The sequence below is a fragment of the Aidingimonas lacisalsi genome (assembly GCF_008079445.1).
GTDB classification, from domain to species: Bacteria; Pseudomonadota; Gammaproteobacteria; order Pseudomonadales; family Halomonadaceae; genus Aidingimonas; species Aidingimonas lacisalsi.
Genome location: NZ_VRYH01000005.1, coordinates 226254 through 282263, shown reverse-complemented (window position 1 = coordinate 282263; position 56010 = coordinate 226254). Strand labels below are relative to the sequence as shown.

The window sequence follows — 56010 nt, the reverse complement described above, 5'->3', positions numbered from 1 at the left end:
GGCGGTGACGACGATGCCGGCATCGGCGCATAAGTGCAGATACCACAGCATGTGACAGGCCGAGAGCGAACTGACGAGCATGTCTTCCGGGTTGTGCAGAGCAGGGTCACCGAGGAAGGCCGGGTCGGCGGAGGTGTGCAGGGCCGGCTTGCCGGGGATATCGATGATCATGTCCCGGTCATAGTCGCGGTAGGCGCTGGTGCCGCTGCCGCGATTGCCGGTCCAGGTAAGGTGAAGCTGGTAGCGGTGGTCGCGCTGGTTCATCAGAGGGCCCTCCCGGTCGGTCGTGGCTGAGTGCGAGTCGCGTCGCGCGGCGTATGTCGTCTATTGTATTCGATATCGCTCAGGTTCATGCAGAGTCTGTTCATCAATACACATCCAGAGGACGGTTCGCAATGCTTACCATAGGGTTGCTTGGCGGCATGAGTTGGGAATCCACCGAGAGCTACTATCGGGCGCTGAATGAGGGCGTGAAGCAGGCGCTGGGCGGATTGCATTCCGCGAAGGTGGCGATGGTGAGTGTCGATTTCGCCGAGATCGAGACCATGCAGCATGAGGGGCGATGGGACGATGCCGGTGAGGTGCTGGCGAATGCCGCTCGCCAGGTGGAGCGGGCCGGGGCGGATTTTCTGCTGATCGCTACGAACACCATGCACAAGGTGGCGCCGCAGGTGGAAGCGGCCATTGATATCCCGTTACTGCATATTGCCGATGCCACCGCCGAACGCCTGGTCGCCGACGGCATCACGCGGGTCGGGTTGCTCGGTACGCGCTTCACCATGGAACAGGATTTCTATAAATCCCGCCTGACCGAGCATTACGGGATTGAGGTGAGGGTGCCGGATGAGGCCCGGCGAGACTATGTGCATCGGGTGATCTTCGATGAACTCTGTCTCGGGAGTATCGAACCCGCCTCGAAAGACGGGTTCCTGGATGTGATCGGCTCGTTGCACGCCGATGGTGCCCAAGCGGTGATTCTCGGCTGTACCGAGATCGCCATGCTGGTCAAGGCAACCGATACTGACGTGCCGCTCTACGACACGACGGCACTGCATGCCGCGGCCGCCGTGGGACGAGCGCTGTATGAGTCAGAATGACTCGCCATCGATCACGCCGAGGCCGGTGAGTATACGGTAAGCGGCCTCGACGCGTGCGTCGTTGGGGTAATTCTTGTTGGCCAGCATCACCAGTCCCGTCTGCTCACCGGGGAGCATCACGATATAGCCGCCGAAGCCGTTGGTGCAGAATTGATGCAGGCGCGTCGGGGTGAACCGTTACTGGAGTCGCTGGGAGATCTCGTGCCACAGCGCCTGATAGTTGCGGGCTGCCGTGGTACGCGGCGCGAAGGTATGCACCGGAGCGCGCTCCAGCCCCATGCGCTCGACGGCACTGGCCGCGGGAATCACCGTCGACAGCATCAGGGGCCAGTGGGTCTGCATCTCCTCGATCATGGATACATGCAGCTTGCGTCGCCGATCCGCTAGCGTGATGAAGGGCCAGAAGGTGCTGGGCAGCTCCTGATCATCCAGAAAGTCGCGTAGCTGCTCGAGGGTGCGCATGGACAGCGTGGTGGGTACCATCGGCACCAGAAGGGCATCAACGCTCGAGAAGATGTTCTCGGAGAGATGCGAGAGGCTTGGCGGGCAGTCGAGAATCACCAGATCGTAGTCCTTGCGGACCGGCTTGAGAATCTGGCGCAGGTGGCTGTTGCCCCGCTTGGCTAGCAGGTTGTCCATATCCCGTGATGCCAAGGCAGCGGGCAGCACATCGAGGCTCTCGATCTGGGTGCTGCGAATGACCTTGTCCAGGTCGGCCTTGCCCTTGACGAGCTTTTCCACACCGCCACGTACCTTGGGCTTGGTGCGCAGGTAAAAACTGGTGGCGGCCTGGGGATCCAGGTCCCAGAGCAGTACACGGTTGCCAGCACGCGCGGCCTGAGCGGCGAGGTTGACCGCTGAGGCGGTCTTGCCGACTCCGCCCTTGATGCTATAAAGCGCCAGCATGCGCATGGTGAGTGGCTCCCTGAGATGTCATGAATATGTTGGCTAAGTGACATCGCATCATAACAACAATGACATAAAAAATTGTTACGGCCAGATGATGCATGCCTCACTGGGTATCAGGAAAGCAGCTTGCCGAGGCCGCCGTAGAACGCGCGCTGGAAGCGTCAGCATAACTAGCGTGCTTCATCACCATCGATCGCGTCGAGGCCGGTGAGAATACGATAGGCGGCCTCGACGCGTGCGTCGTTGGGGTAATTCTTGTTGGCCAGCATCACCAGCCCCGTCTGCTCTCCGGGAAGCATCACGATATAGCCGCCGAATCCGTTGGTGGAGCCGGTCTTGTTGACCCAGACATCATCACGTGGAGGCAGCGTCGGCTCGATCGCCTCGGCCGCGTTGGGATCGAGAATCATGTCATACCCGTTACCCGCGAGCAGCGTATCGAGTGCAACGGGTAACGGATACTGCTCCCAGATCAGGTCCTGCGTCATGTCGCCGACCCGGTAATAGCCCCGGCGTGTCGCGTCGACAGCTTGTTGCAGATCGCCTTCGATGTCTTCCTGATGCAGGTGGGTCTGCACCAGCCTGGCCAGGTCGGTGGCCGTGGTCTTGATGCCGTAAGCCTCGTCATCCAGCACGCCGGGCGAGACACGAATCGGCTCGCCGTCCTTGTCCTCGCCCATGGCGTAGTCCGCCATCCGTGCGTCGGGGACGTCGTACCACGTACTCGCCATACCCAAGGGGCCCAGTACCTTGGCGTGCATCGCCGTCACGAAGTCGCTATCGAGGCTGGCCGCGGTTTCCAGCCCCAGCAACCCGATGCCCAGATTCGAGTAGGTACGACTCTCGCCGACCGGCTCGCGTGGCTGCCACTGGCGATACCACGCCATCAATGACTCGCGATCCGTGACCGCCTCTGGAACGAAGAGCGGCAAACCGCCGCCCGTGTGAGTGCCGAGGTGGCGTCCAGTGATCTCGTCGAAAGCGCTGCCCTCGAGTTCGGGAAGATAGCGACTCACCGGGGCGTCGAGATCGAGTTGGCCCTCGACGACCGCCAGCGACGCCAGGGTGGCGGTCAAGGTCTTGCTGAGCGAGCCGATCTCGAACACGGTGTCGTCATCGACCGGCGTCTCGGCTTCGCGATCGGCGACGCCGTAATTGGCAATCAACGTACCTTGCGGTCTGACAACGGCGATCGCCATGCCGGGGATATGTTGCGCGTCCATCAGTGATGAGACGATGGGGTCGAGCACTTCGCGGGTTCGTGTTTCCGCATCGTCATTCTGCGCCAGTGCCACGTTGCCCCCACCCAGCAGCGTCAGTGATATACCCAGCATCCATCCTTTCATCGCAATGTCCTTATCAAGCGGTAAATGACTCCATCATTCAGCGTCGGCATCATGCACGAAAACCCCCATCACCGGAAGTTCCCGGAGCATGACCGGCATCGGACTCCCGTGTTCTCTTGAAGAGCGATACGTCGGCACCGCCTGTCGTCTCCAGCGTGGAACGAGCGCTGGATGAATCGCTGTGAATGCAGGGTATCCTCTGCTATCCAGAAGTCCAGGCGTGCATGACGACACAACAACAAGCGAGGCGAGCGATGTCCGTATTGCAGGATCCCGACAATTACGAATCGATGAAGCCGAAGCTGAATTCAGCGGCGATCGTGGGACATACCACGTCATCCTCCGTGCGGCTCTGGGTTCGCACATACAAGGCAGGGACGTGGTGGTTACTGCTCAGTGAGCGGAAACTGGAAGAGGATAATTACGACCTGTCGGGCAAGACGCCTGAAGCGATCAAGGATGAACACGACTACGTCGTCGCTCTTGATCATCATCAGTTCCGCCAGGACGAGGGCCTGACTTACTGCTTCACCGTTGAGGGCCTGACCCCCGAGACGCGCTATTACTACTACCTGATCGGATCGTCGGATATCGACAGGCGCATCGAGCTGGGCGGCGATCACCAGCACTGGTTTCGCACGCTGCCGCAGAAACCGATCGGGCTGCGCTTCGGATTCTACTCCTGTCACGACCCCTATAGCGTCAAACCGAGTAACGAAGGTGCCTGGGAGAACTTCCACGAGGTGCTCGACGACCGCCGGGCCCACTTCGTGATCGGCGGTGGCGATCAGATCTACTGCGATACCAACAAGGCGTCGCGTATCCAGGATGTCTGGGACTGGCTGAAAGAGAACAAGCAGGCATTACTCGAACGATACAGCGACGATGCCGGCGCCCTCGATGAGGCAGGCTTGGTCGACTATTTCGTCAAGCTGTATCGAACGTATTACCGCGTCTACTGGCATTTCGAAAACGTCAGGGCGGTCTACCGGCGCTTTCCGCAATACATGATCTGGGATGACCATGAAATCATGGATGGCTGGGGCTCGCTGACGCGCAAGGAGCGGGAAGAGAAACTGGCGCGCCTGTTCCGGGATGACGACCCGGAGAAGGACTATCAGCTCGTCATGCTGATGTTTCGGGCCGCCTCCAAGGTGTATTGGGAATACCAGCACTCCCACAACCCATCGACCACGCTGAACCTGGAAAATCTGGACGACACTCAGTGGGACTATGGCTTCGAGCATGGCGAATTCGCCTTCTACGCCCTGGATTTGCGCGGTCACCATGACTGCGAGCGGGACTCGTACCGTTTGCTCGGGGAAACACAGTTTGATCGCTTCAAGCGCTGGATGACATCGCGCAGGATGGCGCGCAAGAAAGCGGTCTTCATCATTTCCCCCGTGCCTGTCGTACACTGGAACGAGATGGTGGCGAATACCCTTGATGTGGGAAGCGTGAAAGACGATTTCATGGATGAATGGGGGCACGAAACGAACCATGACGAGCGCAGGAAACTGCTGGATCTGTTACTGAAAACCTCCGACAGGCACCAACTGCCCATCATCATCCTGAGCGGCGATGTTCACTGCGCCAGTGCGTTCCGCATTACCCACTCGACCCGGTACGCAAAGGCCAACCTGTTCAATGTCACCTCCAGCGCGATATCGCGCTCGCCGGCACCATCCCTCGCCACCATTGCCATGCAGCGCTCGGCCAGGATCAACGGCTATGACGGTGAATTCGAGCAACTCTATACCGTGGCAGGCAAGAATAACTTCGCCTTGATCAACGCCAATTACTGGGACGGCGAACTCACCATCGGCGCCCATCTATACCGATGCGGCCCCGAAGGCGACGACCTGCACCAGAAATACATTGCCTTGGTATAGCGGCAATAATGCCAGTGAGGGAACCAAGGTCTCGAACCCGACTAATGCTTCCGCTGGCGCTTCAGGATCAGCGAGTTGAGCTTTGCGTTATGCCCTGCGCAGCTGCACCAGCTCACCATGATAACGTTTGACGTTAATAACGCAATACGTCATCATTAAGCTCATGATCATCTCATTCAAGTGTAGGGATACCGAGAAGTTGGCCGGTGGGCGCCGTGTCAGGCGCTTTGTGAATCTTGAGCGTGTTGCATTGAGGAAGCTCCGCCAACTTCAATTAGCAAACCGGCTGGAGGATCTTAAGGTACCGCCCGGTAATAGGTTGGAAGCATTGAATGGTGATCGTCGAGGCCAGTACAGCATCCGGATCAACCAACAATTCCGGCTGTGTTTCCGTTGGACGAGAGCTGGCGCGGAAGATGTCGAAATCGTTGATTACCATTAGGGGGTGACTTATGCGCGACATTGATCCTGTAACGCCTGGCGAGTTGCTGAAGGAGGAGTTTCTTGAGCCTATGAGGATCTCTCAGTATCGCCTCGCCAAGGAGGTTGGAGTTCCGGCTCAGCGTATCGGGCAGATCATTGCCGGGAAGCGCGCTATAACGGCCGATACCGATCTGCGACTCTGTCGTTTCTTTGGCCTTTCCAATGGTTACTGGCTGCGGGCGCAAGCAGCTTACGACACTGAAGTGGCCGAAGATGCTCTGGCCGATCAGTTGAATAGAATTCGACCCTGGAACTCAGGTTCTCAAATGGATCACCGGGCATAACCAGTCGCGTTACGTGACAGATTGCGCTTTGATTCATGACCAGATCCTTCGCTGAAAAACGAACTCAGGCGCTTTATGCCAAGGGGGAGTCAAAGAATGAATCGCTTCGGGTATTCGAGACACCCCTCAGGCTCTGGCAATAACGCCGTTCGTACGTGCTCTGGATGCCTTGGCCGGTGATATTCGGGAGCCAGCGAGTTGTTCGCTCGCGACCGCCTGCGCGGCTTGAGACCCTCCACGGGCTCTTCCCTGAGGTCGTGAATCACACGAAGTGCTGCCAGTCGGGCGGCACTTGCCTGGCTTGCGCGTCCGACATCATGGTGAAATCCTCGAAGTCGAAACCCGGGGCGACCGTGCAGCCGCACAGCGTATAGTCGCCGGTGCTTTCCGCGCCTTGCCATTGGCCGCCGTGGACGACGGCGAAGTAATCGTCGCAACCCGCGCCGATGGTGGTCGCGTCGAAGCGTTGGCCGTCGCCGCGAATCAGTCGCAGCGGGGCGCCTTCATAGACATGCCAGAGTTCATCGTGCAGCACCTGGTGAAACCGGCTGCGTTCCCCGTTCTGAAGCAGGAAGTAGATGTGGGTGGCGCTGGTTCGAATGGCGCCGTTCACTGGCGAATTCAATGTCATGCGGCTCTGGAAGACCTGCACGAAGTGCCCGCCTTCCGGGTGCGGCTGGAGGCGGTAATGATCGATCAACTGCTGAATGCGTGACATGCGATTGTCTCCTGATGGCGTGATCGGCGACACGGTGGCCATCCTCAACGTTGAAGTCGAGTGAACGACGGTTGATGACGCAATGAGACGCTGGGTGCCAAACGGCTATAATGGTCGTGAACATCATTATTCCCGATCTGCGAGAGACCATGGAAGACAACTCCAACAAGCCTGATGCCAACCGACACGAACAGCGGTTCGAACGCTATCTCTGGAATTCACGTCTGCTGGTCATGCTGGCGGTAGTACCCAGCCTGCTCGGGGCGTTGGTGTTGTTCATCATCGGCACCGTCGATATCTTTCACGTGCTGCTGGTTGCCGTGGATTACTACTTCTTCGGTGCCACGGAGGACATCCACGATGTTGTGGTACCCAACATCATCATGGCCGTGGATATCTACCTGATCGCCATCGTGTTGCTGATCTTCGGATTGGGGGTCTACCGTTTATTCGTCTCGCCCATTGAGCAGGCCGAAACGCACTCATCCTATCATCCTTTCAACGTGCAGTCGTTCGATCAACTCAAGGACAAGATCGCTCGGGTCGTGATCCTGGCGGTGATTATCGAGTTCTTCCGGGCTGTGGTCGATATCCGTTTCCAGTCGCCATTGGACGCCATCTATCTGGCGCTGTCGGTGCTGGCGCTGGCGGCAGCACTCTATCTCATGAGCCTGGCGCATAAGAAAGAGTGAGCCGCGCCGTCGCCATTCACTTCCATTTGATATTGCAGCCCATCGACGGCTTTTGCTGGGTCGGTGGTGCGTCTCCGGCGAGCACGGCATCGGCGGCAGTGCGCAAGTCTTCGCCTGTGACGGGGATGTCCTTGCTGGGGCGGCTGTCGTCGAACTGGCCGCGATACACCAGCAGATGGTTGCGGTCGAAAAGGTAGAAGTCAGGCGTACAGGCGGCCTGAAAGGCACGGGCGATGTCCTGGCTTTCATCGACCAGGTAGGGGAACTCATAACCGCGTGAGCGGGCTTCCTCGATCATGCGTTCCGGGCTGTCTTCGGGATGGCTGTGGAAGTCGTTGCTGTTGATGGCGACCACTGCCAGGCCCTTGGATTGATACTCGCGGGCGAAGTCGGCGAAGGCATCGGCAATGTGTTTCACGAACGGGCAGTGATTGCAGATGAAGGCGACCAGCAGCGGTTGGCCTTCGAACCGGCTGCTGTCGACATCTCCACCATGCGCATCGGGCAGGGTGAAGGCCGGCATGGGACTGCCGAGGTCGATCATCGTGGATGGCGTCAGTGACATGGTCAGAGCCTCCCGTTGGGGTGTGTGTGGAATCGTTGCGCGCTGCTGGCAAGGCGCATCTTGCGTGATTCGGTACGTCCCGTGGTGGATATGTTGTCTTGCAGGATAACAAAACCGGACGCTGCGTTGTTATCCGGACGCTCCACGATGTCGTTTCAAGCGGGCGACCAGCCCGTGCATGTGCTCGACATGACTGCCTTCCCAGTAGATCTGCCGGCAGCCGTCGCACTGCAGGAAGTGGTCGAAGTAGCGCCGGGTCTTGGGTGCGAGTCGGTCGATGATCCGGGCCTTGTCGACTGGCTGGAGCGTGCCGTTGCAGTGTGCGCAGCGCGTAAATGGAGCGAAGGTGTCATGCAGGCTGAATTGTGCGCAGATTTCCTCGAGTTGCCGCCAGGGATCGTCGTTGCGCACGAAATGGGCGAGGGCGATACGTTTGCGTTTCAGCAGGCCGCGGTCACGCGTCAGCAGGATGCGCGCTTCTTCGTCGGCACAGGCGGCAAGTTCGGGGTCGCTGTAATCGTTGCGATATCGAGTATCGAAACCGAGCAGACGCAAGTAGCGGGCCAGCCGTCCCAGGTGGGTATCCAGCACGAAACGCGGGTGCGCCGGTGGTCGGGGTCGCAGGTGTTGCGGGTTGGGCACGGGCGGTTCGGTCGACCATGGATAGACGGCGACGCGATCGCCATCGTGCAGGATGGCGCCGAACTCGACGCTCTGGCCATTGATCAGGATGATGTCCACTTCGGTATGTGGCACGTCCAGTGCTTCGATCACGTCCTTGATGGCGGCACGCCGGTCGAATGTGTAGGTGAACGGCCGGGCCTGCCGTTCCCGCGGCTGGAAATCGTTCAGTTCGCCATGGAAGTGGACCTCGGCGGTGGCCATTGGTGCACCTCGCTGTCGGTGATCATGCCGCGGGGTCGATGATCCCGCCTAGTGACGCATTGCGCCGGAACCAGCCATGCGCTACCAGGCTATCGCTCAGCCGGTATAGCGCCGCCGGCGACAGCGTCATGGAGGTGCCGTTCATGTCGTCCTCAGTTTGCGGGGCGGCCGATAGCGCAGGCGGCCGCCTTCGGGAAAGCGGCTGAGACTGATATCGCAACCGAAGCCTTCCGCCAATAGTTCGACCAGCATCATCGCCGACAGGCCCCAGATGATATGCCCCTCGGCGTGGTAACTGGGGACGTAGAGATGATGACCGTCGACAGTGATCACGTCGGTATGGCTGCGGCAGTCTTCGAGGAAGACGGAAAGCGGTACCTCGAAGATGGTGTCGAGCTCCTCGAGGTCCGGTTGCAGTGGCAGATCCGGCGGAATCAGTCCGACATAAGGCGTCACGCGCATGCCGTGCAGCGAAATGACATCGCTCAACCGGCCGATCACCTCGACACGGCTGTGGGGTAGGGCGATCTCCTCGTGAGCCTCGCGCAACGCGGTCGCCAGCAGATCGGCATCGTCGGGCTCGCGCTTGCCGCCGGGAAAGGCGACCTGACCGCTGTGCTGCTTGAGGTGATTGGCACGGCGCGTGAACAGCAGCGTCGGGGCCGGACGCGCGACGATTGCCATCAATACGGCAGCCTGGGGCATGTCGAGGGCGATGCGTCGGGGATGGTGCGCCTGCAGGCGCTCGCGAACGATATCTAGCATGGCGGTTCCGTCGGGTTTCATTCGTTTGTACCCAGCCCGCGCGAAGGCGTCAAGACGGAACGTCGTGGTACGGCCTCAGGCTGACATCAACTATCATCGAGTTCGGTACGCGAATCGGGCCACGGTGGAGAGCGGCGCTTGCAGGGGCTTGCGAACTTTCTCTAACATGGACGTTTGTCGGGTGCCATTCATTACGAGGCCGCGCATGAACTTCTGTAGTCACTGCGGACACCGTGTCCACTTCGCGATACCCGATGGCGATGATCGTCCGCGTTATCTGTGCGAGGCTTGTGGCACCATTCATTACCAGAACCCGCGTATCGTAGCCGGTACCCTGCCGGTGACGGGAAGCCGCATATTGTTGTGCCGCCGGGCGATCCCGCCGCGCAAGGGGTACTGGACGCTGCCGGCGGGCTTCATGGAAAACGCCGAGACCACGGTGGAGGCAGCCACCCGGGAGACGCTCGAGGAAGCATGTGCCGACGTGTCGATCCATGGTCTCTATACCTTGATCAACCTGCCGCATATCAATCAGGTCTACATGATCTTCCGGGCCGACCTTGATGGCAGTTTCGATGCTGGTCCTGAAAGCCTTGAAGTGGCGCTGTTCGAGGAACATGAAATTCCCTGGGAGGAACTGGCCTTTCCGACCATTGAGCGCACCCTGCGGCATTTTTACCAGGATCGCCTGATCGATGCGTACCCGCTGCACATCAGCGACATTACGCCGGAAGACCGGGAGCGCTATTTCGGCAGCGCTTAGGGACTACACGCGAGTCGGCAGAGGGTGGCGGTCAACAATCGGGCGCCTGCGGTGGCATCGTGCGCGTTGATGCACTCCGATGGGTGGTGACTGATGCCTCCTTGGCAAGGAATGAAAATCATGCCGGTGGGGCAGTGGCCGGCCAGGTGGATGGCATCATGAAATGCTCCCGATACCAGCCGTGGGGCACATTGTCCTAACTCGCCGGCCGCCTCGGCGATGGCATGGGTGGCACCAGTGGGAAAGGTGACCGGGTCGATACGCGATAGCGGCGTCAACGTGGCTGTGCAACCGGCCCATTCCTGTACAGCCAGCGCCTGAAAACGGGCTTCGAACTCCCCGAGCGTACTGGCATCGGGGTGGCGCAGGTCGATGGTAAAGAGCACGCGCTCGGGAATGGTATTGACCGAGCCGGGAAAAACCTGGAAACGGCCGATGGTGAAGCGCAGGCGATCCGCGTCATCGCAGGCTACGTTGCGCAGTGCAGTGGCCAGGGCACATGCGCCTTCCAAGGCATCCTGACGTGCGGCGCGAGGCGTTGTGCCGGCGTGGTTGGCGGTCCCCCGCACCTCGCATTCGAACCAGCTAACGCCCTGAATGCCGGTCACGATCCCCGTAGACGCACCCCGGCGTTCCAGGATCGGCCCCTGCTCGATATGCATCTCGATGAAGGCCTGCATAGGCGTACCGAGAGGACGCCGTTCGACGCCTGCGTCGTCGAGCCGGGCCAAGCAGGTATCGAGCGCTTCACCGAAGGTGATGCCCTCGGCATCGGTTAGGGCACGTGTCTCGGCTTCACTTCGTACACCGGCAAAGCAGGCCGATCCAGATGTGCCCGGTGCGAATCGCACGCCTTCCTCGTTGGTCCAGGAGACGACCTCGAGGGAATGGCGTGGCTGGATACCCGTCTCGCGGATGGCGCGCAAGGCTGCCATACCGGCAAGGACGCCGTAAGCGCCATCGTATTTGCCGCCGGTCGGCTGACTGTCGAGATGGCTGCCGGTGGTGATGGGGGGCAGATCGGGGGCGCTGCCCGGTAAATGCACGAAGACGTTACCGAGCGGGTCCACTTGCATATCGCCGCCCAGTTCTCTGGCCTGCTCGGCCAGCCAGAGACGCGCCTGGATGTCGTTGTCATCCAGCGTCAGCCGGGCGACGCCGCCATCGTCGCGGGCGCCGAATTGTGCGAGTTCATGCAGATCGGCCCATAAACGCTCGCCGTCGAGGGCCGCGATCGCCTGCGCGGTTATCGGAGTCATGCACGTACCTCGAAATGCAGCTCGACCGGCTCGCACTGCTCGCCGTTGATGGGAATGATGTCCTGCGGGCAGGACGACATGGCCACGACGCAGTCCATTTCGGCACGCAATTCAACATAATCGCCGGGGCGCGAGATCGGTGGGCACCAATCGATCTTCATATGCGCGTCGACCGGGATGTTCATCCATAGGTTCAGTGGCTGCGGGACTTCCGGTACGGCCAGTTGGATCGCCTGCATCGCCAGGCGCAGATTGTCGGCGCAGTTGTCATGGTAGTCGGTCACACCCAGTGTCATGTAACGATAGAGATCGCAGGCCGCCATCAGCGTGTCGTGAATGCCCGGTGATGTGTCGGCGGTCAGGGTCATGATCGGGCGACGGCGATTGCTGAGCAATGGATCGTCGACCTTGGGGATCAGTCCATCGATCCAGGCACGGCCATGTTCCCAGGACATGAACTCATTGAGGTTGTGGGAACTGAATGCCCAAGTGTCGCAGACTTGAGTGCCATGGGTGTTGATGATGCGGATCGTCTCGCCGGCATTGAGGCGCACGGCGCGTCCCTGACGGGCGGGAACTTCATAGCGTTTGCTCAGCACCGGGATGCCATCGGGGGAGATGGGGTTGTCGATGGTGGCGTTACTACCGCAAGGGTAACCGTTCTGACGTGGCATGTTGGCGATACGAGCGTGATCGAATGTCATGGGAGGTCTCCTTCAGGTTAGAGTGCGTTCCCGCCAAGTGTTCAGGAATTGCGCCAGGCGTTCGCTTCTGGGGTGACGGAACAGCGTGCCGGGCTTGCCACTTTCGACGATCCGGCCCTGATCCATGAATATGACCCGGTCAGCGACATGGGCGGCGAAGCCCATCTCGTGAGTGACGATGACCATGGTCATTCCATCGCTGGCGAGTTGCTTCATGACCTCGAGGACTTCACCGACCAGTTCCGGATCGAGCGCCGAGGTGGGTTCGTCGAAAAGCATGACTTCCGGTTTCATGGCCAGGGCGCGTGCAATGGCGACACGCTGCTTCTGGCCACCCGACAGGTTCTCGGGATAATGGTGCGCGCGGTCTGAGAGTCCGACGCGCTCCAGCATGGCGAGCCCTTGCTGGTCGGCATGCTTGCGCGACAGGCCCTGTACCAGACGTAAGGCTTCGGTGACGTTCTGCAATGCCGTACGGTGTGGCCACAGGTGGAAGTGTTGGAAGACCATGCCGATCGGTGAGCGTACCCGGTCGATGGTTTTCTCGCTGGCCCGGACGCGCATACCGCCACGCTGCTCGTAACCCAGCAACTTGCCATGAATGTAGACGCTGCCGTCGTCATAGGGCTCCAGAAAGGCCAGGCAGCGGAGTAGGGTCGATTTGCCCGATCCCGAGGGGCCGATGACGCAAACGACTTCCGAAGGGGATAGGTCGAAATCGATATCTTCCAGCACCTGCAAGTCGCTGAATCGCTTGCCAAGACCGTGAGCGGTGATCAACGATTCGGCCTGGGCACGTCGTGCGTTAGAAAAGGCGGCTTCGGTCGTTGCCTCAAGATGTGACATGGGCGTCTCTCGATGTGTCCTTGGGGGAGGGCGTCGGTAGCGAGTCGCGCCGTGCGAGCCGTTTTTCCAGGGTGTAACCGCCGCGGGCGATCGTTTCTATGATCAGCCAGTAGAGCAACGCGACGGTCAGGTACGGCTCGATCACGGCAAAGGTCTGGTTGACCATGGCAGTGGCGTTCTTGGTCAGGTCGTCGACCGAGATCACTGATAGCAGTGCCGACTCCTTCACGAGAATGATCAGTTGATTCGTGCCGGGAGGTACGATCAGTTGCAGCATCTGAGGGATTTGGATGCGCCTGAGCGTGTTCAGGCGGGAAATCCCGAGCATCCGGGCAGCTTCGAGTTGCCCCTTGGGGATCGACAGGAAGCCGGCACGGTAAATCTCGGCGAAATAGCCGGCACCGTACAGGCCGATGCCGACCAGACCGGCGATTTCGGCGCTGAGTCGCAAGCCGATGCTGGGGCCGCCATAGTAAAGTAGAAACAGGATCACGAGCAGCGGAACGCCCCGACATAGTTCGATGTAGACGGCCACGGGCGGGCCGAAAATGCGTGGGCTGGTGAGTCGCAGCGAGGCAAGCACCAGGCCGAAAGTGACCGCGACCAGGCAGCCCAGGAAGCAGATCCAGACGGTATTCCAGAGTCCTTGCAGGATCAGGCCGCGCATCTCGATCAACAACTGGAAGTCGAACATGAAGTTTCTCCTTACTCGGCGGCCAGGCCACCTTTCATGTGACGTTCGAGGTGGGCGCTGAGCCGGGCGAGGAACAGATTGACTGCCAGGTACAGCAGCGCGGCGACCAGATAGGTGTCCAGCGGCTGGAAAGTGCGTGAGGCGATCTGTTCGCTGGTGCGCATCAGTTCCGTCACGGAGATGACCGAAATCAACGACGAATTCTTGAGAATGGTGATGACCTCATTGGTCAACGGCGGCAGCGTTAACCGGAAGACTTGTGGGACCACGATGCGGCGCCGAATGTCCCAGGTCTTCATGCCGACCATGCGAGCGGCTTCCACCTGACCCGGCGGGATATGCATGATGCCGCTGCGAAAGATTTCCGATTGGAATGCTGCTGTGTTGAGTGTCAGCGTCAGGATGGCAGCCGGTAGTGGAGGAATGTTCAAGCCGAATTCCGGCAACAGGTAATAGACCAGCAACAGTTGCAGCAGGATGGGGGTGCCACGCCAGAAACTGCGGTAGATACCGGCAAGCCGGCGAACCAGTGTGAAGCGGCTGGTTAGCCCGAATGCCAACAGCATGCCCATGAGCATTCCCAACAGAATCGCCGACAGCGAGACGATCAGGGTGAAGGCCAGACCGCGGGCGAGCACGGAGTAATTGTCAATCAGGATGTCGAGCATGAGTGTACCGAAGTGCTTGGCCGAGGATGCGCTGCATCGGGCGATGAACCGGGGGTGTTCCCCCGGTTTATATCGTTCAATGGGGCGGAAGGGGCCTATCTCACTCGTTGCTTGCTGGTGCAGGCAGTTCCATTGGCAGCTCCATGGTGTCGCCAAACCACTTTTCCTGTAGCTCTGCCAGGGTGCCGTTTTCATTGAGACGCTGGATCTGTTCGTCCATGAATGTGTTGAGGCTTGCGCTGGCTTCGTTGTCGCGGCCGGCCCAGCTGAAGTAGACCGGATCGCCGAAGGTGCCTACGACCTTGAAGGTGTCCGGGCGCGTGCGTGCGGCTTCCATCAGGTTGGGGAGGCTGTTGATGACGACATCGACGCGCCCATTACCGAGATCCGCATAGGCCTCGTCGACCGAGGTGTAGGTCTCGATAGCCGCTACGCTTTCATCGAGACTCTCGGAGTAGGCTTCCAGGGCGTCCAGTTGCGCCGATCCGGCTTGGGCACCGGCGACCTTGCCGGCAATGTCTTCGGGCGATTCCACCGAGTCATCACCGGCCCGTGTCATGACGGCCATGGTGGCGTCAGCAATCGGGGCACTCAGATGGAAGCGTTCCATGCGTTCGGGAGTTGCGGTCACGGAAGTGACGACATAGTCGAATTGCTCGCGTTCCAGGCCGGGGAGAATGCCCTGCCAGGGAAGGTCCTTGCGGTCGAGTTCGACACCATCCAGCTCGGGCATGATTTCCGCCATGATGTCGGCGGAGTAACCCACGATCTCGCCATCTTCGACGAACTCGAAGGGGGCGAAACGTGCCTCGGTGCCGACGGTGAAAACCCCTTCATCCTTGATATCTTCGAGAAGGTCGGCATGCGCCGTTGTCATGCCGAGGGTGGCTGTCAGCAGGATACCGGAGGCTGTGAAGGCCAAGCGGGGAATAATGGATGCCGTGAATGGACGAGTCATGTGTGATCCTCCTGATTCTTGTAACGATTCACGTTCGAGGACGAGAGCTGTTTTGTCGTTGTCGGCTCTAGTAAAGCAGGGGATTTACAACAAAAAAATTGCTATTTTTTGCAGTTAACACCTAAAATATTGATGTAAGTTGCACCGCAATGACGCACACTCCATGAAACTTGCTGCTGCTGACCTGAAAAGTCTGGCCGTTTTCCTCGCCGTTGCTGAACATCGCGGCTTTGCGGGGGCGCAAACGGCACTCCACATGAGTCAATCCGCCATCAGTTTCCATGTCCGGTCGATCGAGGAACGTGTCGGGTTTACCGTTTGTCGGCGAGGACGACAGGGGTTCGAACTGACCGAGCGTGGTGCCATCGTCTATGAAAGAGCCAAGGCGCTGCTGGCCGATGTCGATGACTTCGACAGTGAGATGAGTGAGCTACGCAGTACCGTCTATGGCACGCTACGGCTCGGTGTAGTAGACAACACCATCATGAATGGTGAGCTGCGGTTGCAAGCCGTGATCGGCGAATTCCTGCGCAAGAATCATAAGGTGAGAATCAACATCACGGTGGGGAGCCCCGATCACCTGATCGGGGAGATCGCCAATGGCGATATTCAGGTCGGTATCCTGCCGGAAACGACCCAGATGGAAGGGTTGCAGCATCGCCAGATCTATACGGAGATGCATAGTGTGTATTGTGCTTCCCACCACCCGTTATTCGATCGACCGGACGATGCCTTGAGCATCGAGGAAATCGGCCAACATCCCTTCGTGGTCAGGCCCTATGCCAACCTTCAGGAGTTGCAGGAATTTCCAGGAGCCCAGGTAGGGGCACATGCGTCCAATATGGAAGCGCAGGCGCTGCTGATACTGAGTGGGCATTTCATCGGCAACCTGCCCGCACATTATGCCTCGCATTGGGTGGAGCGGGGAGAACTGCGCGCTCTGATGCCCGGCAGCATCCATATCCCCTCGCCATTCTGTATCGTGACACGCGCCGGTCGGCGTCCATCCTTGATGGTGCGCAATTTCATACAGGAGCTGGTTGCCCAGTTGTGGCAGCACGCTCACGATGGAAACGGTGCCGATGAAGCGGAAGACGGCAGTCGCGGTCAGGTTGCTGAAACCGTGAAACGCTAGATATCCTCAAGCTGCCACACATCATAGGCTGGCTCTTCATAAGGATGGGCCAGTTTCAGCGCCGCCACAGCGGCATGGACCACGTCATCACTGCACACCAGTTCCACCTTGAGTTCCTCGACTCGTTCCAGATCGCCTACGGCGCCGATATGCGGATCTGCCCCCTCCAACGGGCGGAATTGCCCCGTTCCTGGAGTCTGGAAGCAGCACGCTTCATAATCGCCGATCTGCCCGGCGCCTGTTTCGAATACGGCTTCCTTGACGGTTTCGGCATCTTCTTCAGGGACGAAAAACGCAAGCTTGTACATGATCGAACTCCTGATGATGGCGACATTGCTACTCTGTCATAGATTGAGACGCCATGGCCTGGCATGCAAGGGGCGCTGATGCGCCAGTCGTGGTTGAACTCGGCGAGATCGAGCTACCGGGCGAGGGTGAACTCCCATCCTGTCGAATCGGCCATGGAACCTTCCTTGTCGTCATGCACGGACGATACGCTACGACAAGTGACCGGCCAGGAGGACCGGGATGACAGCACGACACTAAAATGGCTAACAGGCGTTGTCGGCGATTTCTGACAAAAGTGTCGGAAGAATGACGATAGGGAGACGTGATGAACGACGTACTGATGTCCCTGCTGGAGACCCATGATATTGTCCCGTTGGGTGAACTTAACCCATTGAGCGGGGGAGATATTGCCTCGGTCAGCCGCTTGGATACTGACCATGGGCCAGTCGTGGTCAAACATGACGATGCGGAACGACTGGAAGGCGAAGCCGATGGGTTGCAAGCCCTGCGCGACGCCGGCAGTTCCTTGCGGGTGCCGGTGGTGCTGGCCGTGGCCGATGGGTGGTTGATAATGGAGGCGCTGGAGTCTTCAGGGCCACGGCGCCGGGACGACGCCGCCCTGGGGGAGGGCTTACGCAAGCTACATTCCGTGGTAGGCGATACCCATGGCTGGCCGCGTAACAATGCTTGCGGATTGACACCTCAACCTAACGAGCCCATGGCGGATGGCCGAGCTTTCCAACGCGAACGGCGCCTGTTGCCGATGGCTATGGCCTGCCATGAGCGTGGTTTGATGGCCGCATCGCTGCGAGAGCGGATCGAGCGAGTCGCCGACGATCTAGAGCGTTGGCTGGAGGATGTTCCGGCCAGCCTCATACATGGGGATCTGTGGTCGGGTAATGTGTTGTTCACCCCGGAAGGGCCGGCCGTGATCGATCCAGCAGTATATTGCCACTATCCCGATGTCGATCTGGCGATGCTGACGCTGTTCGGCTCTCCGGGCGACACGTTCTTTGAAGCGTACTGGAATGGCCGGCGTCCCGATGACTGGTCGGTGCGCGAGGCATTATTCCAGCTGTATCCGTTACTCAATCATCTGCTGCTGTTTGGTGGCGCTTATCGCGGTGCCGTCGAACGCGCTGTAGCATGCGTCGAAACGGGGTAGAGGTCATGCAGCGGCATGTCGACCTTTCATGTCGCTCGTCCCTGAGCTAGGTTCTTATGTGTACGCTATCCGCGATTGATTCGCAGGCAAACATGCGGCATTGTATGTAAACTGTTGTCTACGCCTAGCAAAGGAATTCCTGATGTCGCCCTTGATTGATGATGCTTTCTCCGGCCGGGGACTTGCCGTCCTTGGTCGTCGCACCTTGTTGCCGTTGATGATTGCGACTGCCATGGCGAGCCCCGTACAGGCGGCCGATCTCTTGACGATCACCCGCGATGCCTTGGCCAATAATGCGACTCTGGCGTCGGCACGATCGAGTTATTCCGGTGTCGAGTCGGGTCGCGATGTCGAGCGCGGCGATTTACTGCCGCAGCTCAATGCCTCGGCTGAAGCGGCGAACAACCGAACTTATAACGGACAGACCGGTTCCTCTCAGGGTACCGGTACCGGAAGTAGCGCAGGTGTCGAAGATGATTACAACAGCGTGAGTGCATCACTGGAAGCGACCCAGGCATTGTTCGACGCCACGGCGTGGCATGAACTGGAACGCGCGGAAGAGGAAATAGAGCAGCAAGCGCATTCACTGGAGGCGACGCGACAGCAACTGCTCTACGATGTGGCAGCCGCCTATTTCGACATCCTGCGGGCGCATGACATTCTTGAAGCACGCGAAGCTCAGGAAACGGCCATTGAGCGTCAACTCGAACAAGCGCGTGAGCAATTCGATGTTGGCTTGATTGCGATCACCGATGTCGATGAGGCCGAAGCGAGCTACGATCAGGCACGCGCCGACCGGATCGCGGCGGAAAATGATCTACAGGTCAGCTTCGAAGCTCTGGAACGTTTGACAGGGCAGCGCTATAACACGATCGACGGTCTCGGTGATGAGTTGCCGATCGAGTCTCCTCAGCCAGGCAACCGAGACGACTGGGTCGAATTGGCGATGGAGCACAATCCGAGCCTGCTGATGGCAGAAGCCGGTGTCGATGTGGCACGTAGCGTTGTCGATGTATCGCAAGCCGGGCGGTTACCGACACTCGAGGCGTTTGCCAGCTATCAATATTCCGATACTGACAGCGAGTTTCAGCAAGAGTACAACTCGAGCGGTCAGTTCGGCGTGAGAGCCAGTATGCCGCTGTATACGGGGGGCACTACCAGCGCCGGTATCGAGCAGAGTACCTATGAGCTCGAGTCCACGCAGTACGATGCCGAGGCACAGCGTCGCGATACCATACAGCAGGTTCGTTCGCTGTTCACTCAAGTGAGCAACGATGTCGAGAGTGTCGAAGCACGCCGCCAGGCCATCGAGTCCAACGAAAGCGCCCTGGAAGCCACCCGGTCAGGCTATGAGGTCGGTACCCGTAACATCGTCGATGTCCTCAATGCCGAGCAGAACCTGTACGACGCCATCGCCAATCATGCGGAAGCGCGTTACGACTACGTAATCGATTTGCTCGAACTGCGTCAGCAGAGCGGTATCCTGGATACCAATGCCGTTCGGTCAGTCAACGAGTGGTTGCGTAACGAGGATCAGGTATCTCTGGCGCTGCCCAATGAGTCGGCCAATGGTAGTAGCCGTTACGATGATGCCATGGATATTGGGGCACCGCCTGAACAGCCCGCCAACTGAGTGTCGTTGCATCTCGGCCGTGGTTGCCTCGCTACGAGCGTGGCCATAGTGATTTGAGCCAGTGCACGAGACGTTGCCAGAATGGTCCTTCGACGAAGGTGGCCCGGTTCGAGCAGCGCTCGGCGGGGCGATCCAGGAAGCTGGCAATCGGTGCGGTTTGAGCCGGTTTGTCGAGCATGGGGGCATGACCGCAGCCGGCTACCTCCAAATACGTTAATCCGGGGTGTCGTTGCTGCATCCGCTCGACTGTCGCGGCAGAGAGTATCGATGATTCGGCACCACGTATGACCATCAGAGGACACTGGATTGCAGCCCAGTCTGCCCAGGTGTCTCGCGGCGTATCGTTGACGAACTGCTCGGCAATGCGGGGATCGTAGTGGAAGGTCCAACTGCCGTCGGGTAGGCGACGCGCGCTGTTCAGCGCCATGGTCTGCCAGGTAGCATCATCGTCGATGCCGAATGATGCATAGTGTTCGCGGAGTTCTGTCAGCAACTCACCGAAGGTGTAGAAACGGTGGGGAATGGCGAAATAGCCGGCGAGTCCAGTGAGGCCGTCCGGATCGATTTCCGGACCGACGTCATTGAGGATGAGGCGCTCGATGCGGTCGCTGTGATTGTCGTTCGAGGCGATCAACATACCAAGCAGTCCGCCCATGGAGGTACCTACCCAAGGCACACATTCGAGCTGATAGTGATCCAGCAGAGCAAGGGCAATCTGCATGTAATGGCTGTAGAGATAGTCGTGGGCGGGGAATAGCGACCAACTCGATAGCCCTCGTCCCGGCGTGTCGGGAGCAATGACTCGCCACTCGGGGCCCAAAGAGCGGGCCAGGCCCTCGAAATCTCCGCCATGGCGGGCCAGACCATGCCAGGCGATGAGTGTTCGCGGCGCTTCCGGGTGCCAGACACGCACGGCTATTTCCAGTTGTCGTACACGTATCAACTCGAGCTTGTCCATCGTCCAACCTTCGTTTTTGGGACTCGACAGACTTAGAGTGTAGACGCTATGTTGCTATGCAATATTAGCGCGATGCACTCAGGCAAGCTAGATTGACGGACGAACTGTCAGTTCGCGGGACGTTGCATGAGTTCGAACAGGGTGTCGATGACGTGGCCACCCTCGGTGATGATGGAGAAGCCGTCGGGTCTACGCAGCCAGTCATGAAAGAGACCGCCGAGGGTCGACTGGAGCAGGCGGGTGGCAGTTTCAGGCGTCAGAGTGGGAACGAGCAAGGCTTGATCATGGGCACGCTGAAACTGTTCACACAGTTCACCGAAGCATTCGTTGGCGAGCTCATCCTGCATTTCCAGCGGATTGATGTCGCTGAAGAATTCGCAACGGTGAACGAGTATGGAAAGGATACGGCGATAGCGCGGTTGCTCGAGGCGTTCAAAGCTGACATGGCAAGCGAGGCGAATGGTTTCCAGTGGTGAGACTTCGGATGTATGTTCGACCTCGTCGACCAGGTCGGCGAATGGCATGCGCACACGTTCCAATAGCGCGCGAAACAGATCCGCCTTGTTTCTGAAATGCCAGTAGACGGCACCACGCGTCATACCGGCGTGGCGAGCGATCTGCTCCAGTGAGGTGCGTGCGACACCCTTGTCAAAGAAGACATCTTCGGCGGCATCGAGCAAGGCTTCGCGAGTCGCGGCGGCTTCGGCTTTGGTGCGTCTGGGCATGGTGTTCAATCAATTTCACATAGGTTTCATAATTCAGTTTACCGCAGATGAAGGCGGACGTCGCGATTTACATGCATGTGTGTATGGATGTAAGGTTGCACCCCTCCTAGCATACATACATGCATGTAACTATAATGCATGGTTCCCGATGGGTTCCAGGAGGGAGCCATCGACAAACGTCTCATTCGCGGAGTCTAATTCATGCCACAAGCGTCTCGGGAGAGAGCTTCTCCTCGCCATCCTGGTCATTGCCGAGTGAACCGGACATGCGAATCGAGTGTGGCGCGGTATATCTATCTTGATGCCTGAACATGGGCAAGGGCCATTCGAAGCGATTGCCCGTCTTGGCGGTTTGCGTTCCGACTGACTGTTCAGTCGTCTCACGAAAAGATCAATGGAAACGACGTTATGAAAAAGAAGAGTCTCTCGCTTCGTGGAAGCCTGGCAATGCTTGTTGCCGTGATGGTGCTGACAGGCTGTGGTCAGGGAGAGGAACCCGAGGGGCAGGCCGAGGGAGGACAGGAGCCTCCTCCTCGTCCGGTCGAAGTGATGGAAATGGCCCGGCAGGATATCCCGTTGGAAAAGTCATATCCTTCGTTGCTGCGTAGCGATGACGAGGTGACGCTGGTGGCACGCGTTTCTGGCTTCCTGGAAGCGCGTCACTATGAGCGCGGACAACTCGTCGAGAAAGGCGATCCGCTTTTCACGATCGAGCCAGACCTGTACCAGGCCACTGTCCATGAACGTGAAGCGGACCTGCAGAGTGCCCAGGCAGAATTGGCCAGGGCCAATCGCGATGCGCAACGTTACGAACAACTCTTGAGTCAGAACTCGGTCAGCCGCCAGCAGTATGATCAGGCGTTAGCCGACCAGCGTGTTGCGCAGGCCAGCGTGGCGCAGGCAGAGGCGGCGTTGGCGAGCGCGCATCTGGATCTGGATTACTCTGAAGTGACCGCACCGGTATCCGGAATGATCGGTTTACATCAGGTGAATACGGGCAATCTCGTCACGGATGGTACGGAGTTGGCGACGATCACGCCCTTGGACCCGTTGGAAGTGCGTTTTCAGTTACCTCAGCGTGATGCGTTCGAGCTGCGTCAGCAGCTATCCGACGATACGGAGGTGTCGGACATCGGTGCCAGTTTGCGAATTCCTGCGCTGGATGACAGAGAGGATGCCCGGCTGCAGGGACGTCTGGACTTCCTGGGCTCGCGGGTCGATTCGGATACCAGCACCGTTCAGGCGGCAGCGGTTTTCGACAACCCGCAGGCCGCCGTTCTGCCGGGCCAGTTCGTCCGCGTGCGGCTGGATGGCCTGAAGCGTTATGACGTGCTGGCCGTTCCCGAGATCGCCGTGACACAAGGATTGATGGGCCCTCAGGTGTTCGTCCTCGATGAAGACAACAAGGCGCGTTCGCGCACCGTCAGACTTGGCGAAGTCGCGGGGCCCTGGCAGATCATCCGTGAAGGGCTGGAAAGTGGCGATCGTGTCGTGGTCGGTGACCCCGCCGGTATCGAGCCGGGCATCGCGCTCGATCCGCAGGCATTCGATGGTGACGCTGAGGAGATCGTCGAGGAAGCTCAGCAAGAGGCTGACGAGCAGCAGGCCGAACAGCAGGCTGGGCCTGGCGAGGCGTCGGAAGGTGACCAGGGCGGTGACGAGATGTCCGCCGACGGCGATGATGAGGGAGCCGAGGACGCATGAATTTCTCCAACTTCTTCATCAAACGCCCGATTTTCGCCACGGTGCTGGCGATTATCCTGACGGTGATCGGAGCGATGAGCATGCGGGTACTGCCGATCGAGCAGTATCCCAGCGTCGTGCCGCCGACAGTCTCCGTGCAGGCGCAATTCCCCGGTGCCGATGCCGAAACGGCGGCGCAGACGGTGGCAGCGCCTCTGGCCGAGGCCATCAATGGGGTCGAGGACATGATATACATGACCTCGACCAGTGCCGACAATGGCACGGTCAACCTCAGTGTGGCCTTCGATATCGGCACGGATGGCGATATCAATACCATCAACGTGAACAACCGGGTTCAAGGCGCGCTGTCGCAGCTTCCGCAGTCGGTACAGGATCAAGGCGTTACCGTCGAGCTCAGTTCCGACGAGATTCTGTTGCTGGTCGCACTGATCTCACCTGAAGGCGACTACAACAACGTCTTCATGCAGAACTACGCCACCCTGAACGTTCTCGATGAGTTGCGTCAGGTGTCCGGGGTCGGTAACGCCGAGGTGCTGGGTGGCGGTGAGTTTGCCATGCGGATCTGGATGGACCCGGACAAGATGGCTCAGTACGATCTGACGCCTGCCGAGGTGTCCAGCGCCATACAGTCTCACAATACCGAAGTGCCGGCAGGCAGTCTCGCCGCGACGCCTCAGGAAGATCCGCGAGCCTATACCTATACCATCACGGCGGATGGCCGGCTCAACGATGCGGATGATTTCCGCGAGATCCCCTTGCGTACCAACCCCGATGGCTCATCGTTGCGGTTGGACGATGTGGCCAGTATCGAACTGGGTGCGTCCTTTTACGGCATCGATGCGCGTCTCAACGGCAATACCATGACGCCGATCCTCATCAACCAGCAGCCAGGGGCGAATGCGCTGGAGACGGCGGATGGCGTCAAGGAAGCCATGGTCGAGCTGGAAGAGCGCTTCCCGGCGGGGATGGAGTATGTGATTCCGTACGACACGACGCTCTTCATCGATGCCTCTGTGGAAACCGTGCTCCATGTCTTCGTGGAGGCGTTTCTGATCGTCGGTGTCATTCTGTTCATCTTCCTGCAGAACTGGCGCTTCACGATCATTGCCATGTCGGTGGTGCCGGTCTCGGTCATTGCGACTTTTGCCGGTTTTTACGCCTTCGGATTCTCGATCAACCTGCTGACGCTGTTCGCCTTGGTACTCTCGATAGGGATCGTGGTCGACGATGCCATACTGGTGGTGGAAAACGTCGAGCGTGTGCTCAGTGAGGAAGAGGATACCTCGGTTCGTGACGCGACGATCCGCGCCATGAAGGAGGTCGGTGGTCCGGTCATTGCGACGTCGTTGATCATGGCAGCGGTGTTCATTCCGGTCGCGTTCCTGGGGGGCTTCACCGGGCAGATATATCAGCAGTTCGCCTTGACCATCGCCATTTCAGTGGCCTTCTCAGCGTTGATGGCACTGACGTTCACACCCGCTCTGTCGGCGATCTTCATCAAGCATAAGCCCCAGCTCCAGCAGTCGAAGTTGATGCGGGCGGTCAATACGCCGTTGCGCTTGTTCGATCGCTTGTTTGCCGGTATCACGGCCGTTTACATGTGGGTAGTGAAGTTCCTGGTGCGATTCTGGGGGGTGGCGCTATTGCTCACTGCGTTGGTTGGTTTCGGCTCATGGTGGATGTACCAGAACACGCCGTCGACCTTGGTTCCACAGACCGACCAAGGCTTCGTACTGGCGAGTGTCTCCTTGCCGGATGCTGCGTCACTGGCTCGTACCAATGGCTACATGGATCAGTTGAGTAGCCAGATCGAGGAGATACCAGGGGTTCAGTATTCCACGGCTGTGGCGGGTTACGATATCTTGTCCGGCGCGGTCAATTCGGCACGTGGAATCGTTTTCGTCAACATGGTGCCCTGGCCGGAACGTGATCTCACCGCCGATGAATTGGTCGGCAAGATCATGCAGTTGGGAGCCCAGATCGATGGCGGTTCGGCGATGGCCTTCAATGCGCCACCCATTCAGGGGCTGTCAACGACCGGCGGCTTCACGGGATATCTGCAATCGTATGAAGGGGCGTCACCGGAAGAGCTTTACCAGGCGTCTCTGCAGGTCATGCAAGCGGCGAACGAGCATCCCGTGCTGCAGGAGGTGTTCACGACCTTCAATACCAATGTGCCGGGTTACCGCGCAGAAATCGATCAGCAGAAGGCGTTGAGTTACGGCGTGTCGATAGACGCTCTCAACTCGACATTGTCGACTACGTTCGGTGCAGGGTTCGTCAACTACTTCAGCTATCAGAACCGTAACTTCCAAGTCTACTTGCAGAACGAGGATGAGTTCCGCAAGACGCCGGAAGATATCAACAACGTCTACGTACGTGGTGGTAACGGCGATCGTATCCCCCTGTCGGAATTCGTGGAGCTTGAGCGGGATGCCAAGCCGGCGGTGGTATCGCGCTTCGGCGTTTACCTCGGCGCTCAGTTCCAGGGGGGGCCGGCACCCGGCTACAGTTCGGGACAGGCCATCGAGGCGATGGAGTCGGTCGTCCAGGACACCCTTGGCAGTAACTGGGGGATGGGCTGGACCGGGACGGCCTACCAGGAGTCTGAAATGGGCAATACGGCCACGTTGGCCATTATCTTCGGCATGATCATGGTCTTCCTGATTCTGGCGGCTCAGTATGAAAGCTGGTCGCTGCCACTGGCGGTGCTAACCTCCACGCCATTCGCTTTCCTGGGGGCGATCGGCGGTATCGTCATGCGTGGTCTGGATACCAGTATCTATGTGCAGATAGGCATGCTGGTGGTTATCGGGCTGGCGGCGAAGAACGCGATCCTGATCGTGGAGTTTGCCGAGTTGCAGCGCCGTGAGCAGGGCAAGTCGATTTCCGATGCCGCCATCACGGCCGCTGAACTGCGCTTCCGTCCGATCGTGATGACATCGTTGGCGTTCATCTTCGGCACCTTGCCATTGGCGTTGGCCACGGGTGCCAGTGCGACCAGTAGTCACCATATCGGAACCACGGTTGCGGTAGGGATGGCTACGGTCGCGATACTGGCCAGCTTCTTCGTGCCATCTTTCTACGCCATGATCGCTCGTATCTCCGACTGGATGCAGCGAAAGAGGGGGAAACGACACGACGAGGCGCAGGGCGGCCAACCGGCCCTGGAGGACGATCAGCGTTGATCGTGTCTGGCTAGCCAGTTTCTGGCGATAGCTCGCGGGCATTCCACTTTCGGGTGGAATGCCCGTTTTTGTATGCAGCCTTGATATCGATCAACTCAATGTTGGGCATGTTTCTGGATGAGTGGTCTATGATGAAGGTATAAACCCATTCGCTGGCTAAGTACCAGCGTAAGGAGCACGCCATGGAGACCGTACTCGGAATTGCTCTGAGCTTTCCGCTGGTTCTGTTCACCTTGTTACTGCCGCTGGTCGTTCTCTACTGGTTGCTGGTGGCGGTTCGCCTGCTCCCCGTTGAACTGTTCGAGCGCGACAGCCTCAAGGGGGATCATCTGGCCAGTACCATGGTGTCGCTCGGCTTTGCCGGAGTACCTGCCACCGTCGCGATCACGGCGCTGCTGGTAATGGCGGGAAGTTTTACGCTGGTGATCGAACTCGTTGCATTACGCTGGATGTCGCTTGGGCTATTCCGGGTGCCTGTGGGTGTCCTGGTACTCTGGATGACCTTCGTGGCGGCATCTCCGGTTGCCGAGGCGTTTTGCCGACGTCTACACGGCTGGTTTCACCGCCATCCTGCAGCAGCGCACCGATGCCAGTTGGGCGAGACCGTTCGCGTGACTGAGAATCCGGATAGCGGGGAATACGCAACGGCGATCTTCGTCGATGACCCAGCCAGTGAGGTCCGTCTTCATGGTAAGCCTGGCGCGCGACCACAGGTGGGGGAACGCCGGGTTCTGGTGAAGTACCTCGCCGATGAGGAGGCGTACCGCAGCGTTCTGGAGTCGGATTATCTGGATGCGCGTGCGTATCTTAGCCACCTGCGTTTGATGCAGAAGAACAAGGGGCAGGACGATACGGCACATAATGGGGGGTCAGCCACATAATACGTGGGTCGGGCTCGTTTCTGATACGCTGATCCCGTATAAAGGAGCCCTGTTTCAGACAGTCAATAAGGACGGACGATGGCCCGACCCGCTTTCGAACTCGCCGGCACCCGGGTGGAGCCGGGTGGCCGTGCTCAGATCGATGTGCCCGTTGCGAAACTCTACACTCATGCACCTCTGCATATTCCGGTCGAAGTCGTGCACGGGCGCCAGAAAGGCCCTGTCATTCTGGTTTGCGGTGCCATTCATGGTGATGAAATCAATAGCGTCGAGATCGTACGACGCTTGCTGCGAAGCCGCGCGATTGCCCGGCTACGTGGCACGCTGATTGCGGTGCCTATCGTCAATGTGTTCGGCTTCGTGCAGCACAGCCGTTACTTGCCGGACCGCCGTGACCTGAACCGTTGCTTTCCGGGTAGCGGTGAAGGTTCGCTCGGCTCGCGAGTGGCTTCGTTGTTTCGCGAGCAGATCGTCGATCAGGCCACCCATATCATCGACTTGCATACCGGGGCGATTCATCGCACCAATCTGCCACAGATTCGTGCACAACTAACGTCACATCCGGAAACCGCGAGTATGGCAGATGCTTTTGGGGCACCGGTCATCCTCAATGCTGAACTGCGCGAAGGCAGCTTGCGTCATTATGCCCAGAATCGCGGCGTACCGGTGCTGACGTACGAGGCAGGTGAGGCATTGCGGTTCGATGAATGGGCGATTGCGCCGGGGGTGCGTGGTGTTTTACGCGTCATGCGACGGCTCGGGATGCTGGCAGGGGAGCATCGTCGACGTCGCCCACCGCCGGCCGAAGTGGCCAATGGTTCGAGCTGGGCGCGTGCCCCGATCGATGGCATTTTACGTCCGCGGGTAAGACTGGGCGCTCGCGTCTCCAGGGGCCAGGTGCTGGGGTTGGTTGCGGACCCGTTTGGCAATGCCGAGGGAGAAGTCAAAGCCACGGCTGACGGAATCGTGATCGGTATGGGCAATCTGCCGTTGGCTAACGAAGGCGAAGCACTGTTCCACGTGGCGCGTTTCGAAGCCATCGAAGAAGCAGAGAACGCAGTGGAATCCTTTCAATCGGACTATGAACCCAGCAATGGCTTGAGCTGATCGGACCATTTGACGCCGTAAGGGTGTCACACGGCTGCCAGGCCATTGGCTTGATGGTGCGGTATGGGGTCTTCCGGAACCCAGGCCAGCGCATCATCGAAGACGTCGAGACCTGCACCGCTACGGTGGGCGTTTTCCGACAAGTGGCGTCGAAACCGGCGACCGCCGGGGCAGCCCTGGAACAGACCCAGCAGATGACGCGTAATATGATTGAGCTTCGCGCCTTCTTCGAGGCGTCGTGCGATATAGGGCCGGATCGCCTGCGCCGCCGAATGCCGGCTCTCGGCGGGACCGGCAGTTCCGTATAGGGTCTGATCGATCTCTGCCAGCAGCCAGGGGTTCTGGTAAGCTGCGCGACCGACCATGACGCTGTCGACATGCTGGAGTTGGGCTCGGCACTCGTCGAGCGTCTTGAGGCCTCCGTTGATGCCGATGTGCAACGCTGGGTGGTTCGTTTTCAGACGATACACGCGTGCGCGGTTGAGTGGTGGTACATCGCGATTCTCCTTGGGGGACAATCCTTCCAGCCATGCCTTGCGGGAGTGCAGGATGAAAACATCGCAACCGGCATCGGCAACAGTGGCTACGAAGCGCTCGAGATCCGCATCCTCGTCCTGATCATCGATACCAATACGGCACTTCACGGTCACAGGGATCGAGACGGCCTCACGCATGGCGCGCACCGCCTTGGCGACTGTATCAGGATACGCCATCAGGCAAGCGCCAATCAGGTTGTTCTTCACTCGGTCGCTGGGGCACCCGACGTTGAGGTTGACCTCGTCATATCCCCAGGCTTCGGCGATCGCCGCACACTCTGCCAACTCTCCGGCGTCACTACCGCCCAGTTGTAACGCCAAGGGATGCTCGACATCACTGTATCCTAAAAAGCGCTCACGGGGGCTGCCATAGAGGATCGCCCCAGTCGTCACCATCTCGGTATACAATAGGGCGCGGTGCGTCAGCGTTCGCGCGAAAGCGCGGAAGTCGCGAGTCGTCCAATCCATCATGGGGGCGACGGAGAATGTCCTATCAAGCTCAGGCCGCGTGATGTCAGTATTCATCCTGGTTGTGGCGGTTGCGTTATCGATCATAACGGTTCATGACTACAGTGATTTCGCCCCGTTCTTTGCCATGCCTTGGTACTGGTTTGGCACATGGGGTGCCGGCAATTTGGTACATCGGGAGGTGTTCGTGGCAACGACAGGCATCAAGGATGCGCCGTCGAAAGGACGGCAGTTTCTCATACTTGGCGCAAATTCGCATTGCCGATGTGGCGCGATCGAGCCCGTCACCCCGATGCGCGATATGAACGGATGCCACGCAACATATCGAGATCAAGGAGATATCGATTATGCTGGCAGGTAGGATGGCACAACATGCTGTTGTTTTGTTCAGTATCGGGTAACTGAGGTGGTAAAGGTGTCGATTATGGCGACAAGGCGTGTCGATAGACACTTTGCGCAGAGGGGCGTCGTTTCCCAGACGTTGGTGCCGCTGTTGCTGCTGTTCATGCTGACTGGCTGTGGAGGCGACGGTGAGGATGGTGAAAGCAGCCAGCCAGCGGAGACGACTCAACCGGCTGCAGTCGACGAGGATACCGCCACTGCTGAATCACAGTCGCAGTCGGTCGAGACGTTGTCAGCGCCTGTCGATGTCTCGTTGTCGGCGGAGCGACAAGCGAATCGTCGTCTGCTGATTTCCGGAGACACGAACCTGCCCGATGACACCGAAGTCGTGATTATCGTTGAGCGGAGTAGTAGCCGCTTGAGTTGGCGGTCTAGAGTCGCTGTGCAGGATGGCCGGTTCGAGGCAGGACCGTTGGGACCGGAAAGTGGTGTGCCCGATGGTGACTACACGATTACCTTCAGGATGTCTCCCCCCGGTGTGCAGCCGCCGTCGGTTCAACGAGTCATAGGTGGCCAAGGCGAGCACCTGAGTGGGCCGTTGGTATCACAAGCGGAGTATGAAGGTGCGGTGGCTACGTACTCCACGGCTTACAAGGCCGGCAATTGACTGCCTGTTAATGGACGTTCCGATGGTCGGGCAATCATTTTTCGAGCTTCTTGACCAGAGGTATTTGACGGGGAGCGATTAACTGTCAGGTGGGACGATAATGAATAAAGACGTTCGATTCAGCGACAGGGAGGCCGCTCCGATGGATCAACCCTGCTAGGGAAGGAGGGATTGATCCATCGTTTGTCACGGCCGCCTGCCCTTGGGGATACCGGGACCTATCTGCTGCTCCAACCGCACCGATTCCTGTCAGTCCGACACAAGCGACCAGCGGGCGATGAGCCTGCCATGAATATGCGGCGTGGATCGCGACGGCAAGTGTAAGTTGTCGTTCTCCATTCGTTGTATCGATAGTCGCCCCTGGTATTCGACGATATAGAGCCCGTTACCCTGATGGCTTTCGGTCGGTGTAATGGCCGCCAGGTCTCCCCGAGGAAGGTGATCGAAGGTCGCTTCCGGTGATGGCGTCACGATATAACAGGGAATGGGGGCCTCGCGCGTGTTTGGCCATGAGATCGGTAGGGCCGTTACCTGACTGGCATGCTTTTGCCAAGGGAGTGGCAGCGTCGGCGTCAGTTGCAGAAAAGGAAAGGGTGTTTCTGGCGACTCCGTCAGTAGCTCATCTAGCCCGCAGCCGAGCGCTTCAGCCAGTGCGACCAGACGGGTGTGCCCGATTTGCTTGATTTCACCGCTTTCCCAATAGCCGATGGTGACATCCGATACACCGACCTGACGGGCGAGCGCTGCTTTGTTGAGCTTAGCGTGTTCACGTAACCGTTTGATCCTTGCGCCTAGTTCTTCCATTGAATGTATCTCGTTTCAGGGGATAAGGCATGCTCTGGCATTCGCCAGCGACTGTGCAATAACGCGCATCAACGTTGAGATAACTGTTGGTCCTGAGAAGTTCCTTCACCAACGGCGTCACTGCAGGAAAGGAAGAATAGCGAAACCGGCGTGGAATTCGGAAGATGGAGCTTGAAAAGAAAAAGCGTGCCGGCTGTTATCTAGCATCGGCACGCATAAGGCAAGTATGCACTGAAGGCGCCATCCAGATCTGACGATTGTCACGATCTGATGGCGTTGCGGTTGGTTGCGATGACTCGTGCCATCGATCAAACGCACGGGCAGTATAATCAGTCGGCTTTTTCGGAATAAGTGGGTACAATCGAAAACTTGTGTTTCCATATTGGAAACAAAGGGGATATGTAAATAGCGGCGACAGGAGGTATGGGGTGGCCACACTGGATGCGCTCAAGGTCTTTGTCGACGTGGTGCGTAGTGGCAGTTTCACCGGCGCAGCTCGACGTCTGGGGATTTCCAAGTCGCTAGCCTCCAAGCGTGTAGCGTCGCTGGAAGATGAACTCGGGGTCAGCCTGCTCAATCGGTCGACGCGTTCGCTGCATCTTACCGAGGCCGGGCAGATCTATTACGAACATGGGTTGCGCATATGCGAGGAGTTGTCGGCGGCAGAAGCCCAGGTCCAGTCGGTAACCGCCAGGCCGCGCGGTCAGTTGAAAGTCAGTGCTCAAGTGAGCTTCGGTTTCATGTATCTGGCGGCACCGACGACCGAATTCATGCGCCGCTATCCGGATGTGGCGGTGGAGATCCTGCTCGAGGATCAACGTTTCGAGCCGATCGATGAAGCCGTGGATCTCGCCATTCGGATGGGGCCGTTGCCGCCATCCAGCATGGTCTCACGACCACTTTGCAAGGTCGTCTATGGTGTATATGCGGCACCGGATTATCTGGCACGAGTCAACTACCCCCTGCATCCTCAGGACATCGCTACCTACGACACGATCTTCTATGGTAACTATGACTTGGGAGCGCACTGGCGCTTCTCGCTCGATGGCCAGCCACTGGATGTCGAGCCGCATTCGCGGCTGGTCATCAATAACCTGCTTGGCGTCGTCGAAGCCGCCAAGGCAGGTTTCGGGTTGGCCTATCTACCGACCTTCGCCGCCCGTTCCGCCGTGGCTTCCGGCGAGCTCGTCCCTCTCTTGCAACCCTACTGGAATGAGCATGGCAGCATGCTGGTCCTGTTCCGATCCAGGAAGTACTTGCCGGACAAGACTCGTACTTACCTGGATTTCATCACAGAATGGTTCCGGGAAAATCTGGTGCTTTGAACGTCTCGGCTATGGACCATTGGCTCGCACGGTTTGATGTTCGCCATGCGAAGCTGGCACGAAGTGCCGTAGTAAAGCTGATGATCGGCTACCGAGTGCGTATAATGTCGCCAGTTTGCCTCCAAGAGATTGAATCACCATGACTGTACGCACTCGCATCGCTCCGTCCCCCACGGGTGACCCGCATGTAGGCACGGCTTATATCGCGTTGTTCAATCTGTGCTTCGCTCGTCAGCACAACGGTCAATTCATCTTGCGTATCGAGGATACCGATCGTGTCCGCTCGACTGCGGAATCCGAGCAGATGATTCTGGATTCCTTGCGTTGGCTGGGGCTCGATTGGGATGAGGGGCCGGATGTCGGTGGCCAGTTCGGTCCTTACCGTCAGAGCGAGCGTGGTGATATCTATGCCGAGCATGCGCAGCGGTTGCTCGATGCCGGGCACGCTTTCAAGTGTTACCGAACCAGTGATGAACTCGACGAGTTGCGCGAAACGCGCAAGGCCGAGGGACTGCATCTGGCATTGAAGCCGCATGACCTTGCCTTGTCCGAGGACGAAGCGGCACGTCGTGAGCGTGAAGCGTGGCCTTATGTGGTTCGGATGCAGGTACCGGAGGAGGGCACCTGTGTCGTCAGTGACATGCTGCGTGGCAGCATCGAGGTGGATTGGGCCCAGGTCGATGCCCAGATTCTTCTCAAGTCCGATGGCATGCCCACCTATCACCTTGCCAATGTGGTCGACGATCACTTGATGGGGATCACTCATGTGCTGCGTGGTGAGGAGTGGATCAATTCCGCACCCAAGCATCAGTTGTTATACGACTATTTTGGCTGGGACATGCCAGAGCTATGCCACATGCCCTTGCTACGCAATCCGGACAAGTCGAAGCTCTCCAAACGAAAGAACCCCACGTCGATCAATTATTATCGACGCATGGGGTATCTGCCCCAGGCAGTGACCAACTATTTGGGTCGTATGGGGTGGTCGATGCCTGATGACCGCGAGAAATTTTCGCTTGACGAGATGATGTCGCACTTCGACGTTCAGCGGATCTCTCTGGGTGGGCCGGTGTTCGATCTTGAGAAACTGACTTGGCTTAATGGGGTTTACATCCGCGAAGATCTCGATGACGAGGCTCTCCTACATGCCCTGCGCGAGTGGGCATTCAATGAGGACTACGTCAAGCAGATCCTGCCACAGGTCAGGCCCAGGGTGGATACTCTGTCCGAGGTGGCTCCGCTGGCCGGTCATTTCTTTTCCGGTTTGCCTGCTATCGATGAGTCGAGCTTCCAGGGCGTCAAGCTGGAGCGCGAGACGCTTCTCAAGATGCTGCAATTCCTGGTCTGGCGCCTGGAAGGCGTCACAGCCTGGCATAAGGAGGCGCTGCTGGATGAGGTCAAGGCCTTGGCCGACTATTTCGAGCTCAAGATGAAAGCCTTCCTCGCCCCGGTCTTCATTGCTGTCACTGGCTCTCCAACATCCACGTCGGTGCTCGATGCAATGGCCATCCTCGGTTCGGACATGACCCGTGCTCGCTTGCGTCATGCTGTCGATGTACTGGGGGGCGTTTCCAAGAAACAGGCGAAACGCTTCGAGAAGGAATATCGAGAACTATAAGCCATCGGTTGTACGCTTGAAGCGCAAAAGGTATTGACGAACCCGGGGCGTATCAGTAACATGCGCTCCGTCTTCACGAGGCAATCGATGCATGTGGGGCCTTAGCTCAGCTGGGAGAGCGCAACACTGGCAGTGTTGAGGTCAGCGGTTCGAGCCCGCTAGGCTCCACCATCCTCGAGTCGACTATGCGTCCCATTCGTCTAGTGGTCCAGGACACCGCCCTTTCACGGCGGTAACAGGGGTTCGAACCCCCTATGGGACGCCACTTCTTTCACGTTACTCCTTCCTCATACCTAGATCAGCGGCATCTGTTCTCCTCGTCCAAGTGGCGGTTGAGATCGCTGACGTCGTGTGCATGTCTTGGTGAGATTTTGTCGCCGAGATGTCATATCGTCGATGTGAAACTGTCATGGATAGGGCATCGGTGGGGCTGATTTTGACCTGTCACCCTTGACACGCTGCAAAAGTTGTCCACGTATGCCGCGTCGTCCGACGTCTTTGTGCATAACACTCATATAAGCTGATCTCGAGGATGAGTTTTCTAATAAATTCAAGTAAATCAGTCGATTATGATTGTTTAAAAATTGACCGATTTGAGGGTAACCCGCTTGTCATGCAGTTTCCTGGAACTTTTCTCAAGGTTATGAACATGGTTATCCACAGAAAGTGTGGAAAACGATCCGGGTGTCGCCGATGGGGCGGATGGCGGCTGGCTTCATTGCGTTGCAACATGGATGTCGCGTGACCGTCACAATGTTGTCGTCGGCGCATGGATAGTTCTACAACACTTGTAAATATAGAACGTATCGGTCGTGTGCCGCGATCACAGGCGAAGCTGCCTGGTAACCAGCCTCGTGTGTCTGGGTAGGGGCATGGAGGCCGTGCTTAGGCCTCTCATGTACTGGTGTGCTCATTCGGCGGGGTAGTCGCGCTGTTCGTATCCCACGTAGAGCTGACGAGGGCGACCGATTTTGTAATCGCCACTGATCATCTCGTTCCAATGCGAGATCCAGCCGATGGTCCGTGAGACCGCGAAGATCACCGTGAACATGTTGGTCGGAATACCTATGGCCTTGAGAATGATGCCGGAATAGAAATCCACATTGGGATAGAGCTTGCGCTCGATGAAGTAGTCGTCTTCCAGCGCGATCTCTTCCAGGCGTTTGGCGATCTTGAGCTGAGGATCATCTGCCATGCCAAGTTCGCTCAACACTTCGTCACAGGTCTCTTTCATGACCTTGGCGCGCGGATCGAAGTTGCGGTAGACACGGTGACCGAAGCCCATCAGGCGGAAGGGGTCGTCCTTGTCCTTGGCACGGTCGATATAGCGTTGGATGTTCTCTTCCGACTCGTCACCGATTTCGTCCAGCATGTTGAGGACGGCTTCGTTGGCACCACCATGTGCCGGTCCCCAGAGCGCGGCAATCCCGGCACTAATGCAGGCGAACGGGTTGGCGCCCGTGGAACCCGCCAAGCGAACCGTGGACGTCGAGGCATTCTGCTCGTGATCGGCGTGGAGCATGAAGATGCGATCGATCGCTTTCGCGAAGACCGGATTGATCGTGTATTCCTCGCATGGGTTGCTGAACATCATGTAGAGGAAGTTTTCTGCGTAACTGAGGTCGTTACGTGGATAATTGAATGGCTGGCCGATATTGTACTTGTAGCTCATGGCGGCCAGGGTGGGCATCTTGGCGATCAGGCGGATGGCGCTGATGCGACGATCTTCGTCACGGGTAATGTTCATGTGGTCGTGATAGAAGGCCGCCAGTCCGCCGACAACACCGCACAGGATCGACATCGGATGGGCGTCGCGCCGAAAGCCCTTGTAGAAGTTGGCCAATTGTTCATGAACCATGGTGTGGTTGCGGATGGTGGCCTCGAAATGCTGGTACTCACTATTGGAGGGCAACTCCCCGTTCAGCAGCAGGTAGCTCAGCTCGACGAAGTTGGAGTGTTCAGCCAACTGGCCGATCGGGTATCCGCGATGAAGCAGTACGCCATTGGCGCCATCGATGAACGTGATCGCGGATTGGCATGACGAGGTCGCCATGAATCCTGGGTCATAGGTGAAGAGGCCCTCGGCGACTAGGCTCCGAACGTCGATGACATCAGGGCCAGCGCTACCGGAATAGACAGGAAACTCGATTACCTTGTCGAGCCCTTCGATCGTTAACTGCGCTTTCCTGTCAGCCATGGTGGCCTCCTAGTTATCCAGTTTTTAGACGATAAGTCGTTGTCTCGCATGCCATGTCGGGCAAAAAATGTTAGCCCACTATAGAAGCGTTCGGAGGATTGTCAATTAGCCCATAGGCAGCGACTTATGCAGCATCATGAATTATATACATGTGTTGTATAATAAATGGTGCTCTGCATCATTTTGCGCTATTTTGCTCTCATGGATATGAGGGTCAAGTATCGGGATGGTCTAGTGTGCAGTCGGTCGATGATCAATGGTAGCGCTCGCCGATTTGTCATACTTGACCCGTACCCCTATAATCGCACCCCGCACGATCGCTTGGAACTGGCGTCGTGTCGACTTGGCAAACGGCCGAGCCCTTCCTCAAAACCACCGCCCGCTCGGGCCATGCCCGGCGAAGCAATGAGCGGGCCAAGAGAGTGTGTATAGAGCCGTGAATAGCAAACGACCCGTAAACCTCGACCTCTCCACAATAACGTTTCCCCTCCCGGCGTTAACGTCGATCGCCCACCGCATTACCGGCGTCATCCTGTTCATCGGTCTGGTCTTCGCCTTCTGGGCACTCGACACTTCGCTGTCGTCGCCGCAAGGGTTCGAAGCCGTCCGTGATGCCCTGGCTCACAATGTGCTGGCCAAGCTCGTCGCCTGGGGACTGTTGTCGGCACTGGCTTTCCACTTCGTTGCTGGCATCAAACACCTGCTGATGGACATTGATATCGGCGTGACATTGGAAGGTGGCGTGCGCAAGGCACAGATCACTGTCGTGGTCAGTGCAGTATTGGTGATTCTGGCAGGAGTCTGGGTATGGTAACCAACATAACGAATTTCGGTCGCAGTGGCCTCTCGGACTGGCTGATCCAGCGTGTTTCCGCCATTATCCTGGCAGTCTACACGCTCTTCATGGTCGGCTTTCTGTTGTTTAATCCGGGACTGGATTACGCCACCTGGAGCGGTTTGTTCGACCAGACGTGGATGCGCATCTTTTCCTTGCTGGCGTTCGTTTCCATCGCCGCCCACGCCTGGATCGGTCTATGGACCGTGACGACTGATTATCTCAAACCGACCGGCATTCGTGTCGCCGCTCAGACCATCATCATCCTGGCCATCTTCGTCTTTCTGGTGTGGGGCGTACAAGTCCTGTGGGGAGCCTGATTCATGTCTAGCATGCGTAGCCTGACATTCGACGCAATCATTATCGGTGGTGGTGGCTCCGGCCTGCGCGCCGCCTTGGAGCTGGCCAAGTCCGGCAAGAAGACCGCTGTCCTGTCCAAAGTCTTTCCAACTCGCTCACATACCGTTTCGGCCCAAGGCGGTATTACATGTGCCATTGCTTCTGCCGATCCCAACGACGATTGGCGCTGGCACATGTATGACACCGTCAAGGGTGGCGACTATATCACTGACCAGGAAGCGGCCGAGTACATGTGTTCGGAGGGTCCCAAAGCGGTGTTCGAACTTGAACACATGGGGCTACCGTTTTCTCGCTTTGACAATGGACGCATCTATCAGCGCCCGTTCGGTGGGCAGTCGAAGGATTTCGGTAAGGGTGGCCAGGCGGCGCGAACCTGTGCTGCTGCCGACCGGACCGGCCACGCACTATTGCATACGCTGTATCAGAACAATCTGAAGAACAACACCACTTTCCTGAACGAGTGGTATGCCGTCGATCTGGTCAAGAATGCCAATGGCGACGTGGTCGGTTGTATTGCAATGGACATCGAGACCGGCGAGGTGGTCCATGTCAAGGCCAAGGCCACGGTGCTGGCCACCGGTGGCGCGGGCCGCATCTATGCATCGACGACCAATGCCTTGATCAATACCGGCGATGGTATCGGCATGACACTGCGCGCGGGTTTCCCGATGCAGGACATGGAAATGTGGCAGTTTCATCCGACCGGCATCTACGGTGCCGGCGTCCTGGTCACCGAAGGCTGTCGCGGCGAAGGCGGTTATCTCGTGAACAAGGACGGCGAACGCTTCATGGAGCGTTATGCCCCGAATGCCAAGGATCTGGCCGGTCGCGATGTAGTGGCGCGGTCCATGGTGCTCGAGATACTCGAAGGTCGTGGCTGCGGCGAGAATGGCGATCATGTCTACCTCAAGCTCGATCACCTCGGTGAAGACGTGCTGGGTAAGCGGTTGCCGGGAATCGTCGAACTGTCCAAAACGTTTGCGCAAGTCGATCCGGCCAAGGAACCGATTCCCGTCGTGCCGACCTGTCACTACATGATGGGAGGCATACCCACCAATGTGCATGGTCAGGCGATTTCCCAGGACGCCGATGGCAATGACCAGTTGGTCAATGGCCTGTTCGCCTGTGGCGAAGCCGCTTGTGTTTCGGTTCACGGAGCCAACCGCTTGGGTGGCAATTCGTTGCTTGACCTGGTGGTGTTCGGCCGAGCGGCGGGCATGTATATCGAGAGCGCCCTTAATGAGGGAGTCGAGTATCTCGAAGCGACCGACTCCGATGTCGAATTCGCCATGTCCCGTATCAACCGCTGGGATGAATCCAGTGGTGGTGAATCGGTGCCAGCGCTCAAGGCCGAATTACAGGACATCATGCAGAATGCCTTCGGTGTGTTCCGTCAGGAAGATAATATGCAAGAGGGGGTCAAGAAACTCTCGGAGCTGCGTGAACGGATCAGCAATGCGCATCTCGGTGACAAGTCCAGGGCCTTCAACACGGCCAGGGTCGAAGCCCTCGAACTCGATAACCTGATGGAAGTGGCTGAAGCCACCGCGATCTCCGCGCTGGAGCGCAAGGAAAGCCGTGGTGCTCATTCCCGTTATGACTATCCGGACCGCGACGACGTCAATTGGCTGAAGCACTCGCTGTACTTCCCGGTCGAGAAAAAACTCGGCAAGCGCGATGTCAACTTCACGCCGAAAACGGTCGATACCTTTGAGCCGAAAGTCCGCACTTATTGAGGGAGTCCACGATGTCCATGCTTCAGGTATCCGTCTATCGCTACAATCCTGAAACCGACTCCGCACCTTATATGCAGGAGTTTCAGGTGGACACTCAGGGCCGAGACCTGATGGTCCTGAATGTCTTGTCGATGATCAAGGAACAGGATAGTTCCATGGCTTATCGCCGTAGTTGCCGCGAGGGAGTCTGCGGCTCCGATGGCATGAACATGAATGGCAAGAACGGGCTGGCTTGCATTACCCCGTTGTCCGAGGTGATCAAGAAGGGCAAGCTGGTGCTGCGGCCCTTGCCGGGGTTACCGGTCATTCGTGACCTGGTCGTCGATATGGGCGTGTTCTATGAACAGTTCGAACGTATTCAGCCGTATCTGCAGAACGACGAGCCGGAGCCGGCGATCGAGCGTCTGCAGTCACCGGAGGATCGCGACAAACTCGATGGCCTGTACGAATGCATACTATGCGCTTGCTGTTCGACAGCTTGCCCGTCGTTCTGGTGGAACCCGGACAAGTTCGTGGGACCGGCTGGCCTGCTTCAGGCCTATCGCTTCCTGGCCGATTCACGTGATACCGCAACGCGCGAACGCCTTGCCGATCTTGAGGATCCGTTCTCGGTATTTCGTTGCCGCGGTATCATGAATTGTGTGGCGGTATGTCCCAAGGGGCTCAATCCGACACGGGCGATTGGCAAGATTCGCGAAATGTTACTGGCCAATGCCACTTAAATCGAAGCGTTTGGCTTGCTATCATGGGCACCGGATTTTCGAGCTGCGACCATGGGTCGCGATCGACGATGATCGTGGGCTGATCCATGCCGCAGTGTGAGCGGCGCCCGTGTCTCGGAGCCGGTGCCCTGCGTACCGGCTCTTGACGATACGAAGCCAGGCTCTCGGCGCGAAACATGTAAGCCGGGAGTGCCGGAGAGACAACTGCCCGCACCGGCAGGGCAATCACCAGAGCTGGGACGGCCCGGCCGTATCCAGCCCCGATAACACCCCATCAGTGCAGGGTGACCGAGAGATGCAACAAGGCATAATGGAGTTGATGTGGCGCACATCACACATGAGCGGTGGAAACGCTCATTATGTGGAAGCGCTCTATGAAGAGTACCTCGTCGATCCCAATGCTGTCCCCGACGAATGGCGCAACTACTTTGATCGACTACCGCGTCCCGAAGGCAGCTCTTCCTACGATGTTCCTCTAGGCCCAATCCGCGACCAGTTCTATCAGCTTGGCAAAAACCAACGAACCGCAAAAGTCGCTACCACTTCCGACAACGGCGAAAGCCGGAAGCAGGTCAAGGTTCTACAGCTGATCAATGCCTACCGCTTCCGGGGGCACCAAAAAGCCGATATCGACCCACTCAACCTGCGCAGTCAGGCTCCGATCCCCGATCTCGATCTGTCCTTTCACCAGCTATCGGCTGCCGACATGGATACCGAATTCCAGACCGGCTCCTTTTTTCTGGGCAAGGACAAGGCGCCTCTCAAGGAGATCGTGGAAGCGCTTGAACAGACGTATTGCCGCTCGATTGGCTGCGAGTTCATGCATATCGTGGACACCGACGAAAAGCGCTGGCTGCAACAGCGTTTCGAGACGGTTCGTTCCAAACCCAAGTTCAGCGATGACGTACGCAAGCACTTGCTTGAGCGGCTGACCGCAGCGGAAGGCCTGGAAAGCTATCTGGCCTCGAAGTATCCGGGGACCAAGCGGTTCGGCCTGGAAGGTGGCGAGACATTCATTCCGATGATGGATGAATTGATTCAGCGGTCTGGCGGCTATGGTACCAAGGAAGTCGTCATCGGCATGGCCCACCGGGGGCGCCTCAATCTGCTGATCAATATTCTTGGCAAGAGCCCTTCGGAGTTGATCGAGGAGTTCGATGGCAAGAAGGTCATTGAACACGGCTCAGGGGATGTGAAGTATCACCAGGGCTTCAGCTCGAATGTCATGACGCCGGGAGGCGAAGTGCATCTGGCACTGGCCTTCAATCCGTCTCATCTGGAGATCGTGTCTCCGGTGGTCGAAGGGTCGGTGAGAGCTCGCCAGGATCGACGTGACGATACCGACGGCACCAAGGTGTTGCCGATCAACGTGCATGGCGATGCGGCCTTTGCCGGCCAGGGTGTGGTCATGGAGACATTTCAGATGTCTCAAACCCGTGCCTACCAGACGGGGGGGACCGTCCACATCATCCTCAACAATCAGGTCGGGTTCACGACATCGCATCCAAAAGATACCCGCTCCACTGAATACTGCACCGATATCGCCAAGATGGTGCAGGCGCCGATTTTCCATGTGAATGGCGATGATCCGGATGCCATCCTGCATGCCACTCAGGTGGCCCTCGATTATCGTCAGCAGTTCAAGAAAGACGTGGTCATCGATCTCGTCTGCTATCGTCGGCGCGGCCACAACGAGGCTGACGAACCGTCCGGAACGCAGCCGATGATGTACCAGAAGATCAAGGATCATCCGTCATCGCGTGCCCTTTATGTCAAGCGGCTGGCTGAGGATGGCGTGATGTCCGAAGAGGACTCGAAGGCGCTGATCGAGCAGTATCGCGATGATCTGATGGCGGGGAATCACGTGGCCAATGCGCTCGTCAAGGAGCCCAATAAATCATTGTTCGTCGATTGGGAGCCATACCTTGGCCATGAGTGGACCGGTGATGCCGATACCACCATCGAGATGAAGCGCATGCAGCAGTTGGCAACGCGCATGTGCGAGATTCCCGACGGCGTCCAGACGCAGCGTCAGGTGGCCAAGATCTACGAGGATCGGCGCAAGATGCTGGCGGGAGGCATGGCTGTCAACTGGGGGTTCGCCGAGACTCTGGCTTATGCCACGTTGCTGGATGAAGGGCATCCGATCAGGCTGACCGGGCAGGACAGTGGTCGCGGTACCTTTTCCCACCGACATGCCGTGGTCCACAACCAGAAAGACGGCAGTACCTATGTACCGCTCGAGTACATCAAGGAAGGGCAGCCGCGTTTCACGATCCATGACTCCTTCTTGTCGGAAGAAGCGGTGCTGGCCTTTGAATACGGTTATGCCACGACCAGTCCCAATGCATTGATCATCTGGGAGGCTCAGTTCGGCGACTTCTTCAACGGTGCTCAAGTCGTGGTCGATCAGTTCATCTCCTCGGGTGAATCCAAGTGGGGGCGCTTATGCGGCTTGACGCTATTGCTGCCGCATGGTTATGAAGGCCAGGGGCCAGAGCATTCATCGGCGCGTCTGGAGCGCTTCCTGCAACTATGTGCCGAGCACAATATGCAAGTCTGTGTGCCGACGACCCCATCACAGATATTTCACCTGCTGCGGCGTCAGGTGATTCGCCCATTGCGCAAGCCGCTCGTGGTGATGTCACCCAAGAGCTTGTTGCGCCACAAGGAAGCGACCTCGGAGCTGGAGGAACTGTCCAAGGGACGCTTCCATATGGTGCTGCCAGATCAGGGTAAGCTCGATGCCGACAAGGTCAAGCGAGTGGTGCTCTGTGCAGGTAAGGTCTACTACGACTTGACGACCTATCGTACCGAGAACGAGCGGGACGATACGGCAATTGTCCGTATCGAGCAGCTCTATCCATTTCCCAAGGAAGTGCTGTTCGACGTCCTCAAGGCCTACACCAACATCGAGCAAGTGGTCTGGTGCCAGGAAGAGCCGCTCAACCAGGGGGCCTGGTACCAAAGTCAGCATCATATGCGCATGGTCGCCGATATGTTGCATGAGGGCTTGGGGCAAGAGCTCAAGTTTGCCGGGCGTCCGGCGTCAGCGGCACCCGCTGCGGGCTACATGTCCGTTCACGTTGAACAGCAGCGCCAACTGGTGGACGACGCCTTCAACGCGTGAAGCGTCCGTCATCAGGAAGAGAGAACTCACAAGGGAAACGACATGGCTACCGAGATCAAAGCGCCAACCTTTCCGGAATCCGTTGCCGAAGGCAGCGTGGCCGCCTGGCATAAGCAGCCAGGGGATAGCGTCGAACGAGACGAACTGATCGTCGAGATTGAAACCGACAAGGTGGTGCTGGAGGTCGTAGCACCGGATGCAGGAACGCTGACCGAAATCCAAGCGAATGAAGGCGATATCGTGCAGTCAGAGCAGGTGCTTGGGCTGTTGGGCGCCGCTGAAGAAAAGGCCGGTAGTAAGGCATCCGCCAACGAAAAGGCGGATGCCCCGAAAGGTGGCGAGGCATCCGATAGCGCTCAGCCAGAAGCGCCTGCGTCATCCGGCAAGACACATGAGGTCAAGGCGCCGACCTTCCCCGAATCCATCCAGGAAGGGACGGTGTCTACCTGGCACAAACAGGTTGGAGAAGCGGCCCAACGTGATGAAGTTCTGGCCGATATCGAGACCGACAAGGTCGTCCTTGAGGTTGTGGCCCCCGCCGATGGTGCATTGAGTGAAATCAAGGTGGAAGAGGGCGCGCAGGTTGAGTCCGAAGCCGTACTAGGCATCTTTGCCGAAGGTGCCGGTGGTGATGGCAGTGCCAGCGTATCAGCGTCCGAGCCGGCTTCAGACGCCTCGTCCAGTGCCGATAGTGGTGGTGAGTCGGAACAGGTCGGTGACAAGATCCTGGCACCGGCGGCACGTAAGCTGGCAGCCGAACACGACCTTGATGTCAGCAAGATCGAGGGCACCGGCAAGGGCGGGCGTGTCCTCAAGGAAGATGTTCAGAAAGCGGTCAAAGAGGGGACTGCCAAGAAAGCGTCGCAATCCGCACCTGCATCTACACCGGCTCAAGCGGCCGCCGCTGCCCCCGTCGTCGAAGGGGAGCGTCCCGAAAAACGGGTGCCGATGAGTCGTTTGCGGCAGACGATCGCCAAGCGCCTCGTACAGGCTCAGCAGACGGCGGCGATGCTGACCACCTACAACGAAGTAGACATGACCGAGGTCATGTCGCTGCGTTCACAGTACAAGGATACTTTCCTCAAGGCGCACGACACCAAGCTCGGGTTCATGGGCTTCTTCGTCAAGGCGGCGAGTGAAGCGCTCAAGCGGTTCCCCGATGTCAACGCCTCGATCGACGGCACGGATATCGTCTACCACGGTTATCAGGACATTGGCGTGGCGGTTTCCACCGAGCGTGGCCTGGTCGTGCCGGTGCTGAGGGATACCGATAGCATGAAAATTGCCGATGTCGAGAAACAGATAGTCGATTTCGGCAAGCGCGCACGCGATGGCAAGCTGGGCATCGACGAGATGCAGGGCGGTACCTTTACGATCACCAACGGCGGTATTTTCGGCTCCTTGCTGTCGACGCCGATCCTCAATCCGCCTCAGACTGCCATCCTGGGGATGCACAAGATTCAGGAGCGTCCCATGGCGGTGAATGGCAAGGTCGAGATTCGTCCCATGATGTATCTGGCACTGTCATACGATCACCGCATGATCGATGGTAAAGACGCCGTGCAGTTCCTGGTCACTATCAAGGAATTGCTGGAGGATCCGGCGCGTTTGCTGCTGGACGTCTAAGTCCCACAACGTATTCCTAGCGAACCGACGAAACAGGAAACACTTTCATGGCCGATAAATTTGATGTCATCGTCATTGGCGCGGGTCCCGGCGGGTATGTGGCCGCTATTCGAGCTGCCCAGCTGGGATTGAAGACTGCCTGTGTCGAGAAGTGGGTCAACAAGGAAGGCAAGACCGTTCATGGCGGAACCTGCCTGAACGTAGGCTGCATTCCTTCGAAAGCGCTGTTGGAGACCTCGCATAAGTTCGTCGAGGCTCGCGACCACTACCAGGAAATCGGCATCGACGTGGGAGAGCCCACGGCCAACGTGGCCAAGATGCATGAATTCAAGGAGCAGGTCATCGCCAAGAACGTCGGCGGTATCAGCGCGCTGTTCAAGGCCAATGGTGTCACTGCCCTGGAAGGTACCGGCAAGGTATTGTCCAGCAAGCAGGTTGAAGTCACTGGCCACGATGGCGAAAAAGCGACCTACGATGCCGATAACATCGTCATTGCTGCCGGTTCGGTACCAGTGGAAATCCCCCCGACACCGTTGACCGAAGGGTTGATCGTCAACTCGACCGGGGCGCTGGAATTCGATGAAGTTCCCAAGCGTCTTGGAGTTATTGGAGCTGGTGTCATCGGTTTGGAACTGGGCAGCGTATGGAGCCGGCTCGGTAGTGAAGTGACCATGCTCGAAGCCATGGACAGTTTCTTGCCCATGGTCGACAAGGACATCGCCAAGGAAACCCAGAAGCTGCTCAAGAAGCAGGGGCTGGATATCCGGCTTGGAACGCGTGTTACCGGTTCCGAGATCAAGGACAAGGAAGTGGTCGTCAAGTATGCCGATGCCGACGGTGAAAAGGAGATTACGTTCGACAAGCTGATCGTCTGTGTCGGTCGTCGTCCCTATACCGAGGGGCTGTTAGGTGAAGATGCCGGCGTCAATCTGGACGAGCGTGGTTTTATCTTCGTCGATGACCAGTGTCGTACCAGTGTTCCTGGTGTCTACGCCATCGGCGACTGTGTACGTGGTCAAATGCTGGCCCACAAGGCTTCTGAAGAAGGCATGATGGTTGCCGATATCATCGCCGAACATAAGGCCGAGATAAATTACGACGCCATTCCTTGCGTCATTTACACGTCGCCGGAAGTCGCCTGGGTCGGCATGACGGAACAGGATGCCAAGGCAGCCGGTATCGAAGTCAGGACCGGCTCCTTCCCGTTCTCCGCCAACGGACGGGCATTGGCCAATAACGCATCGGAAGGCTCGGCCAAGATCATCGCCGATGCTGAAACCGATCGTATACTTGGCATGCATATTGTCAGTCAGCACGCTGGCGAGCTGATCGCTCAGGGCGTGATTGCCATGGAGTTCGGCTCCAGTGCCGAAGATCTGGCGTTGACGTGCTACGCACACCCCAGCACGTCAGAGGCAATTCACGAAGCAGCCCTGGCGGTTGATGGCCATGCAATTCACATGGCCAACCGCAAGAAGCGCAAGTAACAATGCGACAACAAGCGCCACCCGAGGGTGGCGCGTCGCTTCCGGCAATGTATCGGAAGCTGACGGGGGTGATCCGGGAAACGCCCCACTCCGGTGGTGTGCCGGATTACCGTTCGAATCACATGCAACCAATGGCATGAATCGATGAACCTTCACGAGTATCAGAGCAAACAACTGTTTGCCGATTATGGTCTGCCGGTGTCCAAGGGCTTCGCCGTGGACACCCCTGAGGAAGCGCTCGAGGCTTGCAAGAAAATCGGTGGTGAGATGTGGGTCGTCAAGGCCCAGGTGCACGCCGGTGGTCGTGGCAAGGCCGGGGGCGTCAAATTAGTCAAGGATCCCGCCGATGCCAAGGCGTTCGCCGAACAGTGGCTGGGCAAGAATCTGGTGACCTTTCAGACCGATGAAAACGGTCAACCGGTCTCCAAGATTCTGGTCGAAACCTGCACGGATATCGCCAATGAGTTGTATCTGGGGGCTGTCGTCGATCGTGGCACGCGTCGCGTAGTCTTCATGGCATCTACCGAAGGTGGCGTCGAGATCGAGAAAGTCGCTGAGGAAACGCCGGAAAAGATTCTCAAGGCCGAGATCGATCCGCTGGTGGGCGCTCAGCCTTATCAGGCCCGTGAGTTGGCGTTCCAGTTAGGCCTTTCGGGTGATCAGATCAAGCAGTTCACCAAGATCTTCCTGGGGCTTTCCAAGATGTTCCATGACAAGGATCTGGCACTGCTTGAGATCAACCCGCTGGTCATCACCGAGCAGAACAACCTCCATTGCCTTGATGCCAAGGTCAACCTGGATGGCAATGCGCTGTACCGTCATCCTGACCTGCAAGCCATGCGTGATCCCTCGCAAGAGGATCAGCGTGAGGCAGAAGCCCAGGAGTGGGATCTGAACTACGTGGCGTTGGACGGCAACATCGGCTGTATGGTCAATGGGGCCGGCCTGGCCATGGGCACCATGGACATCATCAAGCTCAATGGTGGTCAGCCAGCCAACTTCCTGGATGTGGGCGGTGGCGCAACCAAGGAGCGTGTGGCGGAAGCCTTCAAGATCATTCTTTCCGACACCTCCGTGAAGGCCGTACTGGTCAATATCTTCGGTGGTATCGTGCGTTGCGACATGATCGCCGAGGGCATTATCGGTGCCGTTGAGCAGGTCGGCGTCAACGTGCCGGTCGTGGTGCGTCTCGAAGGAAACAACGCCGAGCTGGGTGCCGAAAAACTGGCTTCCAGCGGTTTGAATATCATCGCTGCAACCAGCTTGACCGATGCGGCACAGCAGGTCGTCAAGGCAGCGGAGGGCAAGTAATGAGCATCTTGATCGATAAGAACACCAAGGTCATCTGCCAAGGGTTTACCGGTGGCCAGGGGACCTTCCATTCCGAACAGGCGATTGCCTACGGAACTAAGATGGTCGGCGGCGTGACTCCGGGCAAGGGTGGCCAGGAGCACTTGGGCCTGCCGGTGTTCAATACCGTTAAGGAAGCCGTACAGGAAACCGGTGCCGAAGCGAGCGTCATCTATGTGCCGGCGCCTTTCTGCAAGGATTCCATCCTTGAAGCCGCGAATGCCGGCATCAAGCTGATCGTGTGCATCACCGAAGGCATTCCGACACTCGACATGCTGGACGTGAAGGTGAAGTGTGACGAACTGGGGGCACGCCTGATCGGCCCTAACTGCCCCGGCGTCATCACTCCCGATGAGAGCAAGATCGGCATCATGCCCGGCCATATCCATAAGGCAGGCAAGGTCGGCATCGTTTCGCGTTCCGGTACCCTGACCTACGAGGCTGTCAAGCAGACGACCGATCACGGCTTCGGCCAGTCCACTTGCGTGGGTATCGGTGGTGACCCGATTCCTGGCTCAACGTTCATCGATATTCTTGAGCGGTTCGAGAAGGACGACAAGACCGAAGCGATCGTCATGATCGGTGAAATCGGTGGCACCGCTGAAGAAGAGGCGGCTGCCTATATCAAGGCGAACGTGTCCAAGCCGGTCGTTGCCTATATCGCTGGTGTGACAGCACCTCCGGGCAAGCGCATGGGCCATGCCGGGGCGATCATCGCTGGTGGCAAGGGCACTGCCGACGAGAAATTCGGCGCGTTGGAAGCCGCAGGCGTCAAGACTGTACGGTCGCTGGCGGAAATCGGCGATGCACTGAAGGCAGCGACCGGCTGGTAAGTCGTTCGTCCTTCATGCACAGGCGCTACTAAAAGGGCACCTTCGGGTGCCCTTTTACGTTTCTAACCATCGACGCAAACGTTGATGCGACTGGGTATGTCTTCCGTTACGCTGAGCCAATCAATCCGGACAACGAGACAATGCGATGGCGAAAGTGCCTGCCGCCTACCAGGCGAACCGGGGATCGATACTGGATGTCGACCGGGATTTCTATAGCCGCTTGACCGCCGCCGCCGGCCGGACACGAATCGAGGCGTTGACCGTTCCGATCCGTGAGGGGCTGGCCTGGCAAGTACCAGCGGGGCATGTGCTGCGTTTGTCGACGCAAGAGGGGCCTCAGGTCGGTGATTTCAACCTGTGGCATCGTCACAATCCGCGCGAACGCTTCTGGGCGTCGCGTACGCGTCAGTTGCAACGCGCTCATGTGTCGACTTTCGATCGGCTGTGGTCGACGCTTCCCTATTTGCGGCCCATGGCGACGGTCATCGACGATACGTTGACGGGCTACGGTGTGGATGAAGATGGAGGTCGCGTTCATGACCTGCTTGGTACTCGGTGCGACCCGTATGTCAATAAACTACTGACCGGCGAAGATTTCGATCACCATTGCCACTCCAATCTGGTACGGGCAGTGGCGCCGTTCGGCTTGACCGAGTTCGACGTACACGATGTGCTCAATGTCTTTCAGTGCACTGGCCTCAATGAGGACGATCAATACTTCATGAAGGCATGCCCGGCACGCAAGGGTGACTATATCGAGTTCTTCGCCGAAATCGACTTGCTCTGTGCCTTGTCGTGCTGTCCGGGCGGCGATCTATCCGTGGACTTGTGGGGGCCTGAGGCCGGGGATCCGCTGGCAACCTGCCATCCCATCGGTGTCGAGGTCTTTACTCTGGATGAGGCTCTCCTCGATGGCTGGCAGCCGCCGCAATACGCCCCTTATACAGGCGCTCATGGACTACGCCGTCCAATCATGGACTGGACGACCGAGAAGCAGCGCCGACATGGCTGAGTGGTCGGATAGAAGAGCAGCGCTGCGTAACGTCAGCGCTGCTTGGTAGGTCTGGAATGGCAGGTCGTTCAGGTTGCTGGGCGAGCCACCAGGGATCGCGTGTCTTCGCGGGCCTCGGTCAATATCACACGAATGACGTCACCCAGCTTGAAACGCTCTTCGCCTTCGACCTGTACACGTCCTTCCTTGTCATCGATGACGACCTTGTCGCGGTCGTTATGAATCAAGGGAGCAGGCACGAACGCCGTGGCACCGTTAGCGGTCAGGCGTACGCGTAAACCACCCCGATTGATGGCGATGACTTCGCTGTCAAATTCCTGCTGTTCCTTGGCCGCATTGCCAAGATAGCGTACATATAGCCAATCCTTGACGTCTCGCTCGGCCATACGGTTGAGTCGACGGCGCTCTGTCAATTGCTCGGTGAGCGATTGGCTGGCTTCGGCCGGTGCACTCTCTCCCTTGAGGACTCGCTTGATCAGACGGTGGTTGACCATATCGCCGTACTTGCGAATCGGTGAGGTCCAGGTGGCATAGGCCGATAGCCCCAGACCGAAATGCGGCCCGGGTTGCGCGGACATACTGGTAAACCCCTGGAAACGTCGCAGCCGGGCGTCCAGCCACGGATCTTCTCGCTCTTCCAGTTCACGCTTGAGTTCACGGTAACGTGGCAGTTCGAGCAAGGCTGCCCGCTCGACCTCGATATTCTGACCGGCAAGGAATTCATGGGCCGCCTCGGCTTTCTCGGGATCGAAGGCACGATGCACATTGAAAATGCCGTGTCCTATCTTGTCCGCAAGAAGGTCGGCGCAGCAAGCATTGGCCGCGATCATCGCCTCTTCGATCATGCGGTTGGCGATACGGCGTTCCTCGGTACGGATATCCAATACATTACCGGCTTCGTCGAGATCGAAGACGTAGTCCGGGCGGTCCTTGTAGACCAGCGCGTGCTTGGCACGCCAGGCCGTACGAGCTTCTGTCAGATCGCGCAATGCCTCGAGCTGTTCGCCGATGGTGGAATCCGGCGCCCAGTCGCCCTGCCCCTCGAGCCAGTCGGATACGGCATCGTACGCCAGCTTGGCATGCGAACGGGCAGTGGCAGCGAAGAACCGATAGTCGCCAAGGCTGCCATCGGCCTCGATATTCAGTGCGCAAGCGAGTACCGGCCGATCACAGTCTACCCAAAGCGAACAGAGGTCGTCAGCGAGTACTTCCGGCAGCATGGTAACGTTCTGACCGGGAAGGTACACGGTGAATGCCCGGGTACGCGCCTCCAGGTCGGCAGCGTGGTTCTCTTCGACATAGGCTGTTGGGTCGGCGATGGCTGTGGTCAGTCGCCAGCCGCCTTCTTGGCGAGGTTCGACGCGCAAGGCGTCATCCATGTCGCGAGTCTTTTCGCTATCGATGGTGAAGAAGGGTTCCGACGTCAGATCTTCGCGTTTGAGGCCTTCATCCCGCATGGGCCAATCGTCGCCGGCTGTCGGCGAGGCTTGTTCCAGCGCATGTCGCGCCAGGGTGACACGCCAGGGAACGGCGGGATCGTCGCTCTTGGCCACGAGCTCATCGACTTGGGTGAAGAAGGCGCGGTCATCGGGGTTGAGTGGGTGGCGTACCAGCCGGGAGACCACCCAGTCACCGTCACCGATACTCTCTTCGTCGAGACCGCGTTTGATTCTGGTCTTGAGCGCTTGTTTGAACACGGGATGATCGGGAACGACACCCAGGCGTCCGTCGCGTTTCTGGACGCGAGCGATGAAGCGATCCAGACCCGCCTCGACCAAGGTGTCCGGTTCGACGGAGGTCTTGTCACCTTCCTCCTTGAGAACGGCCTTGACCCGGTCGCCGTGCAGGACTTGTTTCATGGCGGGTGGCGGCACGAAATAGGATTCGCCGTCGTCGGTTTCGAGGAAGCCGAACCCTTTTTCAGTGGCTTTGATCACACCCTCGACGCGAGGCGTGTTTTCGCGGATATCTTGCTTGAGCTGAGCAAGCAGCGCGTTGTTCTGCAGCATCGGACACATTCGATTGGCGGGGATAGAGGGATTACTATACGGATTCATGACGCCATCGCCAATCATGACATGGCGTCAATGCGTGAATCGCATGGCTCGGAACCTAGACAAGCGCCATGGCGATGCTGGAGTCGCCGTCGAGCAGATCGAATTCCCGGTTCTTGAGCGTTCTGGCCTGAACCAGATAGGCAAGCGAGTGGGCCACGTTCCCGCGAGATACGGTGTTGTCAGGTGCGTGGGCGAGCGAGGTGCTGACCTGGCGAGTCGGCGCCTCATCGGTCAGGCGACCCGGCTTGAGTATGACATGGGGAACCTTCGCCGAACGCAAGTAGGCGTCGGCGGCGAACTTGGCCGCCATGTAAGGGCGCAGCTTGTCGGGGGCAGCAAGCGGGTCGCTGGCGCGTAACGCACTGACCATGATGAAGCGTTCAAGACTGGCGTTGACGGCCAGATCGATGCAACGGATCGCGCCATACAGATCGATGAGCAGCGTTTTGTCCGGGCCGGTGTGCGGCCCTGATCCTGCAGTGAACACCGCTTGATCGCAGCCGTTGAAGGCCTGGCGCAAGTCACCTTCCAGGTCGGCGATCACCGTCTCGATGCCGCGTTCGTGAAACCAGGGCTGCTGATTGGGATGACGGATCATCGCTCTGATGGGCGTGCCGCCGTGATGTGCCAGCTCACAGAATTGACGACCGATTTGCCCATTGGCTCCAATGACCAGCGTTTTCATGCCTGTTTTTCTCCTTCAAGCCAAGTCATCGCAACGTACGTGACTCGTTGTTTGAACATTCCAGCGTATCCACTACGGACAAGATACGATCATATCCGTTAGTCTAGGCGTCAATGAGTGACAAGGACCTGGCATGACACCGCATCTTATCGTTTCCGACCTCGACGGCACCTTATTGGGGGCCGATCATGACCTGCACCCTCGTACCGTCGAGGCATTACGAACTCTGGGGCAACAGGGGCATTATCTTGCCTTCGCCTCGGGACGCCATTTCCGTGACATGCTGGCTTTTCGGGATCGGCTTGGCGTCCCGGTACACTTGATCAGCACCAATGGTGCTTACTTGCACGACCCTGAGGGGCGCTTGTTGAATGCCCGTTATGTGGAAAGAGAGTTGGCGCGCGAACTGATCGGGCTCGAGCGTGAGCCTGGCGTGCGTCTCAATCTTTATCGTGATGATGATTGGCTGATCGATGCGGAAGCACCGCAACTATTGGCACTACATGCCCATACCGGCTTCGGTTATCGGGTCGCAGCACCTGATGAGCTCGATGGTGAGGGGGTCGGCAAGGTACTCTATATTGGCGATCCGGGATCATTGCAGGCGCTTGAGACAACGATCCGCTCCCGCTATAGCGAACGGCTGCACATCACCTACTCCCAGGTGAATTCGCTGGAGGTGATGGCTGGCGGTGTCAACAAGGGCAAGGCGCTGACGGGATTGTTGACCCAGCTCGGACTACCGGCCGAGCGTTGCCTCGCCTTCGGTGATAACCTCAATGATACGGAAATGCTGTCCCTGGCCGGAGAAGCGCATGTGATGGCCAATGCACATCCCGACCTCGCCCGACATGTGCCTCATGCCGAGCATATCGGTCATCATGACGACGTGTCGGTCGCCCGGGTTCTGGAGCGACGATTCACGTTTCCCTGATCTCAGCGTACGGTGATGACGCTGCACTTGGCTGCATGTGTGACCTTGTGTGAGACACTGCCGAAGACGAAACCGCTCAGATCGCTCAGACCACGGCTGCCAAGTACGATCGCATCGACACCGTGTTTCTCGGCCTGACGCAGAATGGTACGCGCGGGTTCACCCTGCTCGACCAGCGTATCGATTTGTGTGACGCCCATTTCTCGGGCGGTATCGGCGGCCTTGGTGACGACCTCCTGACCGATTTTGTCGTGTTCTTCCGGTGTGCTTTGCAGGTCGACGGCACCGATCCCCCACACCATGGTGGCGCCATGCGTCAGCGTCTCGGGCACATGAAGGATGGTGAGGGAGGCCTCGCCCTGCGCAAGTTGTGCGGCAACCTCCAAGGCCTTGCGTGAATTGTCCGAACCGTCAACGGCAACCAGAACCGACTGATACATAATGGATACCTCATTCCTCGTGAACTCTCCTGTAGCCTAGTCGATCACAGCCGTTATGCCTTGATTGAGATCAAGTCGAACGGGAATCGTGTCGGTAGTCGGTATGTTCCATTTGGCGTAACTGGCGCCATAATTCCCGGCGCAAATCACTGATGCGGGGGCACTCGCCGTCGTCGAAAGGGAGTGGGCGTGAGAGGGCCAGGCATTTTATGCCCAGACGCGCGCTTAGCAGCCCCACCCCCAGACCTTGGCCTGCTCGTGCGGACAACCGGCCGGCCACGTTCATCGAGAGTAGTTCCATGCTGGCCTCACTCGCCATTTCACTGGCCCCGGCGAAGGCCATGTTGTGAAGCACGGCTCGAAAGAGCCGTAGCCGACTAGCATAGCCGAGCTCCAGACCATACAGGCGAGCCAGGCGATCGATCAGTGCCAGGTTTCGCCATGCTACCAGTGCCATATCCACGAGGGTCAGCGGGCTGACGGCCACCATGATGGCGGTATCACCGGACATGCGGGAAATGAGCCGGCGTGCTTCGCGGTCACGTGGGGCGAGCAGGTGATGGGCCAGCAACCGCCGGGTTTCATCGCCACTGTGGTGGGGGCGATGCGACTGCGAAAAGGCTTGCCAGTGAGGATGGTCGTCATCCAGTCCTAGCTGTCTGCGCAGCATGTCGGCAAGCTGGCTGGCATCCTGGGGCGAACATGTGTCGAGGGCCGCCAATCGCTGACGCAACTGAGCATGTCGTCGCAGGCGTCTGAGTTTCCCGATTTCTCTCAGCATGGCCGTGCCACCCAAGCCCAACGCCAGCATGCCCAGCAGGCTCCAGGCACCGCCGTTCCAATCGCTGACGAGTACGGCACTATACAGCCGTTGCACGAACTCGATCCCCCCCAGAAGCAGGCTGCCACCCAATAGTGTCGCCAGGCCCCAGCGTTTTCGACGTGGTCGAGCCAGGCTGTCGGCGATGGCCGCTTCGCTTTCCGATTCGGGGTCGTCGTCGGCGAGGGGGCGAGTCGTCAATCCGGTGTCGAAGGCTTCGGCGGGACGTGGGTCCGACGCATCATCAGGGTCGATATCGTTGTCGACGGTAAATTGTCGCCCCGGGCGAGGGGAGTCGTGTCGCGTGTCATTCATTGCAACTTGTCTCCGATCAGCCAATCGAGTGCGCTATCCACCCGGATGTGTGGAAGCAAATCATGACTTCGAGGGGAAGGACGGAAGGCACGAAAATCGAAGCCTTGGCGATGCCAGAAGTCGGCGTCCGGCAAACGTGAGGGGACGTCACCCGGGAATATAAGCACGTCTTCGCCCGCGAGCGTTGTGCCCCGCAATGCAGGACGTTGTCGCCCTTGATGTTCGACGGTTTGCGGTTGAGTAGCCTGGATCGACGCCAGGGACATGGCTTTGACAGGAATGTCGGCGAAACTCAGGTCTCTGAGCGGTTCCGCGAGAAGTGATTCGAGTAGCGCTACCAGGTTGCCATGCTGTTCCGGCGTTACATGGTCGGCCTTGGTCGCGGCAATGGCGAGGCGATCAATGCGGGGAGCAAACAAGCGCGATACCAGGCTGCGTTGACCGTAAGCAAAACTCTGCAACAGTGTGCTCAGTGCTCGGGCTAGATCCTCGAAACGTTCAGGGCCGGCATTCAAGGCGCCCAGGATGTCGACCAGCACGATCTGTCGATCGAAGCGGCGGAAATGGTCACGGTAGAAAGGACGAACGATGCGCTGTAGATAGTGTGCGTAACGGCGCACCAGCGTCTGATAGACGCTCGTATCCGGTAGTGCTGACAACGCCGGTCGGGAACTTTCATCGAGTTCCGGCAAAGGAAAGAACTGGAGAACGGGAGCGCCTTCCAGGTCGCCGGGAAGCAGGAAGCGGCCCGGCTGCAGATTGGCAAAACCGGCCTCTCTGGCGTGACGAAGCCCCTTGGCATACAGGTCGGCGATGCTTGCCAGCTGCGCTTCGTCGGCGTCGGCTGCAGGATCGAGCTTGTCAACGGCGGCCAGGAAGTCGGCAAAGAGCAGCCGACGCTCGGGGTTGCGTTCCTGTGCGAGCGCTGAGGTCTGGTCCTCGCTCCAGCTCAAGTAGTCATGCTGAAGCAGCGGCAGGTCGAGAAGCCATTCGCCGGGATAATCGAACAAGTCGAGAGTCAAGGTGGCGGTCTCGCGCTTGAAGAGCGAGCGGCCTGCCGGGCGATAGCCAATCGCTAGACGTAACTCGCTAATGCCCTGGGTCGGTTCGGGCCAGCGTGGTGGTGTGGCGTCAAGTGCGGCGAAGGCCTGATCGTAGGGAAAGCGTGGTACGTCGAGATCCTTCTGCGCCACACGCTTGGCACCCAACAGGCGTCCTTCCCGTGCTGCTGGCATCAAGTCGAGCCGTGCTTCCAGTCCGGCATGACGCAGTTGATGGACCAATGAGGTCAGGAAGGCGGTCTTGCCGGATCGTGACAGGCCGGTCACCGCCAAGCGTAGTTGGCGGTCGCGGCCCCGTTCGAGTAGATCACTGAGTTCATCGGCCAATGACTGGCGCA

At 58.3% G+C, this 56010-nt stretch carries 53 protein-coding genes, 2 tRNA genes and 1 pseudogene (2 of these 56 running past the window's edge); 30 read left to right on the top strand and 26 right to left on the bottom strand.

Annotation, left to right across the window (positions count from 1 at the left end; all coding sequences use genetic code 11):
- A protein-coding gene (locus FVV99_RS12720) for an OsmC family protein (RefSeq protein ID WP_148254445.1) crosses the window boundary here: on the bottom strand, positions 1-264 show its 5' portion. It extends 213 nt beyond the left edge of the window; 264 of the gene's 477 nt are visible here — the first part of the coding sequence; it begins with the start codon at positions 262-264; its stop codon lies off the left edge, out of view.
- A 131-nt stretch (positions 265-395) separates the two neighbouring features.
- Here FVV99_RS12720 and FVV99_RS12715 point away from each other — a divergent pair, with 131 nt between their 5' ends.
- Entirely contained in the window at positions 396-1097 is a 702-nt protein-coding gene (locus FVV99_RS12715; RefSeq protein ID WP_148254444.1) for an aspartate/glutamate racemase family protein, read from the top strand.
- On the opposite strand, the pseudogene FVV99_RS18950 reads toward FVV99_RS12715, so the two are convergent.
- The 3 genes and pseudogenes from FVV99_RS18950 to ampC form a co-directional block, all read right to left on the bottom strand.
- A pseudogene (locus FVV99_RS18950) lies at positions 1089-1241 on the bottom strand (class C beta-lactamase); the annotation flags it as partial. The gene FVV99_RS12715 and the pseudogene FVV99_RS18950 sit on opposite strands and share 9 nt — an antisense overlap.
- A 33-nt stretch (positions 1242-1274) precedes the next feature.
- Entirely contained in the window at positions 1275-2009 is a 735-nt protein-coding gene (locus tag FVV99_RS12705; protein WP_148254443.1) for a ParA family protein, read from the bottom strand.
- A 167-nt stretch (positions 2010-2176) separates the two neighbouring features.
- Positions 2177-3352, bottom strand: coding sequence for a class C beta-lactamase (gene ampC, locus FVV99_RS12700; RefSeq protein WP_148254442.1), 1176 nt, complete (start codon positions 3350-3352; stop codon positions 2177-2179).
- A gap of 254 nt (positions 3353-3606) precedes the next feature.
- Here ampC and FVV99_RS12695 point away from each other — a divergent pair, with 254 nt between their 5' ends.
- The 3 genes from FVV99_RS12695 (at position 3607) to FVV99_RS12685 (ending at position 6011) form a co-directional block, all read left to right on the top strand.
- Entirely contained in the window at positions 3607-5244 is a 1638-nt protein-coding gene (locus FVV99_RS12695; protein WP_161598999.1) for an alkaline phosphatase D family protein, read from the top strand.
- 163 nt (positions 5245-5407) lie between these two features.
- Positions 5408-5686 (top strand): type II toxin-antitoxin system RelE/ParE family toxin, encoded by a 279-nt coding sequence (locus FVV99_RS12690; RefSeq protein ID WP_148254543.1) that lies wholly within the window; start codon positions 5408-5410, stop codon positions 5684-5686.
- 10 nt (positions 5687-5696) lie between these two features.
- Positions 5697-6011, top strand: coding sequence for a HigA family addiction module antitoxin (locus FVV99_RS12685; RefSeq protein ID WP_148254440.1), 315 nt, complete (start codon positions 5697-5699; stop codon positions 6009-6011).
- Positions 6012-6273: 262 nt separating this feature from the next.
- On the opposite strand, the gene FVV99_RS12680 is transcribed toward FVV99_RS12685, so the two are convergent.
- Positions 6274-6729, bottom strand: coding sequence for a cupin domain-containing protein (locus FVV99_RS12680; protein ID WP_148254439.1), 456 nt, complete (start codon positions 6727-6729; stop codon positions 6274-6276).
- 149 nt (positions 6730-6878) lie between these two features.
- Between FVV99_RS12680 and FVV99_RS12675 the strand changes: the two genes are divergently transcribed.
- Positions 6879-7421 carry a YqhA family protein gene (locus FVV99_RS12675; protein WP_148254438.1) on the top strand — a complete coding sequence of 181 codons (543 nt, stop codon included), beginning with the start codon at positions 6879-6881 and terminating at the stop codon, positions 7419-7421.
- A 16-nt stretch (positions 7422-7437) separates the two neighbouring features.
- Here FVV99_RS12675 and FVV99_RS12670 read toward each other — a convergent pair whose 3' ends face one another.
- The 4 genes from FVV99_RS12670 to FVV99_RS12660 all read right to left on the bottom strand — a co-directional run bounded on the left by FVV99_RS12670 (position 7438) and on the right by FVV99_RS12660 (position 9636).
- Positions 7438-7986 carry a thioredoxin family protein gene (locus FVV99_RS12670; protein ID WP_148254437.1) on the bottom strand — a complete coding sequence of 183 codons (549 nt, stop codon included), beginning with the start codon at positions 7984-7986 and terminating at the stop codon, positions 7438-7440.
- 129 nt (positions 7987-8115) lie between these two features.
- Positions 8116-8871, bottom strand: coding sequence for a Mut7-C RNAse domain-containing protein (locus tag FVV99_RS12665; RefSeq protein WP_148254436.1), 756 nt, complete (start codon positions 8869-8871; stop codon positions 8116-8118).
- A 22-nt stretch (positions 8872-8893) separates the two neighbouring features.
- Positions 8894-9016, bottom strand: coding sequence for a hypothetical protein (locus tag FVV99_RS18945; RefSeq protein WP_269090063.1), 123 nt, complete (start codon positions 9014-9016; stop codon positions 8894-8896).
- Entirely contained in the window at positions 9013-9636 is a 624-nt protein-coding gene (locus FVV99_RS12660; protein WP_148254435.1) for a CoA pyrophosphatase, read from the bottom strand. The genes FVV99_RS18945 and FVV99_RS12660 overlap by 4 nt, the downstream gene beginning before the upstream one ends.
- A gap of 205 nt (positions 9637-9841) precedes the next feature.
- Between FVV99_RS12660 and FVV99_RS12655 the strand changes: the two genes are divergently transcribed.
- Positions 9842-10399, top strand: a complete 558-nt coding sequence (locus FVV99_RS12655) for an NUDIX hydrolase (RefSeq protein WP_148254434.1) — start codon at positions 9842-9844, stop codon at positions 10397-10399.
- Here FVV99_RS12655 and FVV99_RS12650 read toward each other — a convergent pair.
- The 6 genes from FVV99_RS12650 to FVV99_RS12625 form a co-directional block, all read right to left on the bottom strand.
- Positions 10396-11658, bottom strand: coding sequence for a M20 family metallo-hydrolase (locus FVV99_RS12650; protein WP_148254433.1), 1263 nt, complete (start codon positions 11656-11658; stop codon positions 10396-10398). The two genes, FVV99_RS12655 and FVV99_RS12650, sit on opposite strands and share 4 nt — an antisense overlap.
- The gene (locus FVV99_RS12645; RefSeq protein WP_148254432.1) at positions 11655-12362 is read right to left on the bottom strand and encodes a DUF1989 domain-containing protein; all 708 of its coding nucleotides are present in this window, start codon (positions 12360-12362) and stop codon (positions 11655-11657) included. The genes FVV99_RS12650 and FVV99_RS12645 overlap by 4 nt, the downstream gene beginning before the upstream one ends.
- Before the next feature lie 12 nt (positions 12363-12374).
- The gene (locus tag FVV99_RS12640; RefSeq protein ID WP_148254431.1) at positions 12375-13208 is read right to left on the bottom strand and encodes an amino acid ABC transporter ATP-binding protein; all 834 of its coding nucleotides are present in this window, start codon (positions 13206-13208) and stop codon (positions 12375-12377) included.
- Positions 13195-13902: an amino acid ABC transporter permease gene (locus FVV99_RS12635; RefSeq protein ID WP_201745087.1), complete on the bottom strand. Its 708-nt coding sequence runs from the start codon at positions 13900-13902 to the stop codon at positions 13195-13197. Before FVV99_RS12635 ends, FVV99_RS12640 begins: the two co-directional genes overlap by 14 nt.
- Positions 13903-13913: 11 nt before the next feature.
- Positions 13914-14570: an amino acid ABC transporter permease gene (locus FVV99_RS12630; RefSeq protein ID WP_148254430.1), complete on the bottom strand. Its 657-nt coding sequence runs from the start codon at positions 14568-14570 to the stop codon at positions 13914-13916.
- A 100-nt stretch (positions 14571-14670) separates the two neighbouring features.
- Positions 14671-15528 (bottom strand): transporter substrate-binding domain-containing protein, encoded by an 858-nt coding sequence (locus tag FVV99_RS12625; RefSeq protein ID WP_148254429.1) that lies wholly within the window; start codon positions 15526-15528, stop codon positions 14671-14673.
- A gap of 163 nt (positions 15529-15691) precedes the next feature.
- Between FVV99_RS12625 and FVV99_RS12620 the strand changes: the two genes are divergently transcribed.
- The gene (locus FVV99_RS12620; protein WP_148254428.1) at positions 15692-16663 is read left to right on the top strand and encodes a LysR family transcriptional regulator; all 972 of its coding nucleotides are present in this window, start codon (positions 15692-15694) and stop codon (positions 16661-16663) included.
- Here FVV99_RS12620 and FVV99_RS12615 read toward each other — a convergent pair.
- Positions 16660-16971 (bottom strand): Nif3-like dinuclear metal center hexameric protein, encoded by a 312-nt coding sequence (locus FVV99_RS12615; protein WP_148254427.1) that lies wholly within the window; start codon positions 16969-16971, stop codon positions 16660-16662. The genes FVV99_RS12620 and FVV99_RS12615 overlap by 4 nt on opposite strands.
- Positions 16972-17276: 305 nt before the next feature.
- On the opposite strand from FVV99_RS12615, the gene FVV99_RS12610 reads away from it, so the two are divergent.
- Together FVV99_RS12610 and FVV99_RS12605 are read left to right on the top strand one after the other, a co-directional pair.
- The gene (locus tag FVV99_RS12610; protein ID WP_148254426.1) at positions 17277-18116 is read left to right on the top strand and encodes a fructosamine kinase family protein; all 840 of its coding nucleotides are present in this window, start codon (positions 17277-17279) and stop codon (positions 18114-18116) included.
- 142 nt (positions 18117-18258) lie between these two features.
- The gene (locus FVV99_RS12605) at positions 18259-19749 is read left to right on the top strand and encodes a TolC family outer membrane protein (protein WP_236645402.1); all 1491 of its coding nucleotides are present in this window, start codon (positions 18259-18261) and stop codon (positions 19747-19749) included.
- A gap of 31 nt (positions 19750-19780) precedes the next feature.
- On the opposite strand, the gene FVV99_RS12600 is transcribed toward FVV99_RS12605, so the two are convergent.
- Both FVV99_RS12600 and FVV99_RS12595 read right to left on the bottom strand, forming a co-directional pair.
- On the bottom strand, positions 19781-20707 hold the full coding sequence (locus tag FVV99_RS12600) for an alpha/beta fold hydrolase (RefSeq protein ID WP_148254425.1): 927 nt from the start codon (positions 20705-20707) through the stop codon (positions 19781-19783).
- 107 nt (positions 20708-20814) lie between these two features.
- On the bottom strand, positions 20815-21432 hold the full coding sequence (locus tag FVV99_RS12595; protein ID WP_148254424.1) for a TetR family transcriptional regulator: 618 nt from the start codon (positions 21430-21432) through the stop codon (positions 20815-20817).
- Between the two features lie 408 nt (positions 21433-21840).
- Between FVV99_RS12595 and FVV99_RS12590 the strand changes: the two genes are divergently transcribed.
- The 4 genes from FVV99_RS12590 to FVV99_RS12575 all read left to right on the top strand — a co-directional run bounded on the left by FVV99_RS12590 (position 21841) and on the right by FVV99_RS12575 (position 28312).
- Positions 21841-23136, top strand: a complete 1296-nt coding sequence (locus tag FVV99_RS12590; RefSeq protein WP_148254423.1) for an efflux RND transporter periplasmic adaptor subunit — start codon at positions 21841-21843, stop codon at positions 23134-23136.
- On the top strand, positions 23133-26324 hold the full coding sequence (locus FVV99_RS12585) for an efflux RND transporter permease subunit (RefSeq protein ID WP_148254422.1): 3192 nt from the start codon (positions 23133-23135) through the stop codon (positions 26322-26324). Before FVV99_RS12590 ends, FVV99_RS12585 begins: the two co-directional genes overlap by 4 nt.
- Positions 26325-26506: 182 nt before the next feature.
- Positions 26507-27205, top strand: coding sequence for a hypothetical protein (locus tag FVV99_RS12580; protein WP_148254421.1), 699 nt, complete (start codon positions 26507-26509; stop codon positions 27203-27205).
- A 78-nt stretch (positions 27206-27283) separates the two neighbouring features.
- Positions 27284-28312, top strand: coding sequence for a succinylglutamate desuccinylase/aspartoacylase family protein (locus tag FVV99_RS12575; RefSeq protein WP_148254420.1), 1029 nt, complete (start codon positions 27284-27286; stop codon positions 28310-28312).
- 26 nt (positions 28313-28338) lie between these two features.
- On the opposite strand, the gene dusA is transcribed toward FVV99_RS12575, so the two are convergent.
- The gene (dusA, locus tag FVV99_RS12570; RefSeq protein ID WP_407921349.1) at positions 28339-29373 is read right to left on the bottom strand and encodes a tRNA dihydrouridine(20/20a) synthase DusA; all 1035 of its coding nucleotides are present in this window, start codon (positions 29371-29373) and stop codon (positions 28339-28341) included.
- On the opposite strand from dusA, the gene FVV99_RS18685 reads away from it, so the two are divergent.
- Both FVV99_RS18685 and FVV99_RS12565 read left to right on the top strand, forming a co-directional pair.
- On the top strand, positions 29360-29677 hold the full coding sequence (locus FVV99_RS18685) for a hypothetical protein (protein WP_201745101.1): 318 nt from the start codon (positions 29360-29362) through the stop codon (positions 29675-29677). The genes dusA and FVV99_RS18685 overlap by 14 nt on opposite strands.
- Before the next feature lie 63 nt (positions 29678-29740).
- The gene (locus FVV99_RS12565) at positions 29741-30325 is read left to right on the top strand and encodes a hypothetical protein (RefSeq protein WP_148254418.1); all 585 of its coding nucleotides are present in this window, start codon (positions 29741-29743) and stop codon (positions 30323-30325) included.
- Between the two features lie 249 nt (positions 30326-30574).
- On the opposite strand, the gene FVV99_RS12560 is transcribed toward FVV99_RS12565, so the two are convergent.
- Entirely contained in the window at positions 30575-31129 is a 555-nt protein-coding gene (locus FVV99_RS12560) for a helix-turn-helix domain-containing protein (RefSeq protein ID WP_148254417.1), read from the bottom strand.
- Between the two features lie 428 nt (positions 31130-31557).
- Here FVV99_RS12560 and FVV99_RS12555 point away from each other — a divergent pair, with 428 nt between their 5' ends.
- From FVV99_RS12555 to FVV99_RS12540, 4 genes are all read left to right on the top strand, one after another.
- The gene (locus tag FVV99_RS12555; RefSeq protein WP_148254416.1) at positions 31558-32454 is read left to right on the top strand and encodes a LysR family transcriptional regulator; all 897 of its coding nucleotides are present in this window, start codon (positions 31558-31560) and stop codon (positions 32452-32454) included.
- A 139-nt stretch (positions 32455-32593) separates the two neighbouring features.
- Positions 32594-34072: a glutamate--tRNA ligase gene (gene gltX, locus FVV99_RS12550; protein WP_148254415.1), complete on the top strand. Its 1479-nt coding sequence runs from the start codon at positions 32594-32596 to the stop codon at positions 34070-34072.
- Positions 34073-34167: 95 nt separating this feature from the next.
- Positions 34168-34243: transfer RNA gene (locus tag FVV99_RS12545), tRNA-Ala, on the top strand.
- Positions 34244-34261: 18 nt separating this feature from the next.
- Positions 34262-34337: transfer RNA gene (locus tag FVV99_RS12540), tRNA-Glu, on the top strand.
- A 645-nt stretch (positions 34338-34982) separates the two neighbouring features.
- Here FVV99_RS12540 and gltA read toward each other — a convergent pair.
- On the bottom strand, positions 34983-36269 hold the full coding sequence (gene gltA, locus FVV99_RS12535) for a citrate synthase (protein WP_148254414.1): 1287 nt from the start codon (positions 36267-36269) through the stop codon (positions 34983-34985).
- A 436-nt stretch (positions 36270-36705) separates the two neighbouring features.
- Here gltA and sdhC point away from each other — a divergent pair, with 436 nt between their 5' ends.
- From sdhC to FVV99_RS12485, 10 genes are all read left to right on the top strand, one after another.
- Positions 36706-37083 carry a succinate dehydrogenase, cytochrome b556 subunit gene (sdhC, locus tag FVV99_RS12530; protein WP_201745086.1) on the top strand — a complete coding sequence of 126 codons (378 nt, stop codon included), beginning with the start codon at positions 36706-36708 and terminating at the stop codon, positions 37081-37083.
- Positions 37077-37424: a succinate dehydrogenase, hydrophobic membrane anchor protein gene (sdhD, locus tag FVV99_RS12525; protein WP_148254412.1), complete on the top strand. Its 348-nt coding sequence runs from the start codon at positions 37077-37079 to the stop codon at positions 37422-37424. Before sdhC ends, sdhD begins: the two co-directional genes overlap by 7 nt.
- 3 nt (positions 37425-37427) lie before the next feature.
- Positions 37428-39200, top strand: a complete 1773-nt coding sequence (sdhA, locus tag FVV99_RS12520) for a succinate dehydrogenase flavoprotein subunit (RefSeq protein WP_148254411.1) — start codon at positions 37428-37430, stop codon at positions 39198-39200.
- A gap of 11 nt (positions 39201-39211) precedes the next feature.
- A complete protein-coding gene (locus FVV99_RS12515) occupies positions 39212-39922 on the top strand; it encodes a succinate dehydrogenase iron-sulfur subunit (protein WP_148254410.1) in 711 nt (236 codons plus the stop codon).
- 295 nt (positions 39923-40217) lie between these two features.
- On the top strand, positions 40218-43052 hold the full coding sequence (locus FVV99_RS12510) for a 2-oxoglutarate dehydrogenase E1 component (RefSeq protein ID WP_148254409.1): 2835 nt from the start codon (positions 40218-40220) through the stop codon (positions 43050-43052).
- A 42-nt stretch (positions 43053-43094) separates the two neighbouring features.
- Positions 43095-44678: a 2-oxoglutarate dehydrogenase complex dihydrolipoyllysine-residue succinyltransferase gene (odhB, locus tag FVV99_RS12505; protein ID WP_148254408.1), complete on the top strand. Its 1584-nt coding sequence runs from the start codon at positions 43095-43097 to the stop codon at positions 44676-44678.
- Positions 44679-44725: 47 nt separating this feature from the next.
- Positions 44726-46165, top strand: a complete 1440-nt coding sequence (gene lpdA, locus FVV99_RS12500; protein ID WP_148254407.1) for a dihydrolipoyl dehydrogenase — start codon at positions 44726-44728, stop codon at positions 46163-46165.
- Between the two features lie 144 nt (positions 46166-46309).
- Positions 46310-47476, top strand: a complete 1167-nt coding sequence (gene sucC / locus FVV99_RS12495; protein WP_148254406.1) for an ADP-forming succinate--CoA ligase subunit beta — start codon at positions 46310-46312, stop codon at positions 47474-47476.
- Complete coding sequence (sucD, locus tag FVV99_RS12490) at positions 47476-48348, top strand: succinate--CoA ligase subunit alpha (protein WP_148254405.1); 873 nt, start codon at positions 47476-47478, stop codon at positions 48346-48348. Before sucC ends, sucD begins: the two co-directional genes overlap by 1 nt.
- A gap of 145 nt (positions 48349-48493) precedes the next feature.
- Complete coding sequence (locus tag FVV99_RS12485; RefSeq protein ID WP_148254404.1) at positions 48494-49360, top strand: urea carboxylase-associated family protein; 867 nt, start codon at positions 48494-48496, stop codon at positions 49358-49360.
- A 68-nt stretch (positions 49361-49428) separates the two neighbouring features.
- On the opposite strand, the gene FVV99_RS12480 is transcribed toward FVV99_RS12485, so the two are convergent.
- Together FVV99_RS12480 and FVV99_RS12475 are read right to left on the bottom strand one after the other, a co-directional pair.
- The gene (locus FVV99_RS12480) at positions 49429-51369 is read right to left on the bottom strand and encodes an exoribonuclease II (protein WP_148254403.1); all 1941 of its coding nucleotides are present in this window, start codon (positions 51367-51369) and stop codon (positions 49429-49431) included.
- A gap of 103 nt (positions 51370-51472) precedes the next feature.
- On the bottom strand, positions 51473-52102 hold the full coding sequence (locus FVV99_RS12475) for an SDR family oxidoreductase (RefSeq protein WP_148254402.1): 630 nt from the start codon (positions 52100-52102) through the stop codon (positions 51473-51475).
- Between the two features lie 133 nt (positions 52103-52235).
- Between FVV99_RS12475 and FVV99_RS12470 the strand changes: the two genes are divergently transcribed.
- Positions 52236-53036 (top strand): Cof-type HAD-IIB family hydrolase, encoded by an 801-nt coding sequence (locus tag FVV99_RS12470; protein WP_148254401.1) that lies wholly within the window; start codon positions 52236-52238, stop codon positions 53034-53036.
- A 2-nt stretch (positions 53037-53038) separates the two neighbouring features.
- Here the strand turns inward: FVV99_RS12470 and FVV99_RS12465 are convergent, their stop codons facing one another.
- From FVV99_RS12465 to FVV99_RS12455, 3 genes are all read right to left on the bottom strand, one after another.
- Complete coding sequence (locus FVV99_RS12465; RefSeq protein ID WP_148254400.1) at positions 53039-53476, bottom strand: universal stress protein; 438 nt, start codon at positions 53474-53476, stop codon at positions 53039-53041.
- 70 nt (positions 53477-53546) lie between these two features.
- Positions 53547-54611, bottom strand: coding sequence for a YcjF family protein (locus FVV99_RS12460; RefSeq protein WP_148254399.1), 1065 nt, complete (start codon positions 54609-54611; stop codon positions 53547-53549).
- Positions 54608-56010, bottom strand: the 3' portion of a protein-coding gene (locus tag FVV99_RS12455; RefSeq protein WP_148254398.1) for a YcjX family GTP-binding protein. Its footprint extends 1 nt past the window's final position; only the last 1403 of its 1404 coding nucleotides appear in the window; only part of the start codon is in view: it crosses the right edge, with 2 bases visible at positions 56009-56010; the stop codon is at positions 54608-54610. Before FVV99_RS12455 ends, FVV99_RS12460 begins: the two co-directional genes overlap by 4 nt.

Bases quoted from the DNA above. Each gene is read 5' to 3' on its own strand.
- FVV99_RS12680 (WP_148254439.1), bottom strand. From the start codon at position 6,729: ATGTCACGCATTCAGCAGTTGATCGATCATTACCGCCTCCAGCCGCAC.
- FVV99_RS12460 (WP_148254399.1), bottom strand. From the start codon at position 54,611: ATGAATGACACGCGACACGACTCCCCTCGCCCGGGGCGACAATTTACC.
- FVV99_RS12565 (WP_148254418.1), top strand. From the start codon at position 29,741: ATGGCGACAAGGCGTGTCGATAGACACTTTGCGCAGAGGGGCGTCGTT.
- gltX (WP_148254415.1), top strand. From the start codon at position 32,594: ATGACTGTACGCACTCGCATCGCTCCGTCCCCCACGGGTGACCCGCAT.
- FVV99_RS12615 (WP_148254427.1), bottom strand. From the start codon at position 16,971: ATGTACAAGCTTGCGTTTTTCGTCCCTGAAGAAGATGCCGAAACCGTC.
- FVV99_RS12685 (WP_148254440.1), top strand. From the start codon at position 5,697: ATGCGCGACATTGATCCTGTAACGCCTGGCGAGTTGCTGAAGGAGGAG.
- FVV99_RS12665 (WP_148254436.1), bottom strand. From the start codon at position 8,871: ATGGCCACCGCCGAGGTCCACTTCCATGGCGAACTGAACGATTTCCAG.
- FVV99_RS12625 (WP_148254429.1), bottom strand. From the start codon at position 15,528: ATGACTCGTCCATTCACGGCATCCATTATTCCCCGCTTGGCCTTCACA.
- FVV99_RS12480 (WP_148254403.1), bottom strand. From the start codon at position 51,369: ATGCTGCAGAACAACGCGCTGCTTGCTCAGCTCAAGCAAGATATCCGC.
- FVV99_RS12580 (WP_148254421.1), top strand. From the start codon at position 26,507: ATGGAGACCGTACTCGGAATTGCTCTGAGCTTTCCGCTGGTTCTGTTC.
- FVV99_RS12635 (WP_201745087.1), bottom strand. From the start codon at position 13,902: ATGTTCGACTTCCAGTTGTTGATCGAGATGCGCGGCCTGATCCTGCAA.
- sdhA (WP_148254411.1), top strand. From the start codon at position 37,428: ATGTCTAGCATGCGTAGCCTGACATTCGACGCAATCATTATCGGTGGT.
- FVV99_RS12575 (WP_148254420.1), top strand. From the start codon at position 27,284: ATGGCCCGACCCGCTTTCGAACTCGCCGGCACCCGGGTGGAGCCGGGT.
- FVV99_RS12600 (WP_148254425.1), bottom strand. From the start codon at position 20,707: ATGGACAAGCTCGAGTTGATACGTGTACGACAACTGGAAATAGCCGTG.
- FVV99_RS12605 (WP_236645402.1), top strand. From the start codon at position 18,259: ATGTCGCCCTTGATTGATGATGCTTTCTCCGGCCGGGGACTTGCCGTC.
- gltA (WP_148254414.1), bottom strand. From the start codon at position 36,269: ATGGCTGACAGGAAAGCGCAGTTAACGATCGAAGGGCTCGACAAGGTA.
- FVV99_RS12645 (WP_148254432.1), bottom strand. From the start codon at position 12,362: ATGACATTCGATCACGCTCGTATCGCCAACATGCCACGTCAGAACGGT.
- odhB (WP_148254408.1), top strand. From the start codon at position 43,095: ATGGCTACCGAGATCAAAGCGCCAACCTTTCCGGAATCCGTTGCCGAA.
- FVV99_RS12465 (WP_148254400.1), bottom strand. From the start codon at position 53,476: ATGTATCAGTCGGTTCTGGTTGCCGTTGACGGTTCGGACAATTCACGC.
- FVV99_RS12620 (WP_148254428.1), top strand. From the start codon at position 15,692: ATGAAACTTGCTGCTGCTGACCTGAAAAGTCTGGCCGTTTTCCTCGCC.
- FVV99_RS12695 (WP_161598999.1), top strand. From the start codon at position 3,607: ATGTCCGTATTGCAGGATCCCGACAATTACGAATCGATGAAGCCGAAG.
- FVV99_RS12655 (WP_148254434.1), top strand. From the start codon at position 9,842: ATGAACTTCTGTAGTCACTGCGGACACCGTGTCCACTTCGCGATACCC.
- FVV99_RS12590 (WP_148254423.1), top strand. From the start codon at position 21,841: ATGAAAAAGAAGAGTCTCTCGCTTCGTGGAAGCCTGGCAATGCTTGTT.
- FVV99_RS12475 (WP_148254402.1), bottom strand. From the start codon at position 52,102: ATGAAAACGCTGGTCATTGGAGCCAATGGGCAAATCGGTCGTCAATTC.
- lpdA (WP_148254407.1), top strand. From the start codon at position 44,726: ATGGCCGATAAATTTGATGTCATCGTCATTGGCGCGGGTCCCGGCGGG.
- FVV99_RS12485 (WP_148254404.1), top strand. From the start codon at position 48,494: ATGGCGAAAGTGCCTGCCGCCTACCAGGCGAACCGGGGATCGATACTG.
- FVV99_RS12715 (WP_148254444.1), top strand. From the start codon at position 396: ATGCTTACCATAGGGTTGCTTGGCGGCATGAGTTGGGAATCCACCGAG.
- FVV99_RS12470 (WP_148254401.1), top strand. From the start codon at position 52,236: ATGACACCGCATCTTATCGTTTCCGACCTCGACGGCACCTTATTGGGG.
- FVV99_RS12515 (WP_148254410.1), top strand. From the start codon at position 39,212: ATGTCCATGCTTCAGGTATCCGTCTATCGCTACAATCCTGAAACCGAC.
- FVV99_RS12630 (WP_148254430.1), bottom strand. From the start codon at position 14,570: ATGCTCGACATCCTGATTGACAATTACTCCGTGCTCGCCCGCGGTCTG.
- dusA (WP_407921349.1), bottom strand. From the start codon at position 29,373: ATGAATACTGACATCACGCGGCCTGAGCTTGATAGGACATTCTCCGTC.
- sdhD (WP_148254412.1), top strand. From the start codon at position 37,077: ATGGTAACCAACATAACGAATTTCGGTCGCAGTGGCCTCTCGGACTGG.
- sucD (WP_148254405.1), top strand. From the start codon at position 47,476: ATGAGCATCTTGATCGATAAGAACACCAAGGTCATCTGCCAAGGGTTT.
- sucC (WP_148254406.1), top strand. From the start codon at position 46,310: ATGAACCTTCACGAGTATCAGAGCAAACAACTGTTTGCCGATTATGGT.
- FVV99_RS12610 (WP_148254426.1), top strand. From the start codon at position 17,277: ATGAACGACGTACTGATGTCCCTGCTGGAGACCCATGATATTGTCCCG.
- FVV99_RS12675 (WP_148254438.1), top strand. From the start codon at position 6,879: ATGGAAGACAACTCCAACAAGCCTGATGCCAACCGACACGAACAGCGG.
- FVV99_RS12585 (WP_148254422.1), top strand. From the start codon at position 23,133: ATGAATTTCTCCAACTTCTTCATCAAACGCCCGATTTTCGCCACGGTG.
- FVV99_RS18945 (WP_269090063.1), bottom strand. From the start codon at position 9,016: ATGAACGGCACCTCCATGACGCTGTCGCCGGCGGCGCTATACCGGCTG.
- FVV99_RS12650 (WP_148254433.1), bottom strand. From the start codon at position 11,658: ATGACTCCGATAACCGCGCAGGCGATCGCGGCCCTCGACGGCGAGCGT.
- FVV99_RS12705 (WP_148254443.1), bottom strand. From the start codon at position 2,009: ATGCGCATGCTGGCGCTTTATAGCATCAAGGGCGGAGTCGGCAAGACC.
- FVV99_RS12560 (WP_148254417.1), bottom strand. From the start codon at position 31,129: ATGGAAGAACTAGGCGCAAGGATCAAACGGTTACGTGAACACGCTAAG.
- FVV99_RS12660 (WP_148254435.1), bottom strand. From the start codon at position 9,636: ATGCTAGATATCGTTCGCGAGCGCCTGCAGGCGCACCATCCCCGACGC.
- FVV99_RS12670 (WP_148254437.1), bottom strand. From the start codon at position 7,986: ATGTCACTGACGCCATCCACGATGATCGACCTCGGCAGTCCCATGCCG.
- FVV99_RS12595 (WP_148254424.1), bottom strand. From the start codon at position 21,432: ATGCCCAGACGCACCAAAGCCGAAGCCGCCGCGACTCGCGAAGCCTTG.
- FVV99_RS12510 (WP_148254409.1), top strand. From the start codon at position 40,218: ATGCAACAAGGCATAATGGAGTTGATGTGGCGCACATCACACATGAGC.
- FVV99_RS12640 (WP_148254431.1), bottom strand. From the start codon at position 13,208: ATGTCACATCTTGAGGCAACGACCGAAGCCGCCTTTTCTAACGCACGA.
- ampC (WP_148254442.1), bottom strand. From the start codon at position 3,352: ATGAAAGGATGGATGCTGGGTATATCACTGACGCTGCTGGGTGGGGGC.
- FVV99_RS12690 (WP_148254543.1), top strand. From the start codon at position 5,408: ATGATCATCTCATTCAAGTGTAGGGATACCGAGAAGTTGGCCGGTGGG.
- FVV99_RS18685 (WP_201745101.1), top strand. From the start codon at position 29,360: ATGTCAGTATTCATCCTGGTTGTGGCGGTTGCGTTATCGATCATAACG.